At 65.4% G+C, this 56533-nt stretch carries 50 protein-coding genes, 3 tRNA genes, 1 rRNA gene and 1 pseudogene (1 of these 55 cut by a window edge); 31 read left to right on the top strand and 24 right to left on the bottom strand.

Annotated features, from left to right (window positions below; translation table 11 throughout):
* Positions 1 to 60, top strand: partial view of a saccharopine dehydrogenase family protein gene (locus tag BLQ74_RS24855; RefSeq protein ID WP_090267896.1) — the 3' end only. 999 nt of this gene lie to the left of the window's left edge; only the last 60 of its 1059 coding nucleotides appear in the window; the start codon falls outside the window, past its left edge; it ends in the stop codon at positions 58 to 60.
* Here BLQ74_RS24855 and BLQ74_RS24850 read toward each other — a convergent pair whose 3' ends face one another.
* Complete coding sequence (locus BLQ74_RS24850) at positions 61 to 957, bottom strand: LysR family transcriptional regulator ArgP (RefSeq protein WP_090267895.1); 897 nt, start codon at positions 955 to 957, stop codon at positions 61 to 63.
* A 108-nt stretch (positions 958 to 1065) separates the two neighbouring features.
* Between BLQ74_RS24850 and BLQ74_RS24845 the strand changes: the two genes are divergently transcribed.
* The 12 genes and pseudogenes from BLQ74_RS24845 to BLQ74_RS24795 all read left to right on the top strand — a co-directional run bounded on the left by BLQ74_RS24845 (position 1066) and on the right by BLQ74_RS24795 (position 16718).
* Positions 1066 to 1470, top strand: coding sequence for an ACT domain-containing protein (locus tag BLQ74_RS24845; protein WP_090267894.1), 405 nt, complete (start codon positions 1066 to 1068; stop codon positions 1468 to 1470).
* A 2-nt stretch (positions 1471 to 1472) separates the two neighbouring features.
* Positions 1473 to 2075: a LysE/ArgO family amino acid transporter gene (locus BLQ74_RS24840; protein WP_090267893.1), complete on the top strand. Its 603-nt coding sequence runs from the start codon at positions 1473 to 1475 to the stop codon at positions 2073 to 2075.
* 277 nt (positions 2076 to 2352) lie between these two features.
* Positions 2353 to 2934 carry a superoxide dismutase [Fe] gene (sodB, locus tag BLQ74_RS24835; protein ID WP_090267891.1) on the top strand — a complete coding sequence of 194 codons (582 nt, stop codon included), beginning with the start codon at positions 2353 to 2355 and terminating at the stop codon, positions 2932 to 2934.
* Between the two features lie 192 nt (positions 2935 to 3126).
* Positions 3127 to 5199, top strand: a complete 2073-nt coding sequence (locus BLQ74_RS24830; RefSeq protein WP_090267952.1) for a putative bifunctional diguanylate cyclase/phosphodiesterase — start codon at positions 3127 to 3129, stop codon at positions 5197 to 5199.
* A gap of 151 nt (positions 5200 to 5350) precedes the next feature.
* Positions 5351 to 6694 carry an imelysin family protein gene (locus BLQ74_RS24825; RefSeq protein WP_090267889.1) on the top strand — a complete coding sequence of 448 codons (1344 nt, stop codon included), beginning with the start codon at positions 5351 to 5353 and terminating at the stop codon, positions 6692 to 6694.
* Positions 6695 to 6870: 176 nt separating this feature from the next.
* Positions 6871 to 8292, top strand: a complete 1422-nt coding sequence (locus BLQ74_RS24820; RefSeq protein WP_090267887.1) for a di-heme oxidoreductase family protein — start codon at positions 6871 to 6873, stop codon at positions 8290 to 8292.
* A gap of 10 nt (positions 8293 to 8302) precedes the next feature.
* Positions 8303 to 9364: an imelysin family protein gene (locus BLQ74_RS24815; RefSeq protein WP_090267885.1), complete on the top strand. Its 1062-nt coding sequence runs from the start codon at positions 8303 to 8305 to the stop codon at positions 9362 to 9364.
* A 36-nt stretch (positions 9365 to 9400) separates the two neighbouring features.
* A complete protein-coding gene (locus BLQ74_RS24810) occupies positions 9401 to 10495 on the top strand; it encodes a DUF1513 domain-containing protein (protein WP_090267884.1) in 1095 nt (364 codons plus the stop codon).
* Positions 10496 to 10543: 48 nt separating this feature from the next.
* Positions 10544 to 11335 (top strand): annotated as a pseudogene (locus BLQ74_RS28245) (hypothetical protein); the annotation flags it as partial.
* A gap of 165 nt (positions 11336 to 11500) precedes the next feature.
* Positions 11501 to 12268 (top strand): methyl-accepting chemotaxis protein, encoded by a 768-nt coding sequence (locus tag BLQ74_RS28240; protein ID WP_425287514.1) that lies wholly within the window; start codon positions 11501 to 11503, stop codon positions 12266 to 12268.
* 248 nt (positions 12269 to 12516) lie between these two features.
* A complete protein-coding gene (locus BLQ74_RS24800; protein WP_090267880.1) occupies positions 12517 to 13629 on the top strand; it encodes an efflux RND transporter periplasmic adaptor subunit in 1113 nt (370 codons plus the stop codon).
* A 35-nt stretch (positions 13630 to 13664) separates the two neighbouring features.
* Positions 13665 to 16718, top strand: coding sequence for a multidrug efflux RND transporter permease subunit (locus BLQ74_RS24795; protein WP_090267878.1), 3054 nt, complete (start codon positions 13665 to 13667; stop codon positions 16716 to 16718).
* Positions 16719 to 16763: 45 nt separating this feature from the next.
* Here the strand turns inward: BLQ74_RS24795 and BLQ74_RS24790 are convergent, their stop codons facing one another.
* The 3 genes from BLQ74_RS24790 to BLQ74_RS24780 form a co-directional block, all read right to left on the bottom strand.
* A complete protein-coding gene (locus tag BLQ74_RS24790; RefSeq protein ID WP_090267876.1) occupies positions 16764 to 18134 on the bottom strand; it encodes a spinster family MFS transporter in 1371 nt (456 codons plus the stop codon).
* Between the two features lie 151 nt (positions 18135 to 18285).
* Positions 18286 to 19311: a ferrochelatase gene (locus tag BLQ74_RS24785; protein WP_090267874.1), complete on the bottom strand. Its 1026-nt coding sequence runs from the start codon at positions 19309 to 19311 to the stop codon at positions 18286 to 18288.
* Positions 19312 to 19348: 37 nt separating this feature from the next.
* Positions 19349 to 20251: a TIGR01777 family oxidoreductase gene (locus tag BLQ74_RS24780; RefSeq protein WP_090267873.1), complete on the bottom strand. Its 903-nt coding sequence runs from the start codon at positions 20249 to 20251 to the stop codon at positions 19349 to 19351.
* Between the two features lie 265 nt (positions 20252 to 20516).
* Here BLQ74_RS24780 and BLQ74_RS24775 point away from each other — a divergent pair, with 265 nt between their 5' ends.
* The 4 genes from BLQ74_RS24775 to phrB all read left to right on the top strand — a co-directional run bounded on the left by BLQ74_RS24775 (position 20517) and on the right by phrB (position 25004).
* Positions 20517 to 21500, top strand: a complete 984-nt coding sequence (locus BLQ74_RS24775) for an NAD(P)/FAD-dependent oxidoreductase (RefSeq protein WP_090267871.1) — start codon at positions 20517 to 20519, stop codon at positions 21498 to 21500.
* A 156-nt stretch (positions 21501 to 21656) separates the two neighbouring features.
* Positions 21657 to 22619 carry a YbgA family protein gene (locus tag BLQ74_RS24770; protein ID WP_090267869.1) on the top strand — a complete coding sequence of 321 codons (963 nt, stop codon included), beginning with the start codon at positions 21657 to 21659 and terminating at the stop codon, positions 22617 to 22619.
* Positions 22609 to 23565, top strand: coding sequence for a MerR family transcriptional regulator (locus BLQ74_RS24765; protein WP_090267867.1), 957 nt, complete (start codon positions 22609 to 22611; stop codon positions 23563 to 23565). The genes BLQ74_RS24770 and BLQ74_RS24765 overlap by 11 nt, the downstream gene beginning before the upstream one ends.
* Positions 23562 to 25004: a deoxyribodipyrimidine photo-lyase gene (phrB, locus tag BLQ74_RS24760; protein ID WP_090267866.1), complete on the top strand. Its 1443-nt coding sequence runs from the start codon at positions 23562 to 23564 to the stop codon at positions 25002 to 25004. Before BLQ74_RS24765 ends, phrB begins: the two co-directional genes overlap by 4 nt.
* A gap of 61 nt (positions 25005 to 25065) precedes the next feature.
* On the opposite strand, the gene BLQ74_RS24755 is transcribed toward phrB, so the two are convergent.
* From BLQ74_RS24755 to hemA, 6 genes are all read right to left on the bottom strand, one after another.
* Positions 25066 to 25587, bottom strand: coding sequence for an acyloxyacyl hydrolase (locus BLQ74_RS24755; protein WP_090267864.1), 522 nt, complete (start codon positions 25585 to 25587; stop codon positions 25066 to 25068).
* A gap of 127 nt (positions 25588 to 25714) precedes the next feature.
* The gene (gene murI / locus BLQ74_RS24750) at positions 25715 to 26509 is read right to left on the bottom strand and encodes a glutamate racemase (protein WP_090267862.1); all 795 of its coding nucleotides are present in this window, start codon (positions 26507 to 26509) and stop codon (positions 25715 to 25717) included.
* A complete protein-coding gene (locus tag BLQ74_RS24745; RefSeq protein ID WP_090267860.1) occupies positions 26502 to 27257 on the bottom strand; it encodes a molybdopterin-synthase adenylyltransferase MoeB in 756 nt (251 codons plus the stop codon). The genes murI and BLQ74_RS24745 overlap by 8 nt, the downstream gene beginning before the upstream one ends.
* A complete protein-coding gene (gene prmC / locus BLQ74_RS24740; protein ID WP_090267859.1) occupies positions 27251 to 28081 on the bottom strand; it encodes a peptide chain release factor N(5)-glutamine methyltransferase in 831 nt (276 codons plus the stop codon). Before prmC ends, BLQ74_RS24745 begins: the two co-directional genes overlap by 7 nt.
* Before the next feature lie 11 nt (positions 28082 to 28092).
* Positions 28093 to 29175 (bottom strand): peptide chain release factor 1, encoded by a 1083-nt coding sequence (gene prfA / locus BLQ74_RS24735; RefSeq protein ID WP_090267858.1) that lies wholly within the window; start codon positions 29173 to 29175, stop codon positions 28093 to 28095.
* On the bottom strand, positions 29172 to 30440 hold the full coding sequence (gene hemA, locus BLQ74_RS24730; RefSeq protein WP_090267856.1) for a glutamyl-tRNA reductase: 1269 nt from the start codon (positions 30438 to 30440) through the stop codon (positions 29172 to 29174). The genes prfA and hemA overlap by 4 nt, the downstream gene beginning before the upstream one ends.
* Positions 30441 to 30629: 189 nt before the next feature.
* Here hemA and BLQ74_RS24725 point away from each other — a divergent pair, with 189 nt between their 5' ends.
* From BLQ74_RS24725 to BLQ74_RS24680, 10 genes are all read left to right on the top strand, one after another.
* A complete protein-coding gene (locus tag BLQ74_RS24725; RefSeq protein ID WP_090267855.1) occupies positions 30630 to 32351 on the top strand; it encodes a tetratricopeptide repeat protein in 1722 nt (573 codons plus the stop codon).
* Between the two features lie 7 nt (positions 32352 to 32358).
* A complete protein-coding gene (gene lolB, locus BLQ74_RS24720; protein ID WP_090267853.1) occupies positions 32359 to 32988 on the top strand; it encodes a lipoprotein insertase outer membrane protein LolB in 630 nt (209 codons plus the stop codon).
* A gap of 12 nt (positions 32989 to 33000) precedes the next feature.
* Entirely contained in the window at positions 33001 to 33852 is an 852-nt protein-coding gene (gene ispE / locus BLQ74_RS24715; protein WP_090267852.1) for a 4-(cytidine 5'-diphospho)-2-C-methyl-D-erythritol kinase, read from the top strand.
* Between the two features lie 32 nt (positions 33853 to 33884).
* Positions 33885 to 33959: transfer RNA gene (locus BLQ74_RS24710), tRNA-Gln, on the top strand.
* Between the two features lie 56 nt (positions 33960 to 34015).
* Positions 34016 to 34090 (top strand) — tRNA-Gln (locus BLQ74_RS24705).
* An 86-nt stretch (positions 34091 to 34176) separates the two neighbouring features.
* Complete coding sequence (locus BLQ74_RS24700) at positions 34177 to 35118, top strand: ribose-phosphate pyrophosphokinase (protein ID WP_015478849.1); 942 nt, start codon at positions 34177 to 34179, stop codon at positions 35116 to 35118.
* Positions 35119 to 35238: 120 nt separating this feature from the next.
* Positions 35239 to 35847: a 50S ribosomal protein L25/general stress protein Ctc gene (locus BLQ74_RS24695; RefSeq protein ID WP_090267850.1), complete on the top strand. Its 609-nt coding sequence runs from the start codon at positions 35239 to 35241 to the stop codon at positions 35845 to 35847.
* Positions 35848 to 35878: 31 nt separating this feature from the next.
* Entirely contained in the window at positions 35879 to 36463 is a 585-nt protein-coding gene (gene pth / locus BLQ74_RS24690; protein WP_090267849.1) for an aminoacyl-tRNA hydrolase, read from the top strand.
* A gap of 25 nt (positions 36464 to 36488) precedes the next feature.
* The gene (gene ychF, locus BLQ74_RS24685) at positions 36489 to 37589 is read left to right on the top strand and encodes a redox-regulated ATPase YchF (protein WP_090267848.1); all 1101 of its coding nucleotides are present in this window, start codon (positions 36489 to 36491) and stop codon (positions 37587 to 37589) included.
* Between the two features lie 200 nt (positions 37590 to 37789).
* Positions 37790 to 37866: transfer RNA gene (locus BLQ74_RS24680), tRNA-Met, on the top strand.
* A 94-nt stretch (positions 37867 to 37960) separates the two neighbouring features.
* Here BLQ74_RS24680 and BLQ74_RS24675 read toward each other — a convergent pair.
* Complete coding sequence (locus BLQ74_RS24675; protein WP_090267847.1) at positions 37961 to 38650, bottom strand: SOS response-associated peptidase; 690 nt, start codon at positions 38648 to 38650, stop codon at positions 37961 to 37963.
* Between the two features lie 353 nt (positions 38651 to 39003).
* On the opposite strand from BLQ74_RS24675, the gene BLQ74_RS24670 reads away from it, so the two are divergent.
* A complete protein-coding gene (locus BLQ74_RS24670) occupies positions 39004 to 39198 on the top strand; it encodes a hypothetical protein (protein ID WP_090267845.1) in 195 nt (64 codons plus the stop codon).
* Between the two features lie 6 nt (positions 39199 to 39204).
* On the opposite strand, the gene BLQ74_RS24665 is transcribed toward BLQ74_RS24670, so the two are convergent.
* The 9 genes from BLQ74_RS24665 to BLQ74_RS24625 form a co-directional block, all read right to left on the bottom strand.
* Positions 39205 to 40200, bottom strand: coding sequence for an isocitrate/isopropylmalate dehydrogenase family protein (locus BLQ74_RS24665; RefSeq protein ID WP_090267843.1), 996 nt, complete (start codon positions 40198 to 40200; stop codon positions 39205 to 39207).
* A gap of 75 nt (positions 40201 to 40275) precedes the next feature.
* Complete coding sequence (can, locus tag BLQ74_RS24660) at positions 40276 to 40920, bottom strand: carbonate dehydratase (RefSeq protein ID WP_090267841.1); 645 nt, start codon at positions 40918 to 40920, stop codon at positions 40276 to 40278.
* 71 nt (positions 40921 to 40991) lie between these two features.
* A complete protein-coding gene (locus BLQ74_RS24655) occupies positions 40992 to 42236 on the bottom strand; it encodes a C69 family dipeptidase (RefSeq protein WP_090267839.1) in 1245 nt (414 codons plus the stop codon).
* Between the two features lie 238 nt (positions 42237 to 42474).
* A complete protein-coding gene (gene rimI / locus BLQ74_RS24650; RefSeq protein WP_090267838.1) occupies positions 42475 to 42927 on the bottom strand; it encodes a ribosomal protein S18-alanine N-acetyltransferase in 453 nt (150 codons plus the stop codon).
* On the bottom strand, positions 42924 to 43712 hold the full coding sequence (locus tag BLQ74_RS24645) for an energy transducer TonB (RefSeq protein WP_090267836.1): 789 nt from the start codon (positions 43710 to 43712) through the stop codon (positions 42924 to 42926). Before BLQ74_RS24645 ends, rimI begins: the two co-directional genes overlap by 4 nt.
* A 106-nt stretch (positions 43713 to 43818) precedes the next feature.
* Entirely contained in the window at positions 43819 to 44844 is a 1026-nt protein-coding gene (locus BLQ74_RS24640) for a DUF6160 family protein (RefSeq protein ID WP_090267835.1), read from the bottom strand.
* 44 nt (positions 44845 to 44888) lie between these two features.
* A complete protein-coding gene (locus tag BLQ74_RS24635; RefSeq protein WP_090267833.1) occupies positions 44889 to 45440 on the bottom strand; it encodes a hypothetical protein in 552 nt (183 codons plus the stop codon).
* A gap of 17 nt (positions 45441 to 45457) precedes the next feature.
* Positions 45458 to 46432 (bottom strand): hypothetical protein, encoded by a 975-nt coding sequence (locus tag BLQ74_RS24630; protein ID WP_090267950.1) that lies wholly within the window; start codon positions 46430 to 46432, stop codon positions 45458 to 45460.
* 361 nt (positions 46433 to 46793) lie between these two features.
* Positions 46794 to 47399, bottom strand: a complete 606-nt coding sequence (locus BLQ74_RS24625; protein ID WP_090267831.1) for a hypothetical protein — start codon at positions 47397 to 47399, stop codon at positions 46794 to 46796.
* A gap of 210 nt (positions 47400 to 47609) precedes the next feature.
* On the opposite strand from BLQ74_RS24625, the gene mksB reads away from it, so the two are divergent.
* From mksB to mksF, 3 genes are read left to right on the top strand one after another with little or no spacing between them, the layout of a single operon-like run.
* Positions 47610 to 48875, top strand: coding sequence for an Mks condensin complex protein MksB (gene mksB, locus BLQ74_RS24620; protein WP_090267829.1), 1266 nt, complete (start codon positions 47610 to 47612; stop codon positions 48873 to 48875).
* The gene (mksE, locus tag BLQ74_RS24615; protein ID WP_090267828.1) at positions 48865 to 49593 is read left to right on the top strand and encodes an Mks condensin complex protein MksE; all 729 of its coding nucleotides are present in this window, start codon (positions 48865 to 48867) and stop codon (positions 49591 to 49593) included. The genes mksB and mksE overlap by 11 nt, the downstream gene beginning before the upstream one ends.
* Positions 49590 to 52427: an Mks condensin complex protein MksF gene (gene mksF / locus BLQ74_RS24610; RefSeq protein ID WP_090267826.1), complete on the top strand. Its 2838-nt coding sequence runs from the start codon at positions 49590 to 49592 to the stop codon at positions 52425 to 52427. The genes mksE and mksF overlap by 4 nt, the downstream gene beginning before the upstream one ends.
* An 81-nt stretch (positions 52428 to 52508) precedes the next feature.
* Here mksF and BLQ74_RS24605 read toward each other — a convergent pair whose 3' ends face one another.
* The 4 genes from BLQ74_RS24605 to rrf all read right to left on the bottom strand — a co-directional run bounded on the left by BLQ74_RS24605 (position 52509) and on the right by rrf (position 56364).
* Complete coding sequence (locus tag BLQ74_RS24605) at positions 52509 to 54815, bottom strand: PqiB family protein (protein WP_090267824.1); 2307 nt, start codon at positions 54813 to 54815, stop codon at positions 52509 to 52511.
* Entirely contained in the window at positions 54808 to 55428 is a 621-nt protein-coding gene (locus tag BLQ74_RS24600) for a paraquat-inducible protein A (RefSeq protein WP_090267822.1), read from the bottom strand. Before BLQ74_RS24600 ends, BLQ74_RS24605 begins: the two co-directional genes overlap by 8 nt.
* Positions 55415 to 56071, bottom strand: a complete 657-nt coding sequence (locus BLQ74_RS24595) for a paraquat-inducible protein A (protein ID WP_090267821.1) — start codon at positions 56069 to 56071, stop codon at positions 55415 to 55417. The genes BLQ74_RS24600 and BLQ74_RS24595 overlap by 14 nt, the downstream gene beginning before the upstream one ends.
* A 177-nt stretch (positions 56072 to 56248) precedes the next feature.
* Positions 56249 to 56364: ribosomal RNA gene (gene rrf, locus BLQ74_RS24590) — 5S ribosomal RNA — on the bottom strand.
* Between the last annotated feature and the right edge of the window lie 169 nt (positions 56365 to 56533).

Raw genomic sequence — 56533 nt, 5'->3', positions numbered from 1 at the left:
TTCGGCAAACGTTGCGTGGAACGCCTGCCGGGCAGCGGGCAGATCGTCATCCGCGGCTGATCAGTTGGCGATCGGCACCAGGGTCGCGCCGGCATACCGCAGCAGGTGCGCGCCCAAGGCGCCGAGCAGTTCGCCGCCATTGCGCCAATGGTGCCAGTACAGCGGCACATCGATGGCCCGCCCCGGCAGCAACTCCACCAGCTCGCCACGGGCCAGTTCGCCCTCGACCTGCAGCTCGGGCACCAGCCCCCAGCCCAGGCCTGCGCAGGTCATGCGCACGAAGCCTTCGGAAGAGGGGCACAGGTGATAAAGGAAAGCGCCGTCAACGCCCAGCTCAGCGAGGTAACGGTGCTGCAACTGGTCATCCGGCCCGAAGACGATGGCCGGCACCCTGGCCAGGGCCTCGGCACGGACACCATCGGCAAAGTGCCGGGCGAGGAACGCCGGGCTGGCCAGGCCACGGTAACGCATCGCCCCCAGCGGCTCGCTACGGGCGCCGGCCACCGGACGCGGGCTGGCGCAGACGCAGCCGGCCACCTCGCCGGCGCGCATGCGCTTGAGGCCGACTTCCTGGTCCTCCACCACCAGATCGAGCAAGACCCGGCGCTCGGCGCAGAAATCCCCCACCGCGGCGGCCCACCAGGTCGCCAGGCTGTCGGCATTGAGCGCCACGCGCAGGCGCTCGGGCGCGCCCTCCTCGTCCAGTGCCGGCACCCACTGCTGCAGATCGCCCTCCAGCAGGCGGACCTGCTGCACATGGTTGAGCAGGCGCCGGCCCAGCTCGGTCGGTTGCGGCGGTGCGGCACGGACCAGCACCGGCTGGCCGACCCGCGCTTCGAGCAACTTGATGCGCTGGGAGATCGCCGATTGCGACAGCCCCAGCACCTGCGCTCCACGCTCGAAGCCGCCCTGTTCCACCACGGCGGCCAAGGCGGCCAGCAGCTTGTAATCGAACATGATCGATTTTCCTAATGGGACATCACCAAGATTCGTTTTTCTTATACAGGCGCGAACCGCAGACTCGCCAGCACTTCCCGCTCATCCCCGCAGTTCCAGGAGCCTTGCATGGCCGGCGAAACCTCTCTCAACGCGTTGCTGCGCGACATGACCCCGGTGCTCAACCCCGGCGAATACGTGTTCTGCACCCTTCCCTCAGGCGCGGCGCCAGCCGCTGCCCAGGTGCTCGGCAGCTTCCGGGAACGCGAAGGGCTGACCCTGATCCTCGAACGCGGCGAAGCCGAACGCCTCGACCTGGACTTCGACTACGTCGCCGCCTGGCTGACCCTGGAAGTGCACTCGGCGCTACAGGCGGTCGGCCTCACCGCCGCGGTGGCCAGCGCCCTGGCCGAGGCCGGGATCAGTTGCAACGTGGTCGCCGCGGTATTCCACGATCACCTGTTCGTCGCTCACCGCGACGGCTCCCAGGCACTGCAGATACTGCGGCGCCTGGCCGGCAGCGGGAGGGCATGACAATGTGGCAGAGCTACCTCAACGGCCTGCTGGTGGCCGCCGGCCTGATCATCGCCATCGGCGCGCAGAACGCCTTCGTCCTGGCCCAGAGCCTGCGCCGCGAACATCACCTGGCGGTGGCCGCGCTGTGCGTGCTGTGCGATGCCGTACTGGTCAGCGCCGGGGTCTTCGGTCTGGCCCGGGTGCTGGCGGAGAACCCCACCCTGCTCGCCGTGGCGCGCTGGGGCGGAGCGGTCTTCCTGATCTGGTACGGACTCAAGGCGCTGCTCCGCGCGCTCGCCCCGCAAGGCATGGCGCAGACCGGCGAGACCGGCAGCCGCTCACGCCGCGCGGTACTCCTGGCGGCCCTGGCGGTTACGCTGCTCAATCCCCACGTGTACCTCGACACCGTGCTGCTGATCGGCTCCCTCGGCGCCCAGCAGGATGCGCCCGGCGCCTACGCCATGGGCGCCGCCAGCGCCTCGCTGCTGTGGTTCTTCACCCTCGCCTTCGGCGCCGCCTGGCTCGCGCCCTGGCTGGCGCGCCCGACGACCTGGCGGCTGGTCGACCTGATGGTGGCGGTGATGATGCTGGGCATGGCCTCGCAACTGATCCTCCCGGCCTGAACGCGGACGATGGCGCAACGCTGAAGGCGGGCCGCGGGAGCCACTGTCTATACGACTTTGCCCCTACAGTTGCTGCGTGGATATGCCGGGGGGCGGGTGCTATGATCCGACCCTCGCGGCGCCAGAGAGCTAGGCTTCCTGGACGCACCCGGCGCGCGGCCCGATCCGAGGATCGCAGCCGCTACGTACGGATGCCGCGACAATCACCGAACCGGCCCCGTGTACCGGTCGCGCGTTCGCCGCGCTAGCCCAGACCTGAGGAAATAGGAGAGACACCATGGCTTTCGAATTGCCGCCGCTGCCTTACGCGAAGAATGCCCTTGAGCCGCACATCTCGGCGGAAACCCTGGAATTCCACCACGACAAGCACCACAACACCTATGTCGTGAACCTGAACAACCTGATCCCGGGCACCGAGTTCGCAGGCAAGAGCCTGGAAGACATCGTCAAGACCTCTTCCGGTGGCATCTTCAACAACGCCGCCCAGGTGTGGAACCACACCTTCTACTGGGAGTGCCTGAGCCCGAACGGCGGTGGCCAGCCCACCGGCGCCCTGGCTGACGCCATCAACGCCGCTTTCGGTTCCTTCGACAAGTTCAAGGAAGAGTTCACCAAGACCGCCATCGGCACCTTCGGCTCCGGCTGGGCCTGGCTGGTGAAGAAGGCCGACGGTTCCCTGGCCCTGGCCAGCACCATCGGCGCCGGCAACCCGCTGACCAGCGGCGACACCCCGCTGCTGACCTGCGACGTCTGGGAACACGCCTACTACATCGACTACCGCAACCTGCGTCCGAAGTACGTCGAAGCCTTCTGGAACCTGGTGAACTGGGATTACGTAGCGAAGAACTTCGCTGCCTGATACCTTCAGCGTTCCCGTGGAAACCCGGCCCAGTGCCGGGTTTCTGCTTTTTGCGCGCCACTCGGGCCATGCTCGTCTAACCTGAGAGTCGGCTTTTGCGCAAAATTGCTTACTGGCCCTTTGACGTCAAAGCGGCATTTGCCAATACTCAGACCAGTCTTTCGCCGGATGGCGATGAACAAGGAAAGCCCCTTGAAACTGGACCCACGGCACAGACTTTCTCTCAAGTTGCTGCGCGTCGTTCTGCTCGCGGCACTTGCGGTCGGCGTCGTCCTGAGTTGCGCACAGATCGTCTTCGACGCCCACAAGGCGCGTCAGGCCGTACACAACGACGCCCAGCGCATTCTCGCCATGGTCCGCGATCCCTCGACGCAGGCGGTCTACAGCCTGGACCGCGACATGGCCATGCAGGTCCTCGAAGGACTCTTCCAGCATGAGGCCGTGCGCCAGGCCTCCATCGGCCACCCCGACGAACCCATGCTCGCGGAGAAATCGCGCCCGCCGCTGGACTCCTCGACCCGCTGGCTGACCGACCCGATTCTCGGCGCCGAGCAGCATTACTCCATCCGCCTGATCGGCCGCGGCGACCCCGGCGAATACTACGGCGACCTGAGCATCACCCTGGACACCGCCCCCTACGGCCAGGATTTCGTGGTCACCTCGGTGATCATCTTCCTCTCCGGCATCCTCCGTGCGCTGGCCATGGGCCTGGTGCTGTTCCTGGTCTATCACTGGCTGCTGACCAAGCCGCTGTGGCGCATCATCGACAACCTCACCAGCATCAACCCCGACCGCCCCGGCGAGCACAAGCTGCCGATGCTGCCCGGTCACGAGAACAACGAACTGGGCCTGTGGATCAACACCGCCAACCAGTTGCTGGAGTCCATCGAGCGCAATGGCCACCTGCGCCGCGAGGCGGAAAACAGCCTGCTGCGCATCTCCCAGTACGACTTCCTCACCGGCCTGCCGAACCGCAAGCTGCTGCAGCAACGCCTGGATCAGATCCTTTCCGACGCGACCCGCCTGGAACACCGCGTCGCAGTGCTCTGCCTGGGCCTGGATGACTTCAAGGGCATCAACGAACAGCACGGCTACCAGTTCGGCGACCAGCTGCTGCTCGCCCTCGCCGACCGCCTGCGCGCGCGCAGCGCCCACCTCGGCGCCCTGGCGCGTCTGGGCGGCGACCAGTTCGCCCTGGTCCAGGCCGACATCGAGCAACCCTACGAAGCGGCGGAGCTGGCCCAGCAGATTCTCGACGACCTCGAGCAGCCATTCGACCTGGACGAACAGTCCGTGCACCTGCGCGCCACCATCGGCATCACCCTCTACCCGGAGGATGGCGAGAGCACCGAGAAGCTGCTGCAGAAAGCCGAGCAGACCATGACCCTGGCCAAGACCCGCTCGCGCAACCGCTACCAGTTCTACATCGCCAGCGTCGACAGCGAGATGCGCCGCCGCCGCGAACTGGAAAAGGACCTGCGCGACGCCCTGGCACGCAACGAACTGCATCTGGTCTACCAGCCACAGGTGTCCTACCGCGATCACCGCGTGGTCGGCGTCGAGGCCCTGCTGCGTTGGCAGCACCCGACCCAGGGCTGGGTCGCCCCGGACCTGTTCATCCCGCTGGCGGAACAGAACGGCAGCATCTTCAGCATTGGCGAGTGGGTGCTCGACCAGGCCTGCCGGCAACTGCGCGAATGGCATGACCAGGGCTTCGACGATCTGCGCATGGCGGTCAACCTGTCCACCGTGCAACTGCGCCACAACGCGCTGCCGCGGGTAGTCAGCAACCTGCTGCAGATCCACCGCCTGCCGCCGCGTTCGCTGGAGCTGGAAGTCACCGAGACCGGCCTGATGGAAGACATCTCCACCGCCGCCCAGCACCTGCTCAGCCTGCGTCGCGCCGGCGCGCTGATCGCCATCGACGACTTCGGCACCGGCTACTCCTCGCTCAGCTACCTGAAGAGCCTGCCGCTAGACAAGATCAAGATCGACAAGAGCTTCGTCCAGGACCTGCTGCAGGATGACGACGACGCCACCATCGTTCGCGCCATCATCCAGCTCGGCAAGAACCTCAGCATGCAGGTGATCGCCGAAGGCGTGGAAACCGTCGAGCAAGAGGCCTACATCATTGCCCAGGGTTGCCACGAGGGGCAGGGCTACCTGTACAGCAAGCCACTGCCGGCGCGCGAGCTGACCCTTTACCTGAAGCAGGCACGGCGCCTCGCCGAGGCCGCCGGCAGTTCCTCCATCGAGCGGCGCTGAGCGCCCTCGTTTCCCTCCTTAGCAACGGACGTCATGGCCATGCGCCAGGAAAGCGCGCGCCGGTCTTTTCAAAAATGCAAATCTTTCGCATTATGTTGCCGTTTTATATGCGCACTCTCTTTCGCGCCACTCCCATGCTAAGGAACTCGCCATGACTCGTATGCCCTGGGCTACCGCCAGCCTGCTGGCCATTGCCATCACCCTCGCCGGCTGCGGCGATGACAAGAAAGAGGCCGCGGCCCCGGCCAGCCAGGCCAGCGCCCCGGCCGCCAGCACGCCGAACGCCGCGCCGGCGATCAAGGCCGACGCCGCCGCCGTGAAGGCCGTGGTGAAGAACTACGCGGACATGGCCGAGGCCGTCTATGGCGACGCCCTGAGCACCGCCAAGACCCTGCAGAAAGCCGTCGATGCGCTGATCGCCGCGCCCAGCGAAGCCAACCTCAAGGCCGCCCGCGAGGCCTGGCTGGCGGCGCGCGTACCCTACTCGCAGAGCGAAGCCTTCCGCTTCGGCAACAAGATCGTCGACGACTGGGAAGGCCCGGTGAACTCCTGGCCCCTGGACGAAGGCCTGATCGATTACGTGGCCAAAGACTATCAGCACGCCGAAGGCAACCCCGCGGCCAACGCCAACATCATCGCCAACAGCGAGATCCAGGTTGGCGAGGACAAGATCGACGTCAAGGAAATCACCGCCGAGAAACTGGCCAAGCTCAATGAGATTGGCGGCTCCGAAGCCAACGTCGCCACCGGCTACCACGCCATCGAATTTCTCCTCTGGGGCCAGGACCTGAACGGCACGCAGCCGGGCGCCGGCAACCGCCCCTATACCGACTACGCCCAGGGCAAGGACTGCAGCAACGGCCACTGCGACCGGCGTGCCGCCTACCTGAAGGCCGTCACCGACCTGCTGGTGGCCAACCTCGACGAGATGGTCGGCAACTGGAAGGCCGGTGTCGCCGACAACTACCGCGCCAAGCTGGAAGCCGACAGCGCCGACGCCAACCTGCGCAAGATGTTCTTCGGCCTGGGCAGCCTGTCCCTCGGCGAACTGGCCGGCGAGCGCATGAAGGTGGCGCTGGAGGCCAACTCCACCGAAGACGAACACGACTGCTTCAGCGACAACACCCACCACACCCTGTACTTCAACGCCGAAGGCATCCGCAACATCTACCTCGGTCAGTACAAGCGCATGGACGGCAGCCTGGTCACCGGCCCGAGCCTGTCCTCGCTGGTCGCCAAGGCCGACGCCCAGGCGGACAACGACCTGAAGGCCGACCTCGACGGCACCCGGGCGAAAATGCAGGTCATCGTCGACCGCGCGGAAAAGGATGGCGTGCACTTCGACCAGATGATCGCCCCGGCCGACGAAGCCGATCACAAGATCATCAGCGACGTCATCGCCTCCCTGGTCAAACAGACCGGCGCCATCGAGAAAGCCGCCGGCGCCCTGGGCATCCAGGACCTGAAGCCGGACAACGCCGATCACCAGTTCTGATCGCCCCGGACGAGGCTGCGGCCCCCAGTCGCAACCTCGCCACTGCAGCGCCAAGACCCCAGGGGTCTTGGCGTTTTCGCGAGCATCGCCACGCAGAAGGCAAACAGAAAGCTTCGTATTTGTATTTGAACAACTGCTAAGATGGCGCGCCTGTTTTGCCCGCCTGGATCGTTTCGATGTCGTGCCGCCCGACCGCCCTGCGTCTCGCCCCACTGTTCGCCGTACTGGCCCTGGCCGCCTGCAAGCCGGCCGAGCCGGTGGCGCGGGTCGAGGCCGGCGAGGCCTTGTCCGGCGGCAGCGCCAGCGTGTTCCAGAGTGATCGCAACGCCTTTTCCATGCCCTCGGCCAACCTGACGCCGAGCCGCCGTCTGGACTTCAGCGTCGGCAACAGTTTCTTCCGCAACCCCTGGGTGATCGCGCCGTCCACCACCACAGCGCGCGATGGCCTGGGCCCGCTGTACAACACCAACGCCTGCCAGAATTGCCATATCAAGGACGGCCGCGGCCACCCGCCGAGCGCCAACGACATCAGCGCGGTGTCCATGCTGGTGCGCCTGTCGATTCCCGCCAGCCCCGCCGAAGCCGAGCTGCTCAAGCGCCTGGGCGTGATCCCGGAGCCGGTCTACGGTGGTCAGCTACAGGACGCCGCCATCCCCGGCCTGGTGCCGGAGGCCAAGGTCCGCGTCGACTACGACAGCGTGCCGGTGACATTCAAGGACGGCAGCGTGGTCGCGTTGCGCAAGCCGATCCTGCGCCTGAGCCAGCTCGGCTACGGTCCCATGCGCGCGGACACGCAGTTCTCCGCGCGGGTCGCCCCGCCGATGATCGGCCTCGGCCTGCTCGAAGCCATCCCGGAACAGGCGATCCTCGCCAACGAAGACCCTCGGGACCGCAATGGCGACGGCATTCGCGGCCGCGCCAACCGGGTCTGGGACGAGGCCGCCGGGCAGACCGTGCTCGGCCGCTTCGGCTGGAAAGCCGGGCAGCCGAATATCCCGCAGCAGAATGCCCACGCCTTCGCCAATGACATGGGCCTGACCAGCGACCGCCTGCCCCAGGACGATTGCAGCGAGGCACAGCGCGCCTGCCGTTCGGCCATCGACGGCGGCCACCCGGAAGTCAGCCAGCACATCTTCGACCAGGTGCTGTTCTACAGCCGCAACCTGGCGGTGCCGGCGCGGCGCAATGTCGATGCCGCCAATGTCCTGGCCGGCAAGGCCCTGTTCCAGCAGGCCGGTTGCGCCGGCTGCCACACCGCGACATTCACCACCGCCGCCACCGCCGCCGAGCCGGAACTGGCCAACCAGGTGATCCACCCTTACAGCGACCTGCTGCTGCACGACATGGGCGAAGGCCTGGCCGACCACCGCCCGGAGTTCCTCGCCAGCGGTCGCGACTGGCGCACCCCGCCGCTGTGGGGCATCGGCTTGACCGAGGCGGTCAACAGCCACACCCAGTTCCTCCACGACGGTCGCGCGCGCAACCTGCTCGAAGCCGTGCTCTGGCACGGTGGCGAAGCCGAGGCGGCCAAACAGCGGGTACTGGCCTTCGACGCTGAACAGCGCAGCGCCCTGCTGGACTTCCTGAATTCCCTCTAAGGAGCCGAACATGTTCCGCCCACGCCTACTGATCACCAGCCTCGCCATCGCCCTCGGCGCCTGCTCGCCGCAAGACCCGCAGGCGACCACCAGCGCCGCGCTGGCGCAGCAGGTGATACTGCCGGCCTACAGCCGCTGGGTCGATGCCGACCGCACCCTGGCCGCCAGCGCCCTGGCCTTCTGCCAAGGCCAGGAAGACCTGGCCCGCGCCCGTGCCGACTTCGTCGCCGCGCAAAAGGCCTGGTCCGAGCTGCAACCGCTGTTGGTCGGACCGCTGGCCGAAGGCAATCGCGCCTGGCAGATTCAGTTCTGGCCGGACAAGAAGAACCTGGTGGCGCGCCAGATCGAGCAATTGCTCGACGGCGGCGCGCCCATCGACCCGGCGAGCCTGGCCAAGTCCAGCGTGGTGGTGCAGGGCCTGACCGCTTACGAATACATCCTCTTCGACGCCAGGATCGACCTTGCCGACGCCGCCACCAAGGCGCGCTACTGCCCGCTGCTCGAAGCCATCGGCGCCCATCAGCAGCAGTTGGCCGAGGACATCCTCGCGCGCTGGAAGAACGATGGCGGCATGCTCAGCCAACTGTCCAAGTTCCCCAACGAGCGCTACGCCGATGCCCACGAAGCCATCGCCGAACTGCTGCGCGTGCAGGTCACCGCCCTCGACTCGCTGAAGAAGAAACTTGGCACCCCGCTGGGTCGCCAGAGCAAAGGCATTGCGCAGCCATTCCAGGCCGAGGCCTGGCGCAGCGACGCCTCCCTGGCCAGCCTGGAGTCCGGGCTGGTCGGCGCCGAAGCGCTCTGGAACGGCACCGACGGCAAGGGCCTGCGCGCCCTGCTGCCGAGCGCGCAGAAGGCGCTGGCCGGCAAGATCGACGCGGCCTACGCCGACGCCCGCGGCAAGCTCGCCGCGCTGCAGCAGCCGCTTGGCGTGCTGCTCAAGGACGATGCCGGCATACAGCGACTCAACGCGCTGTACGACAGCCTCAACACGGTCCACCGCTTGCACGAGGGCGACCTCGCCAAAGCCCTCGGCGTGCAGCTGGGTTTCAACGCCAACGACGGCGACTGATCGCTCGCGAATCGTTCTTTCTGAGAGGTACACGCCATGCTGCGACGTCATGTGATCGGCCTCGGCAGCCTGCTGCTCGGCGCCTTGAGCCTCGGCGGCTGGACGCTGTCGCGCAAAGGCAAGGAGCCGCTGCTGCTGTCCGCCCGCGACGCCGCCGACGGCAAGCACTATGCGGTCGGCTACCGCCTGGATGGCCGCCAAGTGTTCGCCACCGAGGTCGGGCTGCGCTGCCACGACATCGTGCAGCACCCGACGCTGCCGCTGGCGCTGTTCGTCGCGCGCCGGCCGGGGCGCGTCAGTTACCTCATTCACCTGGAGGACGGCCGCTTGCTGCAGAGTCTGGCGGCGCAGCCGAACCGCCACTTCTACGGCCACGGCGTGTTCCACGCGAGCGGCGACTGGCTCTACGCCACCGAGAACGACACCAGCGATCCGGGCCGCGGCATGCTCGGCGTCTACCGCTTCGATGGCAGCCGTCTGAGCCATGCCGGCGAGCTGTCGAGCCACGGCCTGGGCCCGCACCAGGTGTCCTGGATGCCCGACGGTGAAACCCTGGTCGTCGCCAACGGCGGCATCCGCACCGAGGCAGAAAGCCGCGTGGAGATGAACCTCAATGCGATGGAGCCGAGCCTGGTGCTGATGCGCCGCGATGGCAGCCTGATCGCCAAGGAAACCCTGGCCCAGCAGATGAACAGCGTGCGCCACCTGGCCATCGCCCGCGACGGCACCATCGTCGCCGGCCAGCAGTACATGGGCGACGCCCACGACCACGCCGATCTGCTGGCGATCAAGCGCCCCGGCCAACCGTTCCAGCCCTTTCCGTTGGCCGACGCGCAGCGCCTGGCCATGGCCCAGTACACCGCCAGCGTGGCGATACACGACGAGTTGCGCCTGGTCGCGCTGACCGCGCCACGCGGCAACCGCTTCTTCATCTGGGACCTGGACAGCGGCGCCGTGCGCCTGGACACCTCGCTGCCGGACTGTGCCGGGGTCGGCGCGGTGAAGGACGGCTTCGTGGTCACTTCCGGACAGGGTCGCTGCCGCTTCTACGACTGCCGCGGCGAGCGCATCGCCGGGCAGCCGCTGGAACTGCCGCCGGCCTTCTGGGACAACCACCTGCACCTGGCCTGAACGGCTCCTGACGGGGCGCCAACGAAATCGTCATCGCGCCCCTCTAGCATGGCGTTGCCACTCGTCCGCCAGCGCTCATGCTGGCGGCGCGCGCAGCCGATGCATCCATCGACCGAATCCCACTCCGCGTCTCCGAGGCGTAACACGATGTTCCTCAATACTTCCCTGCGCACGCAGATCCTTGCTTTGCTGGGCGGCAGCCTGTTGCTCGTTCTGCTCATTGCCCTGGCCTGCTTCCAGTTCCTCTCCGGCGGCATCAACGCCTACCAGCGCCTGCTCGACGGCCCGTTGCAGTCCGCCCAGCTCATCGACAAGGCCAACCTGGCGTTCAAGAACCAGGTCCAGGAATGGAAAGACGTGCTGCTGCGCGGGCAGATGCCGAGCGATATGCAGAAATACTGGGGGCTGTTCGAGGAGCAGGAACGCAACGTCCAGGACATCCTCCAGCAGTTGCAGCAGAACAGCAGCGCCGACCCCGAGCTACAGCGCCAGGTCAGCCAATTGCGCGAGGAACACCGTCAGCTCGGCGCCGCCTACCGCAAGGGGCGTGACGCCTTCCTCGCCGCCGGTGGCGAACCGCGCGCCGGCGACGCCGCGGTCAAGGGCATCGACCGCAATGCCAGCGCGCAGATGAGCGCCCTGGTCAACAGCCTGCACCAGCTCGCCGAACAGCAATCGCGCAGCATTGCCGCCAACGCCCAGCGCACCGTGCTGCTCGGCACGCTGGTCCTGCTGCTCTCCGGCGCCCTGCTCGGGCTGCTCAGCCTGTGGCTGGTCAACCGCAACCTGATCGGCCCCATCTCGCGACTGATCGAACATATCGCCCAACTGGCCCAGGGCAACTTCGGCCAGCACGTCGACAGCAGCCGCCGCGACGAACTCGGCCGCCTGGCGCGCGCCGCCAATACCCTGCGCGACTTCCTCGCCGACACCTTCACCCGCCTCAAGCACAGCACCGGCGAGCTGGACAGCGCCAGCGGCGAACTCAATGCGATCGCCGCGATCATGGCCGAGGGCACCCGCGAGCAGTTCTCGCGTACCGATCAGGTCGCCACCGCCATGCACGAGATGTCCGCCACCGCCCAGGAAGTGGCGCGCCACGCCGCCGACGCCGCGCGCGCCGCCGACGATGCCGATCAGCATGCCCAATCCGGCGAGCGGGTCATGCAGTCGACCATCCAGACCATCACCCAGGTCAGCGACGAAATCGCCAGCACCGCCGAGGTCATCCGCCGCCTGGAAGCCGACAGCGGGCGCATCGGCAAAGTCCTCGAGGTGATCCGCGGCATCGCCGAGCAGACCAACCTGCTGGCGCTCAACGCCGCCATCGAAGCCGCCCGCGCCGGCGAACAGGGCCGGGGCTTCGCCGTGGTCGCCGACGAGGTTCGCACCCTGGCCCAGCGCACCGCCGAATCCACCGCGGAAATCCATCAGATCATCGACACCGTGCAGACCGGCGCGGTCAACGCGGTGCGCGCCATCGAATCTGGGCAAAGCCGCAGCGAGCAGGGCCTGGAGCAGGTGACCCAGGCCGGCGACATGCTGCAGAGCATCACCCATGCGGTGGAAGCGATCCGCGACATGAACCGGCAGATCGCCACCGCCGCCGAAGAGCAGACCTCGGTGGCCGAGGACATCTCGCGCAATCTCGCCGAGATCACCTCCATCGCCTCGACCAACGATGAAAACGTCCAGCGCACCCATCGCGCCAGCCAGCACCTGCACGGCCTGTCCGGCGAACTCAGCGACGTTACCCACAGGCTGGGCGCCTGATCCGCTTCGCCACAAGGATGTGGCCCCTCTCTCGCCGCTCCGCCCGCCTACACTGGAGAAACGTCTTGAAATCGTGGGCCTTTGACTCGCCCGCGATCTGAGACTATGGTGCGGATTTTCCGCCCTGCAATGGGGCAATCCAATCGGCTCCACGGCCTGATCATCATCCCGCGAAAGGAAGTTCGCCAGCGCCCAGGGCGAGCGGATCGCGGCAGATAGCTGCCAGGCACTCACCAAGGAACAGGAAGATGTTGCGCCGCATGCTGATCATGCTCGGCGTAGTGGCCGTGATCATCGCGGCGCTCGCCGGCTCGAAATACCTCTCCATCAAGAAACAGATCGCCCAGTTCAGCGCCCCCCGGCCGCCGATCAGTGTCACCGCAGTGCCGGTCGAGGAGCGCGACTGGCAGAGCCGCCTGCCGGCCATCGGCACCCTGCGCGCCAACCAGGGCGTGACCCTCACCGCGGAAGTCTCCGGCACCGTCCGCGAGGCATGGTTCAAGTCCGGCGAAAAGGTCCGCTTCGAGCAACCGCTGGTGCAACTGGAAAGCGCCGTCGAGGAAGCCACTCTGCGTACCGCCGAGGCCGACCTCGGCCTGGCCCAGGTGGAATTCGAGCGCGGCCGCAGCCTGATCGGCCGCCAGGCCATCTCGAAGAGCGACTTCGACCGCCTCGCCGCGCAGCTACAGCGCTCCAGCGCCACCGTCGCGCAGCTCAAGGCGGTGCTGGCGAAGAAGCGTATCCTCGCGCCCTTCGCCGGGACCGTCGGCATCCGCCAGGTGGACGTCGGCGACTACGTCTCGCCGGGCACGCCCATCGCGACCCTGCAGGACCTATCCACCCTGCTGGTGGACTTCTATCTGCCCGAACAGAACTTCCCCCTGCTGAAGACCGGCCAGGAAGTGGCGGTCCGGGTGGCCGCCTACCCGGAGCAGACCTTCCAGGCACGCATCGACGCGCTCAACCCGCGGGTGGATATCGAGACACGCAACCTGCGCGTACGCGCCAGCATGGCCAATCCCGACGGCAAGTTGCTGCCGGGGATGTTCGCCAACCTCGAGGTGAAGTTGCCGGAAAACAGCCGCCGCGTGGTGGTGCCGGAAACCGCGGTGGCCTTCACCCTCTACGGCAACTCGGTCTTCGTGGTGGTGCCGCGCAAGGACCAGGACGGCAAGCCACAGCTCGACGCCAAGGGCCAGGCGGAACTCAGCGTAGAGCGCCGCTTCATCAAGACCGGCCAGCGCCGCGACGGCAGCGTGGTGATCCTCGAAGGCCTCAAGGCCGGCGAGCAGGTGGTGACCTCCGGCCAGCTCAAGCTGGACAACGGCACCCCGGTGGCGATCGTCGCAGACGTTCGCTGAACCCGCCGGCAGGCACTGAACCCAAGGATTGAATCATGGCCTTTACCGATCCCTTCATCCGCCGCCCGGTGCTGGCGACGGTGGTCAGCCTGCTGATCGTCCTGCTCGGCACGCAGGCCTTCAGCCGGCTGGTGATCCGCGAATACCCGCAAATGGAAAACGCGCTCATCACCGTCACCACCTTCTATGCCGGTGCCAACGCGGAAACCATCCAGGGCTACATCACCCAGCCGCTGCAGCAGAGTCTGGCCAGCGCCGAGGGCATCGACTACATGACCTCGGTGAGCCGGCAGAATTATTCGGTCATCTCGATCTACGCGCACATCGGCGCCAACACCGATCGGCTGGTCACCGAGCTGCTGTCGAAGATCGGCGAAGTGAAGACCCAACTGCCGCCCGACGCCGAAGACCCGGTGCTGGACAAGGAAGCCGCCGACGCGTCGGCGTTGATGTACATCAGCTTCTACAGCGAGCAGATGAACAACCCGCAGATCACCGACTACCTGTCCCGGGTGATCCAGCCCAAGCTGGCTACCCTGCCGGGCATCGCCGAAGCCGAAATCCTCGGCAACCAGGTGTTCGCCATGCGTCTCTGGCTGGACCCGGTGAAGATGGCCGCCTACGGCGTCACCGCCGGCGACATCGACGATGCCGTGCGCAAATACAACTTCCTCTCCGCCGCCGGCGAGGTGAAAGGCGAGCTGGTGGTCACCAGCGTCAATGCCGCCACCGACCTGAAGTCGCCCGAGGCCTTCGCCGCCATCCCGCTGAAGACCCTCGGCGACCGCCGCGTGTTGATGGGCGACGTGGCGCGCATCGAACTGGGCGCCGCCAGCTACGACTCGGTCAGCTCGTTCAACGGCATCCCTTCCGTCTACATCGGCATCAAGGGCACGCCCAGCTCCAACCCACTGGATGTGATCCGTGAAGTCCGCACCAAGCTGCCGGAGCTGGAGGAGCAGCTGCCGCCGAACCTCAAGGTCACCATCGCCTACGACGCCACGCGCTTCATCCAGGCGTCCATCGACGAGGTGGTGAAAACCCTCGGCGAGGCGATCCTGATCGTCATCGTGGTGGTCTTCCTCTTCCTGGGTGCGTTCCGCTCGGTGCTGATCCCGGTGGTGACCATTCCCCTGTCGATGATCGGCGTGCTGTTCTTCATGCAGACGATGGGCTACTCGATCAACCTGCTGACCCTGCTCGCCATGGTCCTGGCCATCGGCCTGGTGGTGGACGATGCCATCGTCGTGGTGGAAAACATCCACCGCCACATAGAGGAAGGCAAGACGCCCTTCCAGGGCGCCATCGAGGGCGCCCGGGAAATCGCCGTGCCGGTGGTCACCATGACCATCACCCTGGCAGCGGTCTACGCCCCCATCGGTTTCCTCAGCGGCCTGACCGGGGCGCTATTCAAGGAGTTCGCCTTCACCCTGGCCGGCGCGGTGATCATCTCCGGGATAGTCGCGCTGACCCTGTCGCCGATGATGTGCTCGCGCCTGCTGCGTCACGAAGAGAACCCCAGCGGCCTGGCGCATCGCCTGGACCAGCTCTTCGAGGCGCTCAAGCGCCGCTACCAGCGCAGCCTCCACGCCACCCTGGACAATCGACCGGTGGTGCTGGTGTTCGGTGTCCTGGTGCTGGCGATCATTCCGCTGCTGCTGATGTTCACCCACAAGGAGCTGGCGCCGGAAGAAGACCAGGGCATCGTCTTCCTCATGTCCAACTCGCCGCAGACCGCCAACCTGGACTACCTGAACCGCTACACCAGTCAGTTCGAAAGCATCTTCCGCGGCTTCCCGGAGTACTACTCGGCGTTCCAGATCAACGGCTACAACGGCGTGCAGACCGGCATCGGCGGCATGCTGCTCAAGCCCTGGAACGAGCGCCAGCGCAGCCAGATGGACCTGCTGCACAGCGTGCAAGCGGAGCTGGACAAGATCCCCGGGGTGCAGATCTTCGCCTTCAACCTGCCGTCCCTGCCAGGCACAGGCGAGGGCCTGCCGTTCCAGTTCGTGATCAACACCGCCAACGACTACCAGTCGCTGCTACAGGTGGCGGAGAAGGTCAAGAAACGCGCCGAGGAGTCCGGCAAGTTCGCCTTCCTCGACCTCGACCTGGCCTTCGACAAGCCCGAGCTGGTGGTCGACATCGACCGCGCCAAGGCGGCGCAAATGGGCGTGTCCATGCAGGACCTTGGGGTGACCCTGGGCAGCCTGCTCGGCGAAGGCGAGATCAACCGCTTCACCATCGACGGGCGCAGCTACAAGGTGATCGCCCAGGTCGAGCGCCAGTACCGCGAGAACCCCGACTGGCTGGGCAGCTACTACGTGAAGAACGGCAACGGCCAACTGGTCGCCCTCTCCACCCTGGTGACGCTGCACGAGCGCGCGCAACCGCGCCAGCTCAACCAGTTCCAGCAGCTCAACTCGGCGATCATCTCCGGGGTGCCGATGGTCAGCATGGGGGAAGCCATCGAGACGCTGAAACGGATCGCCGAAGAGGAATCGCCTCGCGGCTTCGCCAGCGACTACGCCGGCGCCTCGAGGCAGTTCGTGCAGGAAGGCAATGCGCTGATGCTGACCTTCGCCCTGGCCCTGGCGGTGATCTTCCTGGTCCTCGCCGCGCAGTTCGAGAGCTTCCGCGATCCCCTAGTGATCATGGTCACCGTACCGCTGTCGATCTGCGGCGCCCTGGTGCCGCTGTTCCTTGGCCTGTCGAGCCTGAACATCTATACCCAGGTCGGCCTGGTGACGCTGATCGGCCTGATCAGCAAGCACGGCATCCTGATCGTCGAGTTCGCCAACCAGTTGCGCCGCGAGCGTGGCCTGTCGGTGCGCGAAGCCATCGAGGAAGCCGCCGCCATCCGCCTGCGCCCGGTGCTGATGACCACCGCCGCCATGGTCCTCGGGGTGATTCCGCTGCTCCTGGCCAGCGGCGCCGGCGCGGTGAGCCGCTTCGATATCGGCGTGGTGATCGCCACCGGAATGAGCGTCGGCACGCTGTTCACCCTGTTCGTGCTGCCCTGCGTGTACACCCTGCTGGCCAAACCCAGTGCGCAGCCATCCGGCAGCGGCATTGCTGTCCACTGACCGGGGCGCTCCGGACCACCTTGGTCCGGAGCTCAGCGCGTCTGCTCAGGTCGTCTGCGGCAGTCCGCCGGCAGCGGCGTCCGCGGCCTCGCGCTGCACGCTCCAGCGCTGCAGGTGGACGAGGCTGTCGCGGTAGGGTTGCAGGCCGCGCGCCAGGAAGCCAGCACCGAGCAGCAAGGCGCTGCCGCTGACGATCAGCAGCGAATAACGCAGCGCCATGTCGTCGTGGAACACATAGTCAGTCACCAATGCCACGGCGGTCGGGCCGACGCCCAGGCCGAACAGGGTGACGACGAACAGGTAGATGGCCGAGGCCTGGCCGCGCATGGCGTTCGGCATGATTTCCTGGATTGCCGCCGGCGCCACGCCGAACGGCATGCTCAGGCAGAACACCGTCGGCGCCATGAGCACGGCGACCAGATTGGCGTCGTTCAGCAGCGGGTAGATCAGCGACAGCGGCAGCACCAGGCAGGCCGCCAGCAGACCGACGCGCATGTTCGCGTCCGTGCGCCCACGGCGCGCCCAGCGGTCGGCCAGGCGTCCGCCGAAGACAATGCCCAGGCAGCCGAACACCGCCACGATGCTGCCGTAGACCACGCCGACATGCCCGGCGTCCCAGCCGTAGGTGCGCACGAAGAACGTCGGCACCCAGGCGCCGCTGCCGTAGCTGGCGAAGGAGATGCAGGCGAAGCCGAAGTTGTGGCAGATCACCGTCTTGCGGTTGGCCCGCAGGTAGGCGCCGACCTCCCGCATCGGCACCACCACGCCGGCGCCGATACCTTGCCGCTGCGGTTCGCGCACGGCGAGCATGAGCAGGGTGAAGAGCACCCCGGCGGCGCCGAGCAGCAGGAAGATCAGTTGCCAGGGACGCACCTCGCCGAGCAACGGCAACTGCACCGCGCCCTGCGCCGAGGCGAACTTGATCACCAGTCCGCCGAGCAGGAAGGCCAGGCCGGAGCCCAGGTAGATCCCCATGGAATAGACACTGATGGCGGTGGCCCGGCGCTGCGCCGGGAAGCTGTCGGCGATCAGCGAATAGGCCGCCGGCGACAGCGCCGCCTCGCCCACACCGACGCCGACGCGGAAGAACAGGAACTGCCAGTACTGCCGGGCCAGGCCGCAGGCGGCGGTCATGGCGCTCCAGATCAGCACGCCGACGGTGATCAGGCCACGCCGGCTACGGCTGTCGGCCATGCGCCCGAGGGGAATGCCGCAGAGGGTGTAGAAGAGCGCGAAAGACAGGCCCATCAGCAGGCTCATCTGCGTATCGCTGATCGCCAGGTCGCGACGGATAGGGCCGACCAACAGGTTGAGAATCTGTCGGTCGATGAAGGAAAGGACGTAGGCGACCATGAGGATCGCCACCGTGGACCAGGCCACGGCGCTGGAGGGGTAGCCGTTATTCTTGTTGTGCATGCCGGACTCCTGTACGCCGCCAACGCGGCTCGAGCGATGGGGAGAAGGTCCAGCTTAGGCACGGCCAGCGGCTGCCCGCGCGCACTATCAGGTAGCTGAATGCGCATGGCGCCCCCTGGCTGATGGCCGCGGGGGCGCCGAGGCAGGATCGTCAGAGCGGTTCCGGCAGGCGCTCGCAGAGGCGGCTCAGGGCCATGGCCCAGACCTGCTGGTCGTTCAGGCAGGGAATCAGCACCAGTTCCTCGCCACCGGCTTCGATGAACTGCTCGCGGCCGCGCTGGCCGATTTCCTCCAGGGTCTCGATGCAGTCGGCGACGAACGCCGGGCACATCACCAGCAGGCGCTTCACGCCCCGCTTGGCGAGTTCGTCGAGGCGCGTCTCGGTGTATGGCTCGATCCATTTGTCGCGGCCCAGGCGCGACTGGAAGGACACCGACCAGCGGCCTTTTTCCAGCCCGGCCGACTCGGCGAGGATTTCCGCGGTGCGCAGGCACTGGCTGCGGTAACAGAGCGCCAGCACCTCGGAGCGCACGCGGTGGCTACTGGTGGCACTGAGATCGTGATTGCGGTCGCGGACCAGTTTGCGGATATGCCGTTCGGGCAGGCCATGGAAGCTCATCAGCAAGTGGTCGTAGGGCTGCTCCAGATAAGGCAGGACGCTCGCCAGCAACGCCTGCTGGTACTCCGGCTCGGCATAGAACGGCGGCAACACCAGCAACTCCATGCCACGCAGGCCGAGCTGGCGGATCAGCCCACGGGCCTGGGCGATCACGGTGGTGGTCGTGCTATCGGCGAACTGCGGGTACAGCGGCGCCAGCGTCACTCGGCGGATGCCTTGCTCATAGAGGTCGAGCAGCGCGTTCTCCATGGAGGGATCGCCATAGCGCATGGCCAGCGCAACCGGGCCGTGACGCCAGTGCTTGCGCATGGCCTGCTGCAAGCGCCGGCTGAGCACGATCAGTGGCGAGCCCTCGTCCCACCAGATCGAGGAATAGGCATGGGCCGAGGCCTCCGGCCGCTTGATCAGGATCAGCGACACCAGCAGGCGGCGCAGCGGCCAGGGCAGATCGACCACATAAGGGTCCATGAGGAACTCGTCGAGATAGCGGCGTACATCCGCCACCTGCGGCGAAGCCGGCGAGCCTAGGTTGACCAGCAGGAGGGCGTTCAGGGTCATGCATCATCCTTAGGAAAACGTGGCAGAACGGCGCCCATCAGCGATGCCGCAAGACATCGGCGAGGGCAGCCGGAAAATCGTTGTAGCGGAACACGAAACCGGCTTCCAGCAAGCGCTTCGGGTGCACCCGCTGGCCGCCCAGCAACAGCACCGCCAGCTCGCCGAGCAGCATGCGCAGGGCGAAGGCCGGCACGCCCAGCAGGGTCGGCCGGTGCAAGGCCTGGCCCAGCGCCTGGGTGAAATCACGGTTGCGCACCGGCTGCGGCGCGCAGGCATTATACGGACCGCTGGCAGCGGGCTGGTGCAAGAGAAAATCGATCAGGCCGACGATGTCCTCGATATGCACCCAGGGCATCCATTGCCGACCACTGCCCAGCTTCCCTCCCAGTCCGGCGCGAAACGCCGGCAACATGCGCTTGAGGAAACCGCCCTCCGGCGCCAGCACCAGCCCGGTGCGCAAGCGCACCACGCGGATCCCCAGGGCTTCGGCTTCCACCGCGATCTGCTCCCAGGCCAGGCACAGCTCGCTGGCGAAATCCTCACCGGCAGCCGCGCTCGATTCATCCAGCGGGCGCTCCCCGGCATCGCCGTACCAACCGACCGCCGAGCCGCTGATCAGCACCGCGGGGCGCTGCGCGCGCGTCTCCAGCCATTCCACCAGGCGCTCGGTCAGGCGCACCCGGCTGTCCCACAGGAGCGCCTTGCGACGGGGCGTCCAGGGGCGCTCGGCAATGGGTTCGCCGGCCAGGTTGACCACCGCGTCCAAGGGTTCGTCAGCCAACTCATCGAATCCGGCGATACCGCGCACGGACTCGCCGCACAGCGCCGCGACGCGCTCGGGACGACGGCTGAGCACCGTCAACCGATGCCCCGCGAGGCTCCAGTGCCGGCACAGCCGGCGGCCGATCAGTCCGGTACCGCCCGTCAACAGAATGTGCATGACCTACTCCTTTCCAAGGGGCTATCCCTACCATCAGTCTGGACGAGGGAACGGCACTTGCATCGCAGGACTGTCTGGCAATCCCGACCGTCTACGCTGTAAGAGCCGGAAATCGACGGTGCAGCGTCCGAAGGCAATGCGGAGCACGCTGGATCGAAAGCCGGTCATCTTATCCGAATGGCAGCCGCACAATTATACAAAATAAAGCAATTGTACAAGATTGATCGACTCGCTACTCTGACAACAGTAACCAACGAGGCATGTCATGAGCGCCCCCATTGCCATCATTGGCACCGGCATTGCCGGACTTTCCGCCGCCCACGCGCTACGCGACGCCGGGCAGGACGTCCAGCTATTCGACAAGGGCCACGGTAGCGGCGGCCGCATGGCCAGCAAACGCAGCGAAGCCGGCGCCCTCGACCTCGGCGCCCAGTATTTCACCGCGCGCGATCGCCGCTTCCTCGATGCCATCCAGAAATGGCGCGAGGCCGGCTGGGTCGCCGAGTGGGACCCGGCCCTCTACCAATACCGCGACGGCGTCCTCAGCCCGTCCCCGGACGAGCAACCGCGCTGGGTCGGCACGCCGCGCATGAGCGCCATCACCCGCGCCCTGTTGCACGGGCTGACCGTCACCTTCTCCTGCCGCATCACCGAAGTGTTCCGCGGCGAGCAGCACTGGCAACTGCAAGATGCCGAAGGGCAGAACCACGGTCCCTTCAGTCACGTCCTGATCGCCACCCCGGCGCCACAGGCCGCGGCGCTGCTGGCCAGCGCGCCCAAGCTCGCGGCGGCGGCGGCGAGCATCGCCATGGAGCCGACCTGGGCCGTCGCCCTGGGCTTCGCGGAAACGCTGCAAACCCCGGTGCAAGGCTGCTTCGTCCAGGAAGGTCCGCTCACCTGGCTGGCCAGCAACCGCTGCAAGCCAGGCCGCGACACGCACATGGACACCTGGGTGTTGCACGCCAGCAGCAGCTGGAGCCGCCAACACATCGACATGCCCAAGGAAGCGGTCATCGAACACCTGCGCGGCAACTTCGCCGAGATGATCGGCTGCGCGGTGCCCGCTCCGGTCTTCGCCCTGGCGCACCGCTGGCTCTATGCGCGACCGCTGGAAGCGCATCAGTTGGGCGCCCTGGCCGATGCCGACCTGGGCATCTACGCCTGCGGCGACTGGTGCCTGTCCGGACGCGTCGAAGGGGCCTGGCTCAGCGGTCTGGAAGCCGCCCGTCGCCTCCTCGAACACCTCTGATTGCCACAGGGCCCCTCGCGGGGCCTCCGCCCCTGCTTACCGAACGCCACTGCCGCAGCAATAACCTGTACATGACATTTGTACTTGTACAGGTATTGTCCTATCCTGAGCAGAAAGTTGTACAAGCAGTTCCATTCTGTACAGGACTCCACGGCCATGGCCTCCTCCACCCCCACCAAACCCAAGCTGGGTATCAGTGCTTGCCTGCTGGGCGAGAGCGTCCGCTTCAACGGTGGGCACAAAGCATCGCGGCTATGCATCGATGTCCTCAGCCAGCACTTCGACTTCGTCCCGCTGTGCCCGGAGGTGGCCATCGGCCTGGGCGTACCGCGGCCGGCCATCCACCTGAGCGGCGACCCGGCGGCGCCACGCGCCGTGACCAGCCGCGGCGACCTCATCGACCACAGTGACGCCCTGCGCGGCTACGGGCAGGAACAGGCGCAGCGGCAGCAGGACATCGTCGGCTACATCTTCATGCAGCAGTCGCCCTCCTGCGGCCTGCATCGGGTCAAGGTCTACGGCGAATCTGGCCACCCGCTGCCGCCGGGTGGCCGCGGCCTGTACGCCGAAGCCTTCTGCGCGGCACGCCCGGAGTTGCCGGTGGAGGAAGAAGGCCGCTTGAACGACCCGCAGTTGCGCGAGAACTTCCTCACGCGGGTCTTCGCACACCTCGAATGGCAGGCCTTGAACCGCGAGGGGCTGACCCGCAAGGGCATCCTCGACTTCCATTCGCGCTACAAATACCAGTTGCTGGCCCACCATCCGCGCCAGTACGCGTCGCTCGGGCGCATGCTCGCCGAGATCGGCAGCCAGGATCCGCAGAGCTTCGCTCCGCGCTACTACCGGATCTTCGCCGACGCCATGCGTAGCTGCGCCTCGCGCGGAAGCCACGCCAACGTACTGCTACACCTCGCCGGCTACCTGAAGCTCCAATTGGCGGCGGACGACAAGCGCGAACTGCTGGCGGTGATCGAGCAGTACCGCGTCGGCGTGGTGCCACTGGTGGTGCCGCTGACCCTGCTCAAGCATCACTTCAGGCTTCACCCGAATCCCTACATCAACCGCCAGGCCTACCTGCAACCCCATCCCGAAACCCTGGGGCTGCGCAATGCCATCTGAGCACGACAGCCTGCCCTTCGCTCCACCGGCCGACTATCACCAGGCACTGGCAGCCGGCTGGTTGCCGATCCGCGAAGTTGCCCGGCGCACCGGGGTCAACCCGGTGACCCTGCGCGCCTGGGAACGCCGCTACGGCCTGATCGTGCCTATGCGCACGGCCAAGGGACACCGGCTGTACTCCAACGAGCAGATCTCACGGGTGCAGCAAGTGCTCACCTGGCTGGAGCGCGGCGTCGCGGTCAGCAAAGTCCGCGGGCTCCTCGACGACCAACGCGACCCCGCGCCAAGCGGCGCATCCCCCTGGAACACGCTGCTGTACCAGGCGCTCAGCGCCATCGCCCAGGTGGATGAACGCCAGCTCGACGAACTGTTCAATGGCGCCCTGTCCATCTACCCGGCGCAAACCCTCTGCGAACACCTGATGCTGCCCCTGGAGGCGGAGCTGCGGCAGCGTTGGCAAGGCCAGTTCGGCAGCACACTGGAGCGCCTGTTCTATCACGCCTGGCTGCGCAGCAAGCTGGGCAGCCGCCTGTATCACCACAACCGCCAGCAGCAGGGAGCGCCGCTGTTGCTGATCAATCACTCCGAACTACCGCAGGAAACCGGCCATTGGCTGTGCGCCTGGCTGGCCAGCAGCGCCGGCTGCCCGGTTCGGGTGCTGGACGGCCCGCTGCCCACCGGCGAACTCGCCCTCGCCGAGCAACGCCTGCAACCACGCGCCCTGGTGCTGTTCTCTTCCCAGGCGCTCAACCTCCCGCAGCTGCCGCGCCAGCTCAACGGCTGCCAGGGTCCGATCCTGCTGGCCGGCAGTGCGGTCAACATTCACTACGTGGAGCTGATCGAATTGCGCGAAAGCAGCCTGCCCGACCTGCATCTGGCGGAAAGCCCGCTGGACGTGCGCGAGCAACTCGATCAACTCGGCCTGCTGCAAGGAGGAAGAAGATGACGCGGCAACTGCTCTGGCTGCGCAGCGACCTGCGTATTCATGACAACACCGCGCTGCATGCGGCGGCCGAACGCGGGCCGGTGATCGCCTTCTACCTGCTCAGCCCGCAGCAATGGCGCGAACACGACGATGCCCCCGGCAAGATCGACTTCTGGCTGCGCAACCTGCACGAGCTGCAGCGCGATCTGCAGCGACTGAATATCCCGCTGCTGGTGCGCACCGCGCAGGACTGGAGCCAGGCGCCACAAGCCCTGCTGGCCGTCTGCCGCGAGCACGGCATAACCGCGGTCAGGGTCAACGAGGAATACGGGATCAACGAGAGCCGGCGCGATCAGGCCGTGCAGCGGACCCTGGAAGCCGCCGGCATCGCCTTCCAGCGCTACCTCGACCAGTTGCTCTTCGCCCCCGGCAGCGTGCTGACCCGCGGCGGCGGCTACTTCCAGGTATTCAGCCAGTTCCGCAAGGTCTGCTACCAGCGCCTGGCCACGGCGCTGCCGCCCTGCCTGCCGGCGCCGCGCGCACAGGCGCCCCTGGCCATCGTCAGCGACCCGTTGCCGGAGCACATCGACGGATTCCAGGACATCCCTCCCCTGGCCCGCGAGTTCTGGCCGGCTGGCGAGCGCGCGGCGCGCGCGCGCCTGGCGACCTTCGCCGAGGACGAGCTGCGGCGTTACCACGCGGTGCGCGACCTGCCCGCCGTCGAGGGCACCAGCCGACTATCGCCCTACCTGGCCAGCGGCGTGCTCTCGCCCAGGCAGTGCTTGCATGCCGCGCTGAGCAACAACGGCGGCGAGTTCGAGACGGGCAATCCCGGCGCGGTCGCCTGGATCAATGAGCTGCTCTGGCGTGAGTTCTACAAACACATCCTGGTCGGCTATCCGCGGGTCAGCCGACACCGCGCCTTCCGCCTGGAAACCGAAGCCCTGCCCTGGCGTGACGCGCCAGCCGAGCTGGAGGCCTGGCAGCAGGGCCGGACCGGCATTCCCATCGTCGATGCAGCGATGCGCCAGTTGCTCGCCAGCGGCTGGATGCACAACCGTCTGCGCATGGTGGTGGCGATGTTCCTGACCAAGAACCTGCTGATCGACTGGCGCGTCGGCGAGCGCTGGTTCATGCGCCACCTGATCGACGGCGACCTGGCGGCGAACAACGGCGGCTGGCAGTGGAGCGCGTCCACCGGCACCGATGCGGCGCCCTACTTTCGCATCTTCAACCCATTGAGCCAGTCGGCGAAGTTCGACCCGCAGGGGCGCTTCCTGCGCTACTGGCTGCCGGAGCTGGCGCACCTGGACGATCGCGCCATCCATGACCCGGCCAGCCTCGGGCTGTTCGGCGTCAGCGGCTATGCCAAGCCGATAGTCGACCTGGCGTTGAGCCGGGAGCGCGCCCTGGCGGCCTTCCAGAACCTGCCCAAGAAGCTGGCAGCGGACCTGGAGTGAATCCCTCGGGCACAAAAAAGCCGGACACCAGGTCCGGCTTTTTTCATTCCAGCGCCAGAACTTACAGCGGCAGGCTGTAGAACAGGCTATAGGACTCGATACCCTCGTTGGGTTCGGCCATGCCGGCGTTGGAATAGTGGATGGCGCGCACACCGAGCGCCTGACCGCCACCGAACTTCACGCCGACGCCGATACGGTCCTCGAAGGCGAAGGCGCTGCCCAGGTCATGGTCACCGACTTCGGAGCCGGTGAAGCCGGCCACGCCGATGCCTGCCTCGATGAAGGGCTGCACCGAATCACCGTTGAACTGATAGACGAATACCGGTGCGAAGGACAGGGAGTGACGGCCACCGGCACGGCTTCCGGCGCCCCAATAGGTGTAGCCCGCATCCCAGTAGCCGGTCAGGTGGCCGACGCTGCTCTGCCACCAGTTCTTGTCCCAGTCGAAGCCAGCCCCCAGGCGCAGGGTCAGGTCGCTCTGACTGGTTTCACCAACGGCAGCACTGAAGTTCACTGCCTGAGCGCTACCCGCAACGCCCCATACGAGTGCGGCCAAAGCGGCCAGCGAGAGTAACTTCTTCATCGGATAGATCCTTATGGATTAGTTGAATGAAAACTCCCCGCGAATAGCCAAGAATTATAAGGCGAGTTCCCGAAACGCGCTGACAGAATGCAAGAAGAAAGTTACCGCCAAGGAAATTCTGCGTTACTCAGCCGGCAAAAAAGTGCACGGGCTCACGGCAACCCCAAAGCACCGGCAGCACCCGCTCCAGACTCTCGCTGGGGCCGCTGGTCCAGAATTGCGTGCGCCGGGCCGGGCCGGCAGCGTCCAGGCCGCGACTGATCAGCGAGCGTTGCAGATGACGGGCCACCGCGGCACCGGTATCGATCAGCGTCACCCCCGGCGGCAGGAGTTCGCCGAGCAGCGGCTTGAGAAAGGGGTAATGGGTGCAGCCGAGAATCAGCGTGTCGCAGCCTTCCGCGAGCAATGGGCGCAGGAACCCCTGCAGCAGATCACGCACCAGCGGGCCGCTCAGATCGCCAGCCTCGATGCGCTCCACCAGCCCCGGGCACGGCTGGGTGACAACCTTGACGTCGCTGGCGAAGCGGTCGAGCAAGGCCGCGAAGCGCGCGCTCTTCAATGTCCCGGTGGTCGCCAGGACGCCCACCACGCCGCTACGCGTGGCGGCGGCGGCCGGCTTCACCGCTGGCTCCATGGCCAGGATCGGCAACTGCGGATACCGCTCGCGCAAATCCCCCGCCGCCGCCGCGGTGGCGGTGTTGCAAGCGAGCACCAGCGTCTTGCAGCCCTGGCTCAGCAGAAACTCGGCGATAGCTCGGCAGCGTTCGCGGATGTACTCCGGAGACTTCTCGCCATAGGGCACATGTCCGCAATCGGCGAGATAGATCAACGACTCGTTGGGCAGCAGCGCACGAATTTCCCGCAGCACCGACAGACCGCCGACACCGGAGTCGAATACGCCGACAGGCGCCGAATCAGCCATGCCGAGCGCCGCACACCGGGCACTGCGGATCGCGCTTGACGCGCAACTCGCGGAACCGTGTGGAGAGGGCATCGATCAGCAGCAGGCGCCCGACCAGCGGCTCGCCGAAGCCGGCCAGCAATTTCAGTGCCTCAAGCGCCTGCAGGCTGCCGACCAGGCCAACCAGCGGGCCCGCCACGCCGGCCTCGCTGCAGGTCAGTTCGGCTTCGCTGCCGTGGCCGTACAGGCAGTGGTAGCAAGGACTGTCGTCGCGGCGCGGATCGAACACCGAGAGCTGGCCTTCGAGGCGGATGGCCGCGCCGCTGACCAATGGCTTGCCGGCCGCCACGCAGGCAGCGTTGACCGCCTCGCGGGTGGTGAAGTTGTCGCAGCAATCGAGGACCAGATCGACCTGTTGCAGCACGGCGGCCAGGCTGTCCACATCCAGCGCCTGACGATGGGCGACCAGGCGCACTTGCGGATTCAGCGCGCTCAGCCGGGTGATCGCCGAATCCACCTTGCTGCGGCCGACCTGGGTGCTATCGTGCAAGACTTGGCGCTGCAGGTTGGTCATGTCCACCGTATCGAAATCGGCCAGGTGCAGTTCACCGACGCCGGCCGCGGCCAGGTACAGCGCCACTGGAGAGCCGAGGCCGCCAAGGCCGACGATCAGCGCCCGCGCCTGTTTGAGGCGCAGTTGGCCGTCGATGTCGATTTGCGGCAAGAGGATCTGCCGGCTGTAACGCAGCAGCTCCTGGTCGCTCAGCATGGCAGCCGCCCCAGGCTGATGCGCTCATGGCCAGCGAGGTCGCGGCGGCTTTCGACCTGGGTGAATCCGCCACTGAGCAGCAGATCGCGCACCGCCTCGGCCTGGTCATAGCCGTGTTCGAGCAGCAGCCAGCCGCCGGCGTCCAGATACGCTGGCGCCTCGCGAACGATCTGGCGGATATCGTCGAGGCCGTCCTGCCCGGCGACCAAGGCACTCTTCGGCTCGAAGCGCACATCGCCCTCGCGCAGGTGCGGGTCGCTGCTGGGGATATACGGCGGATTGCCGACGATCATCGCGAAACGCTCGCCAGCGAGAGCGGAGAACCAATGGCTCTGGCGGAAGGCGACGTTGCCCAGGCGCAGCCGCTCACGGTTGCGCTCGGCCAGGGCCACGGCCTCGGGAATACGGTCGACGCCCAGCACCCGCCAGCTCAGGCGCTCGCAGGCCAGGGCCAGGGCGATGGCGCCGGTGCCGGTGCCCAGGTCGAGCACGCGCGCCGGGCTGGCCGGCAACAGTTGCAGCGCGCTTTCCACCAGCAACTCGGTATCCGGGCGCGGGATCAGGGTATGCGGCGCGACCTCCAGGTCCAGGCTCCAGAAGCCCTGGCGGCCAAGGATATAGGCCACCGGCTCGCCGGCGCGGCGGCGCTCCAGCCAGGCGTCGAACCGCTCGTGGGCCTCGCGGCTGACCACCCGCTCCGGCCAGGTACGCAGGAAGCTGCGCGGTTTGCCCAGGGCCGCGGCGAGCAGCAGTTCACTGTCCAGGCGCGCGCTCGGGGAGTCCGGCAGCTGCGCCTCGTTGAGCAGGGTCATGATGGTGGCCATGGTGCTTACCGTCAGTCGCCCAGAGCGGCCAGTTGGTCGGCCTGGAATTCCTGCAACAGGGGTTCGATCACCTGTTCCACCGAGCCCTCCATCACCTCGCCGAGGGAGTACAGGGTGAGGTTGATGCGGTGGTCAGTGACACGCCCCTGGGGGAAATTGTAGGTGCGGATGCGTTCGGAGCGATCGCCCGAGCCGACCAGCAGCTTGCGCGTCTCGGAGATTTCCTTGTGCGCCGCGGCCTGCTGCTGGTCATTGAGCTTGGCCGCCAGCCAGGCCATGGCCTTGGCGCGGTTCTTGTGCTGCGAACGCTCTTCCTGGCACTCCACCACGATGCCCGAAGGCAGGTGGGTGATGCGCACCGCGGAGTCGGTCTTGTTGACGTGCTGGCCGCCGGCGCCGGACGAACGATAGGTGTCCACCCGCAGGTCGGCCGGATTGATTTCGATGGCCGCCTGCTCATCCGGCTCAGGCAGCACCGCCACGGTACAGGCGGACGTATGGATGCGGCCCTGGGATTCGGTTTCCGGCACGCGCTGCACACGGTGCGCGCCGGACTCGAACTTGAGCTTGGCATAGACGTTGTCACCCTCGACGCGGGCGATCACCTCTTTATAGCCACCGTGCTCGCCTTCGTTCTCCGACAGAATCTCCACCCGCCAGCCCTGACGTTCGGCGTAACGCGAGTACATGCGGAACAGGTCGCCAGAGAAGATCGCCGCTTCGTCGCCGCCCGTGCCGGCGCGGATTTCCAGGAACACGTTGCGATGGTCGTTGGGGTCCTTGGGCAGCAGCATGCGCTGCAGCGAGTGCTCCAGCTCGGCCAGGCGCGCCTTGGAGCCGGAGACCTCTTCCTCGGCCATGTCGCGCAGGTCGGGGTCACTGTCCTTGAGCAGCGCCTGAGCGCCTTCGAGGTCGTCCTGCACCTTGCGGAACTCGCGGAAGGCCAGGAACACCGGCTCGATCTCGGCGAACTCGCGGGAATAGGCGCGGAACTTGGTCTGGTCGCTGATCACCTCGGCATCGCCGAGCAGAGCGGTAAGCTCCTCGTAGCGGTCACTGAGGCTATCCAGCTTGGTCAGCAGGGAGGCTTTCATCGCTTCTCAAGGCCCTCCTCGAGGGCGAACAGTTCCTGGGCCAGGGCCAGCGCATCGATGCGGCCCTCGGCGGAGAGTTTCTTCATCTGCACGCTGGGCGCGTGCAGCAGCTTGTTGGTCAGGCCGCGGGCCAGTTGGGCCATGACGTCAGCCGGGTCGCCGCCGTTGGCCAGCAGGCGCTGGGCCTTCTGCAACTCCTCGTCGCGCAGGCGCTCGGCCTGCTGACGGTAGGCGCGCAGCACATCCACCGCGGCCAGTTCGCGCAAGCGCGCCATGAACTCATGGACACCGTCGCCAACCAGCTCTTCGGCGGCCTGGGCCGCGCCCTGGCGAGACTTGAGGTTCTCGGCCACCACTTCATGCAGATCGTCGACGCTATAGAGGTAGACGTCGTCCAGTTCCCCGACTTCCGGCTCGATATCGCGCGGCACGGCGATATCGACCATGAACATGGGCTTGTGCCGGCGCTGCTTGAGCGCCCGTTCGACGGCGCCCTTGCCGAGGATCGGCAATTGGCTGGCGGTGGAGCTGATGACAATGTCGCTGCTGGCCAGGTGCTCAGGCATGTCGGCCAGCAGAATGGCCTCGGCGCCGAGTTCGGCGGCCAACTGGCTGGCGCGCTCCAGGGTGCGGTTGGCCACCACGATGCGCCGGACGCCTTGCTCGTGAAGATGGCGGGCGACCAGGGTGATGGTCTCGCCCGCGCCGATCAGCAGCGCCTGGCTGCGGTGCAAGTCACTGAATATCTGCCGGGCCAGGCTGACGGCGGCGAAGGCCACGGACACCGGGTTCTCGCCAATGGCGGTGTCGGTACGCACGGTCTTGGCGGTGCTGAAGGTCGCCTGGAACAGCCGCCCCAGCATCGGCCCGACGGTGCCGGCCTCGCGCGCCACGGCATAGGCGGACTTCATCTGCCCGAGGATCTGTGGCTCACCGAGGACCATCGAGTCCAGGCCGGCGGCGACGCGCATCATATGACGCACGGCGTCCTCATCCTGATGCACGTAGGCGCAGTTGCGCAGCTCGTCCAGGCTCAGGCCGTGGTAGTCGGCCAGCCAGGCCAGAACATCCTCCGCTTCGGGGTGCTCCAGCTCCAGGTAGAGTTCGCTGCGGTTGCAGGTGGAGAGAATCGCCGCCTCACGACTGGCGGTCAGCCGGCAAAGCAACTGCAGCGCCTCGACCATCTGCCCGGGGGTGAAAGCCACGCGCTCGCGGACGGCCACGGAGGCTGTCTTGTGGTTGATGCCGAGGGCAATGAAGGCCATGCAGGATCGCTGAGGTAATCGGGGAAGCCCGCAATTGTCCTACGTCGCCCGATGGAGGACAACCACTGCAATGCAATGCGCCGATCTGTGCGTCTATGCTGGGTTTAGCCGCCCCCACCCCATGGGCTTGCTGGATTGCTTATGTCATGATGGGGCCCACCCCGCTGGTCAGGTTCCCTTCTTTCGTCTATGAACAAGTCTCTCGCGCTGCTGACTGCCCTGCTGCTGCTCGGCGGCTGCCAGTCCATGCTTCACAAGACTCCCGGCCCCGCACCGACCAAGGACAGCGCGGCCAGCGTGGAAAAGAACCGCAAGTACGGCTCTTTCAGCGAAGACACCCTGTATTCCCTGCTGGTGGCGGAAATCGCCGGGCAGCGCAACCGCTTCGACATCGCCCTGAGCAACTACGTGGATCAGGCCAGGCAGACGCAGGATCCTGGGGTCGCCGAACGCGCATTCCGCATTGCCGAATACCTTGGCGCCGACCAGGAAGCCCTGCAGACCTCGCTGATCTGGGCCAAGGCCGCACCCAACGACCTCGACGCGCAGCGCGCCGCCGCCCTGCAACTGGCGCGCACCGGGCAATACGACGAATCCATGATCTACATGGAGAAGGTCCTCAACGGCCAGGGCGACACCCATTTCGACTTCCTTGCACTGTCCGCCGCGGAAACCGACCCGGATACCCGCGCCGGCCTGCTGCAAAGCTTCGACCGCCTGCTGAAGAAATACCCCGACAACGGCCAACTGCTGTTCGGCAAGGCCCTGCTGCTGCAACAGGACGGTCGTCCCCAGGAAGCCCTGAACCTGCTGGAAAGCAAACCGGCCAGCCGCCACGAAGTGGCGCCACTGTTGCTGCGCGCCCGCCTGCTGCAAAGCATGAAGCGCAGTAACGAAGCCTTGCCGCTGCTCAAGGACGGCATGAAGGAGCACCCGGACGACAAGCGCGTGCACCTGGCCTACGCCCGCCTGCTGGTGGAGCAGAACCGCCTGGACGACGCCAAGGCCGAGTTCTCCGCGCTGGTGCAGCAATTCCCCGATGACGACGACCTGCGTTTCTCCCTGGCGCTGGTCTGCCTGGAAGCGCACGCCTGGGACGAAGCCAAGGTCTACCTGCGGGAACTGGTCGAACGCGATAGCCACGCCGACGCCGCGCACTTCAACCTTGGCCGCCTGGCCGAAGCGCAAAAAGACCCACAGACCGCCCTCAAGGAATACGCCCAGGTCGGCCCGGGCAATGACTTCCTGCCGGCGCAGCTGCGCCAGAGCGAGATACTGCTGGACGCCGGCCGCAGCGCGGAGGCCTCGCAACGCCTCGCCGAGGCCCGCGAGCGCCAGCCCGACTACGCCATCCAGCTGTACCTGATCGAAGCCGAAGGGCTGAACAACCGCAACCAGACCGAGCGCGCCTGGCAGGTCATCGAGCAAGCCAACAAACAGTTCCCGGACGACCTCAACCTGCTCTACACCCGCTCCATGCTAGCGGAGAAGCGCAACGACCTGGTGCAAATGGAGAAGGATCTGCGCTTCATCATCGAGCGCGAGCCGGACAACGCCATGGCGCTCAATGCGCTCGGCTACACCCTGGCCGACCGCACCACGCGCTACAGCGAAGCCCGCGACCTGATCCAGAAAGCCCACCAACTGAGCCCCGACGACCCGGCCATCCTCGACAGCCTGGGCTGGGTCAACTATCGAATGGGCAACCTGAGCGAAGCGGAAACCTACCTGCGCCAGGCCCTGGAAAAATTCCCCGACCACGAAGTCGCCGCCCACCTGGGAGAGGTGCTCTGGGCCAGAGGCAAGCAGAGCGAAGCCCGCAAGGTCTGGGCCAGCGCCCTGCAGAACCAGCCCGACAGCATCGTCCTGCGTGACACCCTGCAGCGCCTGACCGGGTCCAGAAACCCCTGAGAACATCATGCGTCTGACTCACCTCATCGGCGCGGCCGCGCTGTTATTGCTGGCCGGCTGCGCCGGCTTCGGCTCCCGCGAATCCCTCGAAGGCCAGGGCAACCCTGCGGCCTGGAAAGCCCACAAGGAACGCATCGCCACCCTCGACGGCTGGCAGATCGACGGCAAGGTCGGCATCCGCGCCCCCAAGGACTCCGGCAGTGGCACCCTGTTCTGGCTGCAACGCCAAGGCTATTACGACATCCGCCTGTCCGGCCCGCTGGGCCGCGGCGCCGCGCGCCTGACCGGGCGCGAAGGCGCAGTGACCCTGGAGGTCGCCGGACAGGGCCGCTACCAGGCCGCGTCGCCGGAAGCGCTACTGGAAGAACAACTGGGCTGGCGCCTGCCGGTATCGCACCTGCTCTGGTGGGTTCGCGGCCTGCCCGCCCCCGACAGCAAGAGTCGCCTGACCCTCGACAGCGACAGCCACCTCGCGCGCTTGCAACAGGATGGCTGGGACGTCGACTACAGCAGCTACAGCGAACAGAACGGCTACTGGCTGCCCGATCGTCTCAAGCTGCACGGGCAGAACCTCGACGTCACGCTAGTGATCAAGAGCTGGCAACCGCGCCAACTGGGTCAAACGGCCTCCCACTGAGTTCGAGTGTCCATGCAGCACGCACGTCTTTCCCTGCCAGCGCCGGCCAAGCTCAACCTGTTCCTGCACATCCTCGGTCGCCGTCCCGACGGCTACCACGAACTGCAGACGCTGTTCCAATTCCTCGACCATGGCGACGAGCTGCACTTCGCCCCGCGCGACGACGGCCAGATCGTCCTGCACAGCGACATCCCCGGCGTGCCCCATGACAGCAACCTGATCGTGCGCGCCGCGCGCCGTCTGCAGCAGGAGTCCGGTTGCCACCTCGGCGCCGACATCTGGCTGGACAAGCGCCTGCCGATGGGTGGCGGCATCGGTGGCGGCAGCTCCGACGCCGCCACCACCCTGCTCGGCCTGAACCACCTCTGGCAGCTCGGCTGGGACGAAGACCGCCTCGCCGCCCTCGGCCTGAGCCTCGGCGCCGATGTGCCGGTCTTCGTGCGCGGCCACGCAGCCTTCGCCGAAGGCGTGGGTGAAAAGCTCACGCCAGTCGAACTGGAGGAGCCCTGGTTCCTCGTGCTGGTACCGCAAGTCTTTGTCAGCACAGCAGAAGTTTTCTCCGATCCCGAGTTGACACGGAATACTCCGCCCATTAAAGTTCGCAGCCTTCTCGGGGTGGACGGTCGAAACGACTGTCAGACGGTCGTCGAGAAGCGTTACCCAGATGTACGTAACGCGCTGATCTTGTTGAATAAATTCACATCAGCTAGATTGACCGGCACTGGAGCTTGTGTGTTTGGGAGCTTCCCAAACAAGGGCGATGCTGATAAAGTTCGCCGCCAACTTCCGGCCACTCTGCCAAGCTTTGTCGCTCAGGGTCGCAACATCTCCCTGTTGCACCGCAAGCTTCAAGGACTGGATTGAGAAGGGATGCATTGCATTCGGTTGTACGTTATAGGGGCGTCGCCAAGCGGTAAGGCAGCAGGTTTTGATCCTGCCATGCGTTGGTTCGAATCCAGCCGCCCCTGCCATTAACCCCACCGGGGCCACGTACAGCGAAACGAAAGCACTGCACAGCGAAAGTCATAGGGGCGTCGCCAAGCGGTAAGGCAGCAGGTTTTGATCCTGCCATGCGTTGGTTCGAATCCAGCCGCCCCTGCCATACACTTTAAAAAGCTGTTCAAAAGCTTCGGCCTTTGAGCAGCTTTTTGATTCATCAGGTCCACCCTCAGCCGGCAGGAACTGCGCGTGTCCAAGATGATGGTTTTCACGGGGAACGCAAACCCCGATCTGGCGCGCCGTGTCGTGCGCCAGCTGCACATCCCCCTCGGTGATGTTTCTGTCGGCAAGTTCTCCGACGGCGAAATCAGTGTCGAAATCAACGAAAACGTCCGCGGTAAGGACGTCTTCCTGATTCAACCGACCTGTGCACCAACCAACGATAACCTGATGGAACTGGTCGTGATGGCTGATGCCTTCCGCCGCTCCTCGGCCACTCGTATCACCGCAGTCATTCCCTACTTCGGTTATGCCCGCCAGGATCGCCGCCCGCGCTCCGCACGCGTGGCCATCAGCGCCAAGGTCGTTGCCGACATGCTGACCGTCGTCGGCGTGAACCGCGTGCTGACCGTTGACCTGCACGCCGACCAGATCCAAGGCTTCTTCGACATTCCGGTGGACAACATCTACGGTTCGCCGGTACTGGTCGACGACATCGAAGACCAACGCTTCGAGAACCTGATGATCGTCTCCCCGGACATCGGTGGCGTGGTGCGTGCTCGCGCCGTCGCCAAGTCGCTGGGCGTGGACCTGGCGATCATCGACAAGCGCCGTCCTAAGGCCAACCAGTCCGAAGTCATGCACATCATCGGTGATGTCGAAGGCCGTACCTGCGTACTGGTCGACGACATGGTCGATACCGCTGGCACCCTCGGCCACGCCGCCAAGGCTCTGAAAGAGCACGGCGCCGCCAAGGTCATCGCCTACTGCACCCACCCGGTGCTGTCCGGCCGCGCCATCGAGAACATCGAGAATTCCGTACTGGACGAACTGGTGGTGACCAACACCATCCCGCTGTCCGCCGCTGCCCAGGCCTGTGGCCGCATCCGCCAACTGGACATCGCTCCGGTTGTTGCCGAAGCCATGCGCCGAATCAGCAACGAAGAATCGATCAGCGCCATGTTCCGTTGAGGCCCACCTCGACGAACAAGGCGCTGACGAAAGCGCTCCGTCTCCGGGCGGAGCATTTGAAGAATCGCCCGAACGCTGGTCGCAAGCGTTCGGGCGATCTTGTCATTCTGGAGAAATACAATGGTTGACTTTATTCTGAATGCCCAAGCGCGTTCCGATCTGGGGAAAGGTGCGAGCCGCCGCCTGCGTCGTAACGCCGGTCTGGTTCCGGCTGTGGTTTACGGTGGCGACAAAGAGCCGCAATCCGTAACCCTGGAACTGCGCGAAATCGCCAAGCTGCTGGAAAACGAGGCTGCCTTCAGCCACGTGATCGCCCTGAACGTTGGCGGCGCCAAGGAAACCGTGCTGATCAAAGCCCTGCAGCGCCACCCGGCCAAAGGCTACGTCATGCACGCTGATTTTCTGCGCGTAGTTGCCGACCACAAACTGACCGCCCACGTTCCCCTGCACTTCCTCAACGCGGAAACCGCTGTTGGCGTGAAGCAAGGTGGCGGTGAGGTTTCCCACGTCATCTCCGAAGTCGAAGTTTCCTGCCTGCCGAAAGACCTGCCGGAATTCATCGAAGTCGACCTGGCGAAAGTCGATGTGGGTCAGATCGTTCACCTGTCCGACCTCAAGCTGCCGAAAGGCGTCGAGCTGGTTCAACTGGCTCACGGCAACGACCTGGCAGTCGCCAACATCCACGCTTCCCGCGTGAAAGAAGAAGGCGAAGAAGGCGCCGCCGAGTAATACTCGCGAGCCTTAAGGAAGGGCCCCCGTCGTGACCGCCGTGCAACTGATCGTTGGCCTGGGTAACCCAGGCCCGGAATACGAACAGACCCGGCATAACGCGGGGGCTCTTTTCGTTGAGCGCCTGGCCGACCAACAACGCGCCAGCCTCAGCCTCGACAAGAAATACTTCGGCCTTGTCGGCAAGTTCAGCCACCAGGGCCGCGATGTTCGTCTGCTCATCCCCACCACCTACATGAACCGCAGCGGCCAGGCCGTGGCGGCGCTCGCAGGCTTCTTCCGCATTCCGGTCGATGCCATCCTGGTGGCCCACGACGAACTCGATATGCCTCCCGGCGTCGCCAAGCTCAAGACCGGCGGCGGACACGGCGGGCACAACGGGTTGCGCGACATCATCGCCCAACTCGGCAACCAGAACGGTTTCCACCGCCTGCGGCTTGGCATCGGCCATCCGGGGCACAGCAGCCTGGTCTCCGGCTACGTCCTCGGCCGCGCTCCGCGCAGCGAGCAGGAACTGCTCGACACCAGCATCGATTTCGCCCTCGGCGTGCTGCCGGAAATGCTCGCAGGTGACTGGACCCGCGCGATGCAGAAGCTGCACAGCCAGAAGGCCTGACCCGTCTCCGCCAGAGGTAAAAAACATGGGCTTCAACTGCGGCATCGTCGGCTTGCCCAACGTCGGCAAATCCACCCTGTTCAACGCCCTTACCAAATCCGGTATCGCGGCGGAGAACTTCCCCTTCTGCACCATCGAGCCGAACAGCGGCATCGTCCCCATGCCCGACGCCCGCCTCGACGCACTGGCAGAAATCGTCAAGCCCGAGCGCGTCATCCCTACCACCATGGAGTTCGTCGACATCGCCGGCCTGGTGGAAGGCGCTTCCAAAGGTGAAGGCCTGGGCAACAAGTTCCTCGCCAACATCCGCGAGACCGACGCCATCGCCCACGTCGTACGCTGCTTCGAAGACGACAACGTGATCCACGTGGCCAACAGCGTCGATCCCAAGCGCGACATCGAGATCATCGAGCTGGAACTGATCTTCGCCGACCTGGAAAGCTGCGAGAAGCAACTGCAGAAAGTCGCCCGCAACGCCAAGGGCGGCGACAAGGACGCCATCGCGCAGAAGGCCCTGCTGGAAAAACTCATCCCCCACTTCAGTGAAGGCAAGCCGGCGCGCTCGCTGATGAAGAACCTGGGCGACGACGAGAAACGCATGGTACGCGGCTTCCACCTGCTGACCAGCAAGCCGGTGATGTATATCGCCAACGTCGCCGAAGACGGCTTCGAGAATAACCCGCACCTGGACGTGGTCCGCGCCATCGCCGAAGAAGAAGGCGCCATGGTGGTACCGGTATGCAACAAGATCGAAGCCGAAATCGCCGAACTGGAAGACGGTGAAGAAAAGGACATGTTCCTTGAGTCCCTAGGCCTCGAAGAGCCCGGCCTGAACCGCGTGATCCGCGCCGGCTACGAACTGCTGCACCTGCAGACCTACTTCACCGCCGGGGTGAAAGAAGTCCGCGCTTGGACCGTCCGTGTCGGCGCGACCGCACCGCAGGCCGCCGCAGTGATCCACACCGACTTCGAAAAGGGCTTCATCCGCGCCGAAGTCATCGCCTATGACGATTTCATCCAGTACAAAGGCGAACAAGGCGCGAAGGAAGCCGGCAAATGGCGCCTGGAAGGCAAGGACTACATCGTCAAGGACGGCGATGTGATGCACTTCCGCTTCAACGTCTGAGCGCATCCGCCCGACGAAAAGCCCCGCCTTACCCGCGGGGCTTTTTCATTCCAGCCCATCCCGCGCACGCCCACAGGCAGCCTAAGGCACGCGCCAGCGCCCTGCCCCACCACTTCCGGCTAAACGCTTGAAAGATCAGAAAATTATCTAAGCAAGGGGGTTGACAGCCCCCCGCGAGATGCGGAAAATGCGCGCCACTCGGCTACATAGCTCAGTCGGTTAGAGCGCAGCATTCATAATGCTGATGTCCCAGGTTCAAGTCCCGGTGTAGCCACCATATAAAAGAAGGGGTTAGCGCAAGCTAACCCCTTTTTGTTTGGCCCGAGAAAAGTGCCCTTCGGCTCTGACCTGTTGGCTTGGCGGCGCCAGCCCTACAGCGCCTCAAGCAACGCTGGAAAGTCATTCCGCGTGTCGTTCACGAGTGGGCTGACGCGATGGCCGGCCAGGTCTGTCCTGGCGCTTGCTACGAGGTGGGCCACTTCATCCGGCCGGGTCTCCGCAGCCAGCCAGGCATCATACTGCGAGGGCGACAACACCACCGGCATGCGGCCGTAGATTGCCCGTATCGAAGGGGCGGCGGACTTGGTCAGCATGGCGCAGGAAAGCAACTCGTCGCCATTCGGCGCCTCCCAACTGGACCACAGGGCGGCAAAGGCCAGGACGGGTTCAGTCGAGCAGTACAGGTAGTAAGGCTGGCGAGTCTCTCTGCCGGCCTGCATGTGAAGCACCTCCTTGTCGCTCCACTCGTACCATCCCAGGGCCGGCATCAGGCAGCGCCGGTAGCGGTAACTGTTGCGCCACATGGGCTTGTGGCCAGCCTCTTCGCTGCGGGCGTTGTAGGTGCCGCTGGGGACTTGAGCCTTCTTCCACCAGAACGGGATCAGGCCCCAGCGCACCGCCACTAGCTGCAGTTGGCCTTCCACCTCCATACGCAAGATCGGCACCATGCTCGTCGGTGCCACGTTGAAACTCCCGCGCGCCCAAAGCCCCGAGTCATGGGCGCCAATATGCCAATAGCGCTCGATTTCGGCTTCTGCGGGAGTGACATAGCGACCGCACATGGCTGCCACCTCGTTTGCCCATGATGGGCAATGGAATGAATTAACCATGGTCGGCGGAAAGGAGGGTGTCCAGTGCACCAAGGCGCCCTCCCCTGAGTGAGCCAGCCGATTGCTGTGTATCGGCGATACCGACGTTGCACCGAGCCCGGCGCGTCCGGTCGCGCCTGCCAAGCGCCGGATTGTTTCATTCCGGGCAACTCAGCATCCTATTCTGTTAGCTAGCTAACAGTACCCCGAAACGCTAACGTTACGCCCGCAGGTTTATCCGTTTTCCTGCTCTCCAATGGTGCCATTGCCCGGCCCTCCCCCGCTTTGGGCAATGGCCTTTTTTCCACCGAGTTCAGGACGTCCGTATGCCGTACCTCGTCCGCAATCTCTCTGTCGTTCTGATATCCCTGGGCCTGGGGCTTTGCTCCAAAGAATGGGCGCTGTTCGTTGAGGCCCTGCATCTGGCAACGGGAGCGGCACTGCTGCTCACGGCGATGCCGCTGCTGGCCGTTGGCATGGTCACGGTTCGCTATCTTGCCCATCATCCCGAACAGGGCTGATCCGCTTTAGAGGCGTTGCAACACGCCTTCGCCGATCAGGCGAGTAGTCTCCGCAGCGAAGTCGAGATGCCCTTCCTCACGCAAAAAGCTCTCCACCGCTCGCTCGATGCGTTGGGCCGCGTCCTCATTGCGCCAATGGTGGCGTAGCAACAGAGCCGCACTGAGGATGGCCGCCAGCGGGTTCGCCCGACCGCGGCCGGCGATGTCCGGGGCACTGCCGTGCACCGGCTCGGCCAAGGCGACGCCTTCGCCCAGATTGAGCGAAGGCGCCATGCCCAGACCGCCGCCCCAATGACTGGCGAGGTCGGAGAGGATGTCGCCGAACAGGTTGCTGGTCACCAGCATGTCGAAAGCTTCCGGCCGTTCCACCAGTTGCAGGGCGGCCACGTCCACCAGGCGCTCATCGAGCACATCGCTCCAGCCTTCGGTAGCGAGGACGTCGCGGCAGGTATCGCGGAACAGGCCGCAAGTCAGCGGCAAGACGTTGGCCTTGTGCACCAGCGTGATGCGCCGGGCCTGCCGTTGCCGGGCGATCGCCGCCGCGCTGAGCGCCAGGCGGGTGCAAGCGGCGCGACTGATGACCCGTTCGGCAATGGCGACGCCATCCGCTTCCCAGTGCTCGCGGCCGCTGTAGAGGCCTTCGCTGTTCTCACGCAGGATCAGCAGATCGACCCCGGCGCGTGGTGAAACCACAGGCCAGGCGCGCACTGGGCGGAGGTTGAGGTTCAGGCCCAGGCGTTGCCGCAGCGTCAGGATGGCGCTGCGGTAGCCTTCCACTGGGTGGCTGGGCGAGGACACCGCACCGAATAGCCCCGCTCCACACCCGCGCAGCAGCTCAAGGGTGGCGTCGGGCACTGAAGCACCGCAACGCTGGAAGCATTCCCAGCCGGCATCCGCTTCATGCAGACGCAGGCCGGGCAGGAGCTTCTCCAGCACCGCCACGGCCACGGGAACCACTTCTCGACCGATGCCGTCGCCGGGAATCACACAGAGGTCACGCATGCTCTGCCTCGCCTTGGGGTGTTCTTTCATGTTCCGCCCATGCCCACAGGCCGGAGCACGAGCCGATGGCCGGCCTCAATTCTGTCCGAGAGGACGCATGCGGTACTGCGGCGGCAACTGTTCCAGCCCGCTGACGGTGACGTTGAGGTTTTTCCAGCGGCCATCCTTGATGCCATAGATGCAGCCATGCACCGACAGCGGCTGGTTACGGTGCCAGGCGTTCTGCACGATGTTGGTATGGCTGACGTTGGCCACTTGCTGGATGACGTTGAGTTCGCAGAGGCGGTCGACCCTTTCCTCTTCGGTGTCGAACTGACCGAGATGCTCACGGTATTCGTAGGCGAGATCGCGGATGCTGCGCAGCCAACCGTCGATCAGGCCGAACTGGCGATCCTGCATGGCCGCACGCACGCCGCCACAGCCATAGTGGCCGGTGACCAGGATGTGTTTCACCTTGAGCACATCCACCGCGTACTGGATGACCGACAGGCAGTTGAGGTCGGTATGCAGGACGACGTTGGCGACATTGCGGTGGACGAAGAGATCGCCGGGCAACATGCCAACGATCTCGTTGGCCGGCACGCGCGCATCGGAGCAGCCGATCCACAGGTATTCCGGGGTCTGCTGACGCGCCAGCTTGGCGAAGAAGTCGGGGTCTTCACGGTTGATCGCTTCGGCCCAGCGGGCGTTGTTGTCGAACAACTCTTGCAGGTCGTTCATGCTTCACTCCTCCACGTTCGGTGGCGCACCTTACGTAAGGCTAAGCGGCTTTGACAAGCGCTGCCTGGCGCTCAGGGCGCCGCATGCTGCCGCCACCAGCGCGGCAGGCGCGGTTCGAGTTGACCGGCCAATTGCTGCCAGGCGGCATGCCAGGCCTCGGCCTCGGCGGCCAGACGCGCCCAGTCTGGGCTGCGCCGGTCCAATGCGGCCAGTTGGTCACCCTCCAGCCAGCCATGACCGGAACGCAATGCGGCGGCGAATTCCGGGTCGGCCAGGGCGCGCCTGTGTACGCTCTCGAAGCGCCACCAGAGCGACTGCTCGACGGGATCGTCCGGCCCACTGAGCAGGCAGGCGCCCGCCGCAGGATCGAATCCCAGCGGCTGGAACAGCGACAGGCAAGGCGCGGAGGTGCCGGTGGCGGCCAGGCGCGGGCCGCCGCTGTCGAGACGGGCGATCAGACTGCCGGTGGTCTGCGAGGGCCGCCAGAAGCTGCCAGCGTGCATGCACACCTGGCGGTTGTCGTGCCGGGCGAAGTTGTGTTCGCGCGGACCATGGTTGCGCAGCGCCACCACCATGGCCTGCCAGTCAGGCTGGCTCGGACAGTTGTCGAGGAACTCCTGGTTGAGCCGGCGGCGCTGGTGCGCACCGGCGATCCACGGCAGCAGGCGACCATCGAAGGTCCGGGCGAAGTGAAAGTCTCCGCGGCCGTTCCAGCAGCCCAGCCGGCGCGCCTGGCCCGGCAGGTCGGCGCTGCACAGATCGAACTCATGACCCAGGCTGAGGGCATTGGATATCGCCCAGCGCTCGACGCGTTTGGCCGCCCACAAGCGACCGGCGGTTTCCAGCACCCAGGCTTCGCCAGCATCGGCAATGAGGAAGCTGTTGTCATAACGCATGCGCTTGTTGCGGAACCCGGCCGGGCCACCCTGACCATGGCGTTCGAGTAACTGGGTGATGACCTCCAGCGCTTCGCGCGCACTGGCGCCACGCTCGAGTCCGAGGCGCAGCAGGTCCATCCCCAGCAGCGCCTCGCCTTCACGGCTGGTGAGACAGGTGAAGACCGCCTGGTTACCGATGGCCACGCCATGCTCGTTGACGCCCATTTCAGCGCCCCAGATCCAGCTTGGCTGGCTGAGGATCAAGGCGTGGCGATCGGCCGTCTGTGGGATGTCCAGATAGGTGGTATGCAGGCGCGCCGCGCTGTCGCCGCGGACCGCCGGCAAGCGCAGCAGACGCTGCGGCTCAACGGGCTCGCGATCGCTGTTCTTGGCGAACCAGGTGACGCCGTTTCCCCGCAGGACCAAGGTATCGCACATGAGCGGGCCTCCTCAGCGGTGGAGGACAGCGCCAGGAGAAACGGCGCCGGGCAGGGAGAACGCATGACGGCCAGCCAACGAGCAGGCGCAGGAGGAACAACGGAGGACAGGGCAGCCGGGCGAGCCGAATGCCGCTACCTGTGCAGCGGAAAGCTTCATGTCGCGACCTGATTGTTCTTGTTATTGAGTGATCAGCCTACGCCCATGCGCGACAGCGGGCTATGGCCGTGGCGCCGGGTCAGTCCAGCAGGGTACAGGCCATGACCAGCGCATCCTCTCGCCCACCGACCGCGGGGTAGTAGCCGCGGCGGCGACCGATCTCGTTGAAGCCATAGCGCTCATAGAGCCGATAGGCCGGCTGATTGGAGGCGCGGACCTCCAGGAAACATTCGCGCGCGCCCAATTCGTTGGCGCGCGTCATCAGGTGTTCGAGCAGGCGCAGCCCCAGGCCGCGGCCCTGGCTTTCCGGCTTGACCGTGATGTTCAGCAGATGGGCCTCATCGAGGATGATCTGGATCACCCCATGGCCGACCTGCTGGCTGCCTTCGAACATCAGCCAGCAGTCGTAACTCTTCAGGCCGTCGGCAAAGATGCCGCGCGTCCAGGGATGGCTGAAAGCGGCGTATTCGATTTTCAGGACGGCATCGAGATCCGCCTCGGTCATACGGCGGAAGGAAACGGCATCGGTCATGCTTGGTTCTGGCTCATCCAGCGCTGGCGAACCCGGCGCATGGCGCGCCATAGCTCGGCTTTGCGTGCGGGTTCTTCGATCAGACGCTCCAGGCCGGGGATGGCCCAGGCCACGCCCAGTTCCTCTACCTGTAGTTCGCGGTAAAGGGATTCTTCGTCGCCCTCTCCGGCGAAACGCACGGCTGGCCGGCCGACCAGCCACAAGCAGGTGCACGGACCGCTCTCTTCCAGGCGCGCAGCAACGAAGCCCTGGACGAACTCGCGTGCCGCCTGCGGGCCCTGGTCCAGGCTTCCGCCCGCGAGCAGCGGCCAACGCACCGGCTCACCGATGAGTTGCGGGCTGTCCGGCAGGCCGGCGGCGCGCAGCAGGTCCTTCAGCAGCAGGTAGGCCGGGTCACGGCTGGCCAAGGGCTCGCCGGTCGGCAGCTCGACCAGCAGGGCGCAAGCGCCGGCACGCAGCAATTGCAGGGCGAAACGCGGCGGCGCTTCGACAGGTGCGCGGGGAGCGGGCGCCTGTGCCTCGGCTTCCGCCTCGGGCGCCGTGGCTCTGGCCTGGGCAGCCGGACGCGGCACGATCACGGGAATCGCTGGACGCGACGCCGTTGGCTGCGCTTGCTGGGGTGGGGCAGAGGGTGCAGCGCTGGCAGGCACTTCCGCCTCCGGCTGCTCGGGGGCTTGCAGCAGTTCAGGACGCGAAGGCGCGGCGAAGGGCAAGGCCACGCGTGGTAGCCAGGAGGCGACCTGCATGGCGCCGAGATAGGCGCGGCGGCGGGCTTCTTCGATCAACGGTCGTGTACCTGTAAGGCTCTTGCGGACGCGCGGAGCATCGCGACGAGGCGGGATTGTCGCGTGAAACGCGCCCGACGGAAAGGGCAGCCGGCGGGAGGAGCGCTCAGCAGCCCTTGTTCATGCCGACGCAGGTGTCCTGGCGCGGAATGCCGCCAAAGGCCTGGTTGAAGTCGATATTGATCGGCGAGACGAGGTTGCCGCTGGCGTCGCGATACTTCGGCATGTTCATGAAGGCGCCTTTCAGTGCGGTGACCATCGCCCCGGTATCCAAATCACGCCACTGCACATCCTGGCTCTGCAGGGAGATGAAGAAGCCCTTGGCCGCCCCGGCCATGCCGGCCTGGGACAGGTCGCCCACCGGCAGCGACTGGAATTGCCGGAGATTGAAGCAGGTGGTGATGCCGAGGATGGCGCAGCCCTGGGAGCGAACGATCGCCAGCGCCGCATCCGAGATCAACGGCACGCAGCCGCTGGTGCAGGTCAGGCCGTCGCCGTTCTTGATGCCGGCCATGGTTCCGCGCACCGGATCGGAGTTACCGCTACCGTCGACCAGGTTGGCGTCCGCCTCCAGGGTCGATGAGCGGTAGATACCACCGAGAAACAGAACGGTCTGCTGCAAGCCACTGGCATTGTTGTACACCGCATCCGCCGAGCCTTTGATATGCACCGGAACGTTGCCGGTCAGCGTCTGGATGTCGCCGGACAGTACCCCCTTGGCCTGGTTGAAGCCGATGCGCAGGCCCACCAGGCTGTTGCCGTTGTAGGCGAACTCGACATAGGGATCGACGATGGTGAAGGGATTGATCTGCCCGGTCTTGTTGTTCACCGTGCCCAGGGCGAAGTTGTTGATGGCGATGTCGGCGGTGTTGGCCGCCTCCCCGCTGCGGTTGTAGAGCCCGAGCTGCAGCTTGTTCATGTTCAACTGAGTCTGCACGGTGGCGCCTACGTTGAGCCTTGTGTAGTTGATCCCGGCATTGGCGTCGGTGGCCAGGTTGATGAAGGCCTGGCCGGTAACGTCCGACAATTGACTGTCGCTCAGCGCACGCAGTTCGGCGCGGGCCGCCCCGGCAAGGCCGAGCAGTAGCCCCAGGCTTGCGCAGATCAGCCAGGGCAAGCGTTTGGCGTTCATGAGCGCCCCTCTCTTGTTCTTCTCGTGGCTCACGGAAATCCCATTCATCGCGCCGGGACCTGGAACAGGTTCAGGTTGCCCTGCACATGCAGAACACCGTCGACCCGGGCGCTGATCAAGTCGGTCTGGCTCAGCCCGGTCGCGCTGCCGGATGCCTTGTTGGCCCCGGCCAGGGTCAGGCTGACGTTGTTGAAGTTGACGTCCTTCAGCCCGATTCGCAGGACCTGACGGTTGAAGGCTGCGCCGTCGCCGCCGAAACCGCTGCTGATGGTGACGACGTCCAGGGTGGTCTCATCGAAACTGAACGTTCCGCTGATGTTGTCCAGTATCAGGAAGTTATTGCCGCTGCCGGCCGGCTGGATCGCCAGGCGCGCGCCGCAACCGCCCGGGCAGCGGGTATTGGCGGTGTTGCGCTGCAGGGTCGCGGAGATGCTCAGGCTCAAACCGCTCTGCCCCACCACGCTGCCCAGATCGTCGTCCGCCAGGTTGCGCAACTCCGCCTGCAGCCCGGCAAGCGGCAGCAGGCTGGCGAACAGCGCCAGCAGCCCCTGGGCGCAGCGCCTGCGCACGCCGGACGTCGAGTCTGGTTGTCTCATCGTGCCGCCCTCCCCCATCAGAGACTGTGCGATGTCACCTTGAGGTAGTTGAAGCTCAACCCGGACAGCTCGCTGCGGCCGAGATTGACACCGCTGCCATCGGCAGGCGCCACGCCATAGCTGGGTCGGGTACCGCCGAAGTTGAGGTTGTCGATCACCAGGCTGGTGCGCGGCGCATTGGCATAGAAGTCCGCGGCATTGGCGCTGGTCAGCGCGGGCAGCTCCAGATTGAAGTTGCCATCGGAAGCCACCGAGAACAGCAACGGCTGCGACTTGCCGTACCCCAGGGCGACGCTGGCGTAGGCGTTGGTCAGGTAGACGCTGCGCGCGGCCATCTCCGCGGCGCTGCTGCAGTTGGTGGTTCCGGCAGCGCAGGACATGATGTCCAGTGTCTTGGCGTACAGATTCAGGCGCAGCTCGCCGACCAGTTGGCTGCGCGCACTGGAGCCCCAGAAGCGCAGGTAACTGCCATCCATCGCCAGCTCCTGGAAGTTCAGGTTGAGCACGTCGGTGCGGGTGGTGGTGCCGGAGGGTAGCGTGAAATCGAAGCGCGCCCCCAGGTCGAGCTTTTCGCTGGCCCGGCTCGAACAACCACTGCCAGCGCCGGCATAGCCGCTGATGCAAGGCTGGCCGGCGCTACCGCTGATCAGCGGCGGGAAGGCCAGTTCGAGCACGTCGGCATCGCTGGGCAGGGTGCTGACGGTGCGCCCATCGCTCAATTGGGTGGTCAGGACCGAGCCCTTGTACAGATTCAGCTTGAAGGGATAGGCCAGGCGGCCGATGGTCACCGGCGCGAGGGTGGCGCCCTTGTTGCTTCCGGTGGCCCCGAGATAGAGGTTCCTGACGGCGATGGAGACGCTCTTGCCGCTAGGGTCGGTGAGCCCGGTGATAGTGGTGGTGGCCTTGCTGCCGTCGACCATGGCGTTGTCGACCACAAAGCCGATGCCAGCACCCTGCACCTCGGCAAGCTGGTCGTCGTCCAGCGCCAGCATATCGGCCCGCACCCCATGGCTCAGGCACACGCCCAAGACCAGCGCCGCGCATCGCAAGCCCTGAGCCTGCAGGCCAGCGCTCCACTGCTGCCCCGACGTGAAGCTGTTCGCCATGCTCACCTCTTCTTCTTATCGTTCGACTTCAGTGCCGATACGGCCTGATGCCCACTATAGGAATTCGGAAGAGGCGGCGGGCCGACCCATAGTAGAGAAAAGCCTGCGGGGGCAATCCGCGCCGGGCCGACCGGACGGCGGCAGCGAGGCCCCTTGTTACTTTTTCATACAGGCCGCCGCCGAGGCTGGCGCTCATGCGCTCGGCGGACCCGCTGCAGAGCCATCCGCGCGAGCAGGATCGCGACCATCAGCCGTGACGGAACAGCCCGATCAGGTGTTCGGCGATGGCCCCCTTGATGGCATCCAGGTTGAGCCGCGACTGCGCCTGCAGCTTGGCGGTGTTCAGCCGATGCAGGTGAAGCGACGGCATGCGCGCCTCGTATTCGCGCAGGTCGCCCTTGACCAGAACAGGCAGGAAAGGCTCGTCACGCATGCGGTAACGGTTGATCAGCAGTTTCAGCCCATCCTGAAAAGGCAACTCGGCCGAGGCGACCAGGCGGTGCTCGCCCGGAATCTTCAGGTACAGGCCGCGATGGCCCATGGTCTCGCCCGGAAGAATGTGGATGCCGGTGGGTTCCACCGCGTCGGCCGGGATGTCATGGAAGGTATCGAACCAGGCCTGTTCGTTGGGCAGGATGGTGATGCCGCCTTCCTGGTTCTCGGGAATCACGAAGCTGTAGTTGCTGTAGAGCTTCTCCACGTATGAGGAGTAGATGCACAGGCGATTCTCGAAACGCTGCAGGAAAGCGATGGCCTCATTGCGGTCGGTAATGGCATCCAGATCCCAGTCGAGATCGTTCTGACGTTCCAGTTCGGCCCAGCGGGCCTTGGCAAGGGCGGCATCGTAAGTCATGGCGGCATATCGCGATGGGATGCAGCCTCCCTCGCAGAAAACATGCCAGAAATTTCATAGGCTTAGACGCCTTGCAAGGCGATTTGGAAGCCTCGCTCGACGCGTCGCGCGGCGCAAACTGCCGCGTTTCGTCACCCCTTCCGCCGAGGGCGAACCTTTGCAGTACAATCGCCCCCTTTATCCGTCCCTGGCACAACCTGCGGCTTCCCGATGATCGATCCCAGACGCGTACTGCGCGCCCTCGCCGAACACTGGGCCCTGCTCGAACCGCTTTGCGAGCGTTTCGACAGCGGCACCCTGAGCCTGTCGGAACTGCGCCTGCAATTGATAGCGCAACTGCCCGAAGGCACCCCGGCGGACATCACCACCTTGCTCGACCAGTGGATCCGCCTGGATATCCTGGTGCCGGTGGCCAAGAGCCCCAACCGCTTCGAGCTCAACGCCCAGATCCATGACTTCCTCGCCTACCTGCGCCATGAGCACCGCCTCGGTCTGTGCCTGGAAATCGAGGCCTACCTGCGCCACCTGGAACGCCTCGCCGGCTATATCCGCGACGCCTTCGAGGTGCGCGACGGCAACGACCTGGCCCGCCAGCTGCGCCTGCTCGACATGCGCGTACGCGACGTGCTGAAGAAGCTGGCCAATGACGAACAGGCACTGATCGCCGTGGCCGAGCGGGCCAAGACCAGTGACCGGCAGATTCCCCTGCGCCAGCGCTACGCCGAAGTCCTGGCGACCTGGGACGAGTACGTCGAGCCAATGATCCAACTGGTCTCCGCCGATGGCGCCTTCGAGCAAGGCGTGCGCCGTGTCGAGCAGGTACTGCTGCGCCTGCTCGGCGAACAGCAGCGCCTCGGCCAACTGGTGGATGACGACCAGTTGCTACGTACCCACGCACGCATCCTGGAAATGCAGACCACCGCCCAGCTCACCCTGCGCCGCGCCCGCGAACTGCTGCTGCCGCTGCGCGAAGAGGCGCGCCGGCACAATGCGATCACCCGTGGCGCCGCCCTGGCCCTGTCGGTGATCCGCCGCAAGGGCATCGACGCCGTGCCGCAGGCCGCGCTGCCGCTGTTCACCCGGCCGCAGAGCACCTTCCTCGGCAGCGCCTCGCAGGTGGAAAGCTATGTCTTCGCCCTGGCCCGCTTCGAGCCCAAGCCGGCGCACTTCCCCAAGGCCAGCGGCGCGCGCAAGGGCGATGGGCCGCAACGCGCGCCGCGCACCGCGCGCGAGATGCTCGATCGCTGCCAGGCCGCGCTGCCGCTGCCGGACCTGATGCGCTGGCTGCTCGAACAGGAACCGGAGGGCGCCACCGACGAGCTGCTCTACTGGTTCTCGCGCCTGTCGCGAGACGGCCGCTTCCAGCGCGAACGCCTCGAACGCCGCGACTACGAAACCGCCCAGCACAGCCTCAGCCTGTGCTCTTTCGCCCTGCTCTCCAGCAAGGACACTGCGAGCGAACCCCATGCAAATTAATCTTTCCGAACTGACCCAGCTCACGCCGATCTTCCGTGAGCTGTTCAAGGGCTTCCACGTCAGCCGCCGCGACCCGGAGCTGTACAGCCAGCTGTCCAACCAGCAGGACCAGTACCGCGCCCTGTTCCGCGCCCTGGGCTTCGAACTGGTCTGCGACACCCGCGGCTTCTACTACTTCGTTCCCGAGCAGATCGGCGCCCAGGTGAACAAGACCGCCCAGCGCCTGGCGCTGTTCACCTTCATCCTCGTCGAGCACCTTGCCGACCAGGGCCGCGACCCGCTCGCCGTACTCGACGGCGGCAGCCTCGGCCGCGATGAACTGCCCGCGCTGCTGGAAAAGTACCGCGACCTGTTCCTGCAGGCCGAAGTACAGACCCAGGAAGAACTCGAAGAAAAGGTCATGCGGCGCATGACCCAGCTCGGCTTCGCCGCCGAGGACAACGGCGTGTACCGTTTCCTGCCGCCGATCCACCGCTTCCTCGACGTCTGCCTGTCGGTGCAGCAGGACCGCGACCTGGCTGCCAGCCTGCACGCCAAGGACCTGGCCTTCGTCGCCCCGGTGCTGATCGAGGAGGACGAGGAGCCCATCGTCAGCCTCGAAGAATTCGCCGAGCCGGCTGTGCAGCCCGCCGCCGACGTCCTTGAAGCAGAAAGCGAGGAAGACGCCATCGCCCGCGCCATTGCCGAAGAACAAGCCGACATGGAGGCCCAGGCATGACCCAGGAACGCTACGGCATTCGCCGCTTCGCTTTGCTCAACACCGCCGGTTACAGCCTCGGCGTGTTCCCCCTGGAACAGCCGCTGTCGGTCTACGGCGCCAACAACCTGGGCAAGAGCGCCTCGATCAACGCCCTGCAGTTCCCGATCCTGGCGCGCATGTCGGACATGAGCTTCGGCAAGTACAGCCTGGAAGCCTCGCGCAAGTTCTACTTCGCCACCGACACCAGCTATATCCTCATCGAGCTGGAACTGCCCCACGGCCGCCATGTGATCGGCGTCGGCGGACGTGGTCCGGGCGGCGGCTTCGGCCACCAGTTCTTCGCCTACGAGGGCGAGCTGGACCTCGATCACTACCAGAAGAACGGCACCTGCCTGCGCCTGCGCGAACTCTACGCCAGCCTCGAACGCGCCGGCCTGAAGGCCTACGAGCTGAAACCCGATGAGCTGCGCCGACTGCTGGTCGGCGGCCACACGTCGGTGCCGCTGGACCTGACCCTGATCCCGCTGCGCTCGACCAGCGAGCAGAGCCTGAAGACCTTCCGCGCGCTGTTCATCAACCTGCTGCACATGCGCGAGATCACCGCGGCCAAGCTCAAGCAGCTGTTCCTCGATGCCTTCGAACACAGCCTGCGCTCGGGCAGCGTCGACTACATCGCCGCCTGCGAAGAAGCCTTCCGCGACGTGCGCCGCATGGAAGGCGACTACCAGGCCCTGGTCGCCGCCGGCCCGCTGGTCGAGGCCCTGGCCAACGGCGTCAGCCAGCGCGAGTTCCTGCGCGGCAAGATGCACCGCCTGTCGCCGTTGCTCGATAGCCTGCTCGGCACCTGGGAAGACTATGCCGGGGCGCGCAAAGAAGAGTTGGTGATCCAGGCCGAGCACTACCGCAACGAGCAGGATGGCCTGCAGAACGAACAGCGCGGCGGCACCGCCGAGCTGATGCGCCTGGAGCGCGAAATCAGCGAAATCCAGCGTTGGCTGGGGGAGTTGGCGGTGCTGAAGAACCGCTTCGCCCTGGTCGAGGACGCCAAGGTGCTGGAGCAGCAACTGCTCGCCGCCAAGGACGCCCACGACGAACTGGCCGGCGCCCTGGCCCATTCGCGGCAGTTCTCCAGCGAAGACCTCGACGAGCGCCTGCGCGACCTGGAAAAGCGCCTGAAGAACGTCCGTCAGCAGCTCGAACACGCCGACAACAACAGCTACGCGCGCCTGCGCGAGGAGTTCTCGCAGCAGGATGTGGAGCGCCTGATGCGCCTGTTCAACGGCGCCCTGTTCAGCCTGCCGCTCGGCGACAAGGGCGTCAGCCTGGACGAGGACGGCCAGTGGGTCGGCAGCGTCGAGAAAATCCTCGATGCCTTCAAGGGCGAGCGCTTCGAAGTGCCCGGCCTGAGCATCGACCTCTCGCACATCGAGCCGCCGGCGCTGCAGGCCCTGGCCGACCGTGCCGCCCTGCGCGACCAGAAGGAGCGCCTGGAGAAGGAGCTCAAGCAGCTCAAGACCCAGCAGGCGGTGGCCGCCGACCGCCACGCCAGCAAAGCCCAGGCCGACAAGCTGTACCAGGAAGTGCTGGACGCGCAAAAGGCCCTGGAAGACTTCCGCCGCAGCCAGACCCTCAGCGCCGAAGAACCGGCCAAGCTGGAAACCCTGGCGCAACTGGAAGCCACCCAGGACGAACTGAAGCGCTCGGCCGATGCCTTCACCGAGCGCGTCCAGCAGCTCTCCGCCAAGCTACAACTGGTGGGCCGGCAACTGGCCGACCTGGAAGCCAAGCAGCGCACCCTCGACGACGCCCTCCGTCGCCGTCAGTTGCTGCCCGCCGACCTGCCCTTCGGCACCCCCTTCATGGAGCCGGTGGACGACTCCCTGGACAACCTGCTGCCGCTGCTCAACGACTACCAGGACACCTGGCAGCAACTGCAGCGCATCGACGGCCAGATCGAAGCGCTGTACGCGCAGGTGCGCCTGAAGGGCGTGGCCAAGTTCGACAGCGAGGATGATCCGGAGCGGCGCCTGCACCTGCTGATCAATGCCTACGCACACCGCCAGGACGAAGCCCTGACCCTGGCCAAGGCGCGGCGCGCGGCGGTCACCGATATCGCCCGGACCCTGCGCAACATCCGCAGCGACTACGACAACCTGGAACACCAGCTCGCCCTGTTCAACCGCGAGATCAACAAGCGCCAGGTCTCCAACCTGCAGAGCTTCCGCATCGTCCTGGCGCCGAACAAGGACGCCCTGCGCCACATCGACCAGATCATCCACAGCGCCGGGCAATACGAGGAAGGCGAAAACCTCTCGGTGTTCGACCTGACCCAGAGCGCCGACCAGGATGCGAAGAACGAAGAGGCCAAGGACTACCTGTCGCGCCTGGTGGCGGCGAACAACAACCAGTTGGGCCTGAAGGACCTGTTCGAGCTGGCCTTCGAGATCACCAAGGTCGGCGGCCAGCCGATCGTCCATACGGACATCGACGGTGCGGCATCCAACGGCACCACCATGACCATCAAGGCGCTGACCAACATGTACCTGTTGCTGCACCTGATGGATCGCGAGCAGGCCGGCAAGATTCGTCTGCCGTACTACCTCGACGAGGCCGCGGACATCGACGAGCGCAACCAGGCCGCGTTGCTGGAGACCAGCCTGCAACTGGGCTTCGTGCCCATTCTGGCGAGCGTGAAACCGCAGGTATCGGCGCAGGTCGCGATCGACCTGGAAGGTGGCAGCGGTCCCAACGGCATCTACATCGACGAAGCCGACTGGAAGTTCATTCGCCGCCGCGAAACACTGGCGGGCGCCCAGGCCGCCGACGCCGAGGCGAGCGCCGAACCCGCCTGACGCGAAAAGGCCGCCGCCGGTGCGACACCGACGGCGGCCTGTTCACTTCCCCAGCGCAGCGGCGGCGCAGCGCCCGGCGCCTCAACGGAGCGCCGGAGCCTTGTCCAACGGGATCTTCGGCGCCCACTGCAGCCACTCATCGTTGGCTTCGTCGAAGAGCGCGAAGGTCTGTCCCGGCCGCGCCGGCTCGCCCATCTGCGCATTGTCCGGCGTGGCGAAGGCGACCCCGCCGGCGAGAATGGTCTCGACCGACTCGGTGCGTAGCTTCACGCCCTTGAACAAGCCGGCATCGACTCCCACGCCGCTGCTGTTCCAGAAACGGCTGCCACTGCGCACCAGGGGCGCGTAACGCGGCTCGATGAGGATGTGGATAAGAACCCGGTCGCCCTGCTCGCCCAACTCGAAGGAGGTCACGCTCCCGACCTGCACCTCGCGATAGGTCACCGGCACGCCGGGCTTCAGCGAACCGCGCCGGGCCGCGCTGAGGGTCAGGCGCAGACCTTCGGCATCCAGCAGGCGATTCGGTGCCTGCTCCAGCAGGTTGAAGGCGACTTGCGCCGGAGCGGGCTTGTCCGTCGGCAGCACCTCGATGTACTGGCCACTGACCAGGGTGCCGAGGTTCTCCGCCCCCGACAGACCGATCTGCGGTTTGACCACCCAGAAACGACTGCCCTGACGGGCGATACGCTCCTGCGCACGGGTGAGGCGGGCCTTCAGTTGCACGCCGGACAGATCCTTGTCCAAATCGATCTGCTCGATCCGGCCGACCTCCATGCCCTTGAAGCGAATCAGCGTACCTTCGCGCAGTCCCTCGGCGCTGCTCGCATGCAGAGACACCATGAGGCCCGCGGCCTTGGCATTTTCCTCACTGTCATACAGGGAGAAACGGCGCACCTTGGTCAGGGCCGCCGCCTTGGGGTCCGGGGTATCGAAAGCGATACCGCCGGAGATCAGTGTCTGCAGCGATTCGCTCTTGAACTTGATGCCGTTGAGATCGCCACTCAAGGTCACCCCGCTGACATTCCAGAAACGCGACGAAGTGTTCACCAGGTTGGCGTACTCGGGCTCTATATGCACACCGATCACCACGCGCTGGCGATCGCGCGACAACTGGTAACTCTGTACGGTACCGACCTGAAGCTGCCGGTAGAGGATGGGTGTGCCGACGTCCAGCGAGCCCAGCTTGTCGCTGGTCAGCACGATGTGCAGGCCAGGCGCATCGAGATTGAGTGGCGGCGCCTTCGGACGAATGCTGAACTCCCGCGTCGGCTCGCCGGCCTTGCCGAACCGCACGGCGATATAGTTGCCCTTCACCAACGCTTCCAGGCCGGTGATACCGGCCAGCGAAATGCTCGGCTTGACCATCCAGAACTCGGTCGAGCTATTGAGGAAATCCTCGGTGCGCGGGTCCATCGACAAGGTGGCGGTGGCGCCATTGAAGTCCTGGTCCATGTCGATGTTCTTGACCGTCCCGACCTGCACACCGTTGTAGACGACCGGAGTGCTGCCAGCACTGAGTCCGCTGACATCATGCACCTTGAGGTGCACGTTCAGGCCGGACTGGGCGGCATCGAAATCTTCATAAAGGCGGAAGGGCTTGCTCGGATCGGTTGGCGGGCTATCCGGGTAGTTTTCCGGCGTAGCGAAGGCGATCCCCCCCGCGGCGATACTGGCCAGGGATTCGGTGTGCAGCTTGAGGCCGGTCAGGTTACCGGACAGCGTGATGCCACTGGCATTCCAGAAGCGCGTGTTCTTGCGCACCAAGTCAGCGTAGGCCGGCTCGATATGAATCTTCACTTCGATGGTTTTCTGGTCATCGGCCAGTTGATAACTCTTCACCTGACCGACCTGGATCTGCCGGTAATAGATCGGGCTTCCCTGCTCGAGCGAACCCAGGCGCTCGGCCTTCAGTACCAGGTGCAGGCCCGGCAGACTGTCCGACAACGGTGGCGGCTCCTTCAACGCGACGAAGTCGTGATGAAGATCGCCCTTCACCGGGTCGACGGCGATGTAGTTGCCGGATACCAGGGTTTCCAATCCGGTCACCCCCGCCAGGGACACCCGCGGCTTGACCAGCCAGAAGCGTGTCTGCCTGCTCAGGTAGTCAGCACTTTCCTTGCGCATCTCGATGGTGGCATTGACGCTGAGATTGGGCCGGTTGACGTGCATGTCGATCACTTTACCGATGGCGATCCCTTTGAAGATCACCTCGGTCTTGTTCGGCTGGATCCCTTCGCCACTCTCGAACTGGATATGGATCACCACACCGGCCTGATCGTAGGCGCGCCAGGCCAACCATGCGCCGATCGCCAAGGCGATCAACGGCAGTATCCAGATTGCCGACCAGTTGGAGGTTTTGCGCGTCTTGGGCGTTGGGAGGTCACTCATCGTTGTTTTCCGCGTCCGTGTTATCCCAAATCAGTCGGGGATCGAAAGTCACTGCCGCCAACATGGTGAGCACCACCACGCTGGCAAATGCCGCCGCACCAAGATTCGCCTCGATGCTGGCCAGGTTGCCGAAATTCACCAGGGTCACCAGGATGGCGATGACGAAGATATCGAGCATCGACCAGCGTCCGATCCACTCGATGAAGCGGTACATGACGATGCGCTGGCGCGCCGATAGCGGTTGATGGCGCTGCACCGAGTAGAGCAACAGGGCAATGCCCACCAGCTTGAATGTCGGCACCAGAATGCTGGCGACGAACACCACCAGCGCAATAGGCACCATGTCCGCGTTGATCAGCTCGACCACGCCTTCCATGATGGTCGCGGGAGTACCGCTGCCAAGGAAGTTCACCGTCATGATCGGCAGCAGATTGGCCGGGATATACAGAATCGCCGCAGTGACCAGCAGAGCCCAGGTACGCGCTATGCTGTTCGGCCGGCGTGGGTGCAGATGCGAACCACAGCGGCGGCAATGTTGTGGCTCCTCATCCGTCATGCGATTGAGCTGATGACACTCGCCACACACCAGAATGCCGGCATCAATCGCGCGCATCGCCATCCTCCGTGGACAACTCATCCCAAACCTGGTGGCGAGACATGGTCACTTCCAGCAAGACCTGGGTGAACAGCAAGGCCACGAAGCAGGCAAGTCCGAGGCCCACATGCAACTCCGCCATGGCGATCAGTTTGACGATCGAAACCAGGATGCCCATCAAGTACACCTCGAGCATGCCCCACTCGCGCAGATGCTGATACGTCCGGTAAAGCAGCATGCCTTGCCGTTGCGCGATATTGAAACGCAGGCTGAGGAGCACCAAGAGCTGGCAGAGTAATTTCAGCAGCGGAATCACCATGCTGCAGAGAAAGACCAGGATGCCGACACCTTCCATGTTCGAGTTATACAAGCCCTGCACGCCGCTCCAGACCGTATCGACGCCGGTCTGACCGAGAATGGTGATGTCCATGATCGGCAAGAAGTTAGCCGGAACGTAGAGAAGCAACGCTGTCACCACCAGTGCCAGGGCCCGCCGGACCATGTCGCGGCGATGGACTTCCAGCTCATAGCCACATCGCGGACAGATCGACTTCAGCCCAGGCTCTACGTGTTCACGACGCATCAGGAGATCGCATTCATGGCAGGCGATCAGCTCTTCCAGCGGCAGATCCCGGAGCGCGCGACTGTCTATTTCGGTCATGAAAGGACTCAGGCAGATTTGCCGCTATTGTAGACGAGACAGCGGCTACAACGCGCCTTAGAGGAATTGCCTAGGGCATCTGCGCTTCTGCCTTGGTCCCGCCGGCATCTCGATCGACTTTTCCGCGCGCAAAAGCAAAACCCCTGGTCATTGCTGACCAGGGGTTTTGGGATAGGTGCTTGACGATGACCTACTCTCACATGGGGAAACCCCACACTACCATCGGCGATGCATCGTTTCACTACTGAGTTCGGGATGGGATCAGGTGGTTCCAACGCTCTATGGTCGTCAAGCAATTCTTTAGGATGCCCGTCTTTCAACGCTCATCCGAATTCGGGTATGTGATTCAGGTATTTGCGGTTCTTGCGAACTTTCGGTTCGTCGACTTCACCGTCTAACACCAAATTGTTTGGGTGTTATATGGTCAAGCCTCACGGGCAATTAGTATTGGTTAGCTCAACG

Source organism: Pseudomonas panipatensis (assembly GCF_900099785.1).
In the GTDB taxonomy this organism is placed as follows: domain Bacteria; phylum Pseudomonadota; class Gammaproteobacteria; order Pseudomonadales; family Pseudomonadaceae; genus Pseudomonas; species Pseudomonas panipatensis.
Note: the sequence above shows the minus strand (reverse complement) of the source record. Positions and strands in the feature narration are given on the sequence as shown.

Bases quoted from the DNA above. Each gene is read 5' to 3' on its own strand.
- rimI (WP_090267838.1), bottom strand. From the start codon at position 42,927: ATGACCGATGCCGTTTCCTTCCGCCGTATGACCGAGGCGGATCTCGAT.
- mksF (WP_090267826.1), top strand. From the start codon at position 49,590: ATGACCCAGGAACGCTACGGCATTCGCCGCTTCGCTTTGCTCAACACC.
- BLQ74_RS24595 (WP_090267821.1), bottom strand. From the start codon at position 56,071: ATGACCGAAATAGACAGTCGCGCGCTCCGGGATCTGCCGCTGGAAGAG.
- ychF (WP_090267848.1), top strand. From the start codon at position 36,489: ATGGGCTTCAACTGCGGCATCGTCGGCTTGCCCAACGTCGGCAAATCC.
- BLQ74_RS24815 (WP_090267885.1), top strand. From the start codon at position 8,303: ATGTTCCGCCCACGCCTACTGATCACCAGCCTCGCCATCGCCCTCGGC.
- BLQ74_RS24675 (WP_090267847.1), bottom strand. From the start codon at position 38,650: ATGTGCGGTCGCTATGTCACTCCCGCAGAAGCCGAAATCGAGCGCTAT.
- BLQ74_RS24800 (WP_090267880.1), top strand. From the start codon at position 12,517: ATGTTGCGCCGCATGCTGATCATGCTCGGCGTAGTGGCCGTGATCATC.
- BLQ74_RS24775 (WP_090267871.1), top strand. From the start codon at position 20,517: ATGAGCGCCCCCATTGCCATCATTGGCACCGGCATTGCCGGACTTTCC.
- BLQ74_RS28240 (WP_425287514.1), top strand. From the start codon at position 11,501: ATGGCCGAGGGCACCCGCGAGCAGTTCTCGCGTACCGATCAGGTCGCC.
- murI (WP_090267862.1), bottom strand. From the start codon at position 26,509: ATGGCTGATTCGGCGCCTGTCGGCGTATTCGACTCCGGTGTCGGCGGT.
- prfA (WP_090267858.1), bottom strand. From the start codon at position 29,175: ATGAAAGCCTCCCTGCTGACCAAGCTGGATAGCCTCAGTGACCGCTAC.
- BLQ74_RS24850 (WP_090267895.1), bottom strand. From the start codon at position 957: ATGTTCGATTACAAGCTGCTGGCCGCCTTGGCCGCCGTGGTGGAACAG.
- BLQ74_RS24640 (WP_090267835.1), bottom strand. From the start codon at position 44,844: ATGAACGCCAAACGCTTGCCCTGGCTGATCTGCGCAAGCCTGGGGCTA.
- mksB (WP_090267829.1), top strand. From the start codon at position 47,610: ATGATCGATCCCAGACGCGTACTGCGCGCCCTCGCCGAACACTGGGCC.
- BLQ74_RS24795 (WP_090267878.1), top strand. From the start codon at position 13,665: ATGGCCTTTACCGATCCCTTCATCCGCCGCCCGGTGCTGGCGACGGTG.
- mksE (WP_090267828.1), top strand. From the start codon at position 48,865: ATGCAAATTAATCTTTCCGAACTGACCCAGCTCACGCCGATCTTCCGT.
- BLQ74_RS24840 (WP_090267893.1), top strand. From the start codon at position 1,473: ATGTGGCAGAGCTACCTCAACGGCCTGCTGGTGGCCGCCGGCCTGATC.
- can (WP_090267841.1), bottom strand. From the start codon at position 40,920: ATGAACGACCTGCAAGAGTTGTTCGACAACAACGCCCGCTGGGCCGAA.
- BLQ74_RS24725 (WP_090267855.1), top strand. From the start codon at position 30,630: ATGAACAAGTCTCTCGCGCTGCTGACTGCCCTGCTGCTGCTCGGCGGC.
- BLQ74_RS24655 (WP_090267839.1), bottom strand. From the start codon at position 42,236: ATGTGCGATACCTTGGTCCTGCGGGGAAACGGCGTCACCTGGTTCGCC.
- BLQ74_RS24625 (WP_090267831.1), bottom strand. From the start codon at position 47,399: ATGACTTACGATGCCGCCCTTGCCAAGGCCCGCTGGGCCGAACTGGAA.
- BLQ74_RS24780 (WP_090267873.1), bottom strand. From the start codon at position 20,251: ATGCACATTCTGTTGACGGGCGGTACCGGACTGATCGGCCGCCGGCTG.
- BLQ74_RS24770 (WP_090267869.1), top strand. From the start codon at position 21,657: ATGGCCTCCTCCACCCCCACCAAACCCAAGCTGGGTATCAGTGCTTGC.
- hemA (WP_090267856.1), bottom strand. From the start codon at position 30,440: ATGGCCTTCATTGCCCTCGGCATCAACCACAAGACAGCCTCCGTGGCC.
- BLQ74_RS24845 (WP_090267894.1), top strand. From the start codon at position 1,066: ATGGCCGGCGAAACCTCTCTCAACGCGTTGCTGCGCGACATGACCCCG.
- phrB (WP_090267866.1), top strand. From the start codon at position 23,562: ATGACGCGGCAACTGCTCTGGCTGCGCAGCGACCTGCGTATTCATGAC.
- BLQ74_RS24755 (WP_090267864.1), bottom strand. From the start codon at position 25,587: ATGAAGAAGTTACTCTCGCTGGCCGCTTTGGCCGCACTCGTATGGGGC.
- BLQ74_RS24825 (WP_090267889.1), top strand. From the start codon at position 5,351: ATGACTCGTATGCCCTGGGCTACCGCCAGCCTGCTGGCCATTGCCATC.
- BLQ74_RS24765 (WP_090267867.1), top strand. From the start codon at position 22,609: ATGCCATCTGAGCACGACAGCCTGCCCTTCGCTCCACCGGCCGACTAT.
- BLQ74_RS24790 (WP_090267876.1), bottom strand. From the start codon at position 18,134: ATGCACAACAAGAATAACGGCTACCCCTCCAGCGCCGTGGCCTGGTCC.
- sodB (WP_090267891.1), top strand. From the start codon at position 2,353: ATGGCTTTCGAATTGCCGCCGCTGCCTTACGCGAAGAATGCCCTTGAG.
- BLQ74_RS24820 (WP_090267887.1), top strand. From the start codon at position 6,871: ATGTCGTGCCGCCCGACCGCCCTGCGTCTCGCCCCACTGTTCGCCGTA.
- BLQ74_RS24670 (WP_090267845.1), top strand. From the start codon at position 39,004: ATGCCGTACCTCGTCCGCAATCTCTCTGTCGTTCTGATATCCCTGGGC.
- BLQ74_RS24635 (WP_090267833.1), bottom strand. From the start codon at position 45,440: ATGAGACAACCAGACTCGACGTCCGGCGTGCGCAGGCGCTGCGCCCAG.
- BLQ74_RS24810 (WP_090267884.1), top strand. From the start codon at position 9,401: ATGCTGCGACGTCATGTGATCGGCCTCGGCAGCCTGCTGCTCGGCGCC.
- BLQ74_RS24665 (WP_090267843.1), bottom strand. From the start codon at position 40,200: ATGCGTGACCTCTGTGTGATTCCCGGCGACGGCATCGGTCGAGAAGTG.
- BLQ74_RS24745 (WP_090267860.1), bottom strand. From the start codon at position 27,257: ATGCTGAGCGACCAGGAGCTGCTGCGTTACAGCCGGCAGATCCTCTTG.
- ispE (WP_090267852.1), top strand. From the start codon at position 33,001: ATGCAGCACGCACGTCTTTCCCTGCCAGCGCCGGCCAAGCTCAACCTG.
- BLQ74_RS24695 (WP_090267850.1), top strand. From the start codon at position 35,239: ATGGTTGACTTTATTCTGAATGCCCAAGCGCGTTCCGATCTGGGGAAA.
- lolB (WP_090267853.1), top strand. From the start codon at position 32,359: ATGCGTCTGACTCACCTCATCGGCGCGGCCGCGCTGTTATTGCTGGCC.
- BLQ74_RS24630 (WP_090267950.1), bottom strand. From the start codon at position 46,432: ATGCTGGCGCTGGACGACGACCAGCTTGCCGAGGTGCAGGGTGCTGGC.
- BLQ74_RS24605 (WP_090267824.1), bottom strand. From the start codon at position 54,815: ATGAGTGACCTCCCAACGCCCAAGACGCGCAAAACCTCCAACTGGTCG.
- BLQ74_RS24600 (WP_090267822.1), bottom strand. From the start codon at position 55,428: ATGCGCGCGATTGATGCCGGCATTCTGGTGTGTGGCGAGTGTCATCAG.
- prmC (WP_090267859.1), bottom strand. From the start codon at position 28,081: ATGGCCACCATCATGACCCTGCTCAACGAGGCGCAGCTGCCGGACTCC.
- BLQ74_RS24785 (WP_090267874.1), bottom strand. From the start codon at position 19,311: ATGACCCTGAACGCCCTCCTGCTGGTCAACCTAGGCTCGCCGGCTTCG.